This is a genomic window from Pseudomonas sp., from assembly GCF_035512415.1.
GTDB lineage: Bacteria > Pseudomonadota > Gammaproteobacteria > Pseudomonadales > Pseudomonadaceae > Aquipseudomonas.
The window spans coordinates 169,433-226,543 of the sequence record NZ_DATKDZ010000026.1 but is presented as its reverse complement, the minus strand read 5'-3'; the positions used below and the strand labels follow the sequence as shown (position 1 = coordinate 226,543).

Genomic DNA, 57,111 nt, shown 5'->3' with positions numbered 1-57,111 from the left:
CGTAACGACCCTTGTTCAGGCCAAGGACCTGTAGCTCCTGATTGTTCTGCTCGAAGTACAGGCCATCTTTCTGGCTGGCGGCCAACCATTCGGGATAGCGCTGGGCCGCGCCCTGGAAGGCCACGATGCTAAGGCCCTTGATGTCCTCGGGCGTCTGGATGTCGAAGCGGCGGCCTTGCAGGCTGACAAACACGTTGTAGTAGATCACCGCCGGGTTGCCGTAATGGCCACCCACTGCGGCAAGGTCCTGACCCAGGTCGGTCATGGCCGCATCCACTTCACCCTTGCGAAACGCCAAGGGCACGCGGGCCAGGGGGAAATAGCGCGGTTCAAGGCTATGGCCGCGAAAGGCCAGGGCTTCACCAATCACTTCCAGCTCGATACCGCTGTCGCTTTCCGGAAAGCAGAAGGGCGGAATCTTTTCACCGAAGGCCATGACCACAGTGTCCGCCAGGCTATTTGTACTGCAGACGAACAGCAGTGGCAGGGTGAGGGTGCGCATCCAGTGTGTCAGTGAACGCATGGTCAGGTGCTTCTGCGATCTATTGATTGCAGTGTAGTTGTCACCGTGCGGTCGCGGTACGCTTGGTCCGGTAGCGGGGTGATTGAGCGCGTGGTCAAGGCTGCTTGTTCGGCGGCGCTGGCCTCCAGGCGCAGCTTTTCGCTGCGCAGAAAATCGCGCATTTGCTGCAGGTCGGCAAGTTTTTGCTCCACCTCAACCAGCTTGCGGCTGACCAGTGCCGCGCCCTGGGCGCAGTCCAGCTGTTGTTCACGTCTGGCCTTGAGGATTTCGCCGATCTCGCAGAGGGAAAAGCCCATGCCCTGCGCCTGCTGGATAAACCCCAGGTCGCTGAGCGTTTGCGGGCTGTATTCGCGGTAATTGTTGTCGCGCCGCAGGGCGCTGATCAGCCCCAGGCTTTCGTAATAACGCAGGGTGTGGCGGCTGGCACCGCTGCGTTGTTCCAGTTCGCCTATGCGCATGAAAATCTCGCTTGACTGTAGAGTGTGCTCGACAGTTTAGCCTGCTCGGGTCACTAACGACTCGGGTGGATTGGTCATGAGTAAACACTGTTTGGTAACCGGCGGCAGCGGTTTTATCGGTCAGCATCTGCTGGCGCTGCTGACTCGTCAGGGTCACTCGGCGACGCTGCTGATGCGTCAGCCGCAAACCTTGCCGGCCTTGCGTGGGCAGATTGAGCAATTGGGTGGCCGCGGCGAGCTGCTGACGGCGGTGGCTGGTGACCTGGGGCGCGCTGACCTGGGTCTGGATGGCGCTGCACGTGAGCAGGTGCGTCAGGCTGCCGTGGTGTTCCATCTGGGCGCGCAGTTCGCCTGGGGGCTGGCTGCCGAGCAGGCGCGCCAGGTCAATGTCGAGGGCGCGTTGGCGGTGGCTGAGCTGGCGGCGCAGCAAGGCAGTCGTCTGCTGATGGTGGGCGGCTTTATGTTGGCCAATCATGGGCATCTAAAGCGCATCGGTATTGATCTGCAGCGGCCCGAGCGCACCGACTGGGACAAGGTCTATCAACGTACTGGCGCCTATGAGGGCAGCAAGCTGGAAGCGCATTTCCGCGTGCGCGCGCGTATGGCTGAGCTGCAAGCGCCACTGACGGTGGTGCATCCGGCCACTGTGTGCGGTCATAGCCGCAGCGGGCATATTCTGCCGGCGCAGCCGTTGGCTGGGCTGATCGGCAATCTGGCCGGTGGCCGGCTCGGGGCGATCCCGGGTTCGACAGCGCATTGGCTGCCGCTGGTCAGTGTGGATTTTCTCGCCGAGCTGATCGTGGCCGCGGCCTTTGATGAGCAGCAGGCCGGGCAGGAGATTCTCGCCCTGGATGCCGCGACGCCAAACCTGCAGGGCATGCTGCAGCAGTTGGCCAACACGCTGAATGTGCGAGCGCCGAGTCGGCATATGCCGATTCCTCTGTTGCGGGCGTTGCTGAAGATTCCGGGTGTGCCGCGCTTGCTGCGTACCGATGCCGAGTCGCTGGATTTTATTCAGACCACTCGTTTCAACACCGCCGCAACCCAGGCCCTGGCGCAGCGCCATCAACTGCACTGGCCGGATATCGGCCAGGCCTTGCAGGCGACCGCGCGTTACCTGGCAAGTGAGCCGTCAGCTACCTGACGGCTTACACAGCGATCAGGCCGCTTGTTCGGCTGCCTGGCCAATGGCCCGGTTCAGCGCACTGAACAGTGCGCGGAAGCTCGCGGTAGTCAGGTTTTCATCGATACCGACGCCATGCAGCGCGCGGCCGCCGTTAACCCGCAGTTCGATATAGGCCGCCGCCTTGGCGTTGGTGCCCGCGCCGATGGCGTGTTCGCTGTAGTCCATGATCTCCACGGCCACCGGTAGGCCTGCGACCAGGGCTTCCAGCGGGCCTTTGCCGATACCGCGCCAGTGCTGGCTGTCACCGTCGGTGATGATTTCCACATCAACCGCGCTGGTGCCGTTTTCTTCCTGCAGGCGGTGGCCTTTCAGGGCGTAGGGCGTGGTGGCTTGCAGGTACTCGCGCTCCAGCAGCTGGTAGATCTGCGCGGCGCTCATTTCCAGGCCGAGGCGGTCGGTTTCCTTCTGCACTACTTGGCTGAACTCGATCTGCATGCGCCGCGGCAGGTTGATGCCGTATTCCTGCTCGAGCAGGAAGGTGATGCCGCCCTTGCCGGACTGGCTGTTGACGCGGATTACCGCCTCGTAGTCGCGGCCGATATCGGCCGGATCGATCGGCAGGTAGGGCACTTCCCACACTGCGTCGGCCTGCTGCAGAGCGAAGCCCTTGCGGATCGCATCCTGGTGCGAGCCGGAGAAAGCGGTGTGCACCAGGTCGCCGACATAGGGGTGGCGCGGGTGCACCGGGATCTGGTTGCAGTCCTCGACCACCTTGCGCACGGTGTCGATATCGGAAAAATCCAGCTCCGGGTCGACGCCTTGGGTGTAGAGGTTCAGCGCCAGGGTCACCAGGCAGACGTTGCCGGTGCGCTCTCCATTGCCGAATAGGCAGCCTTCGACGCGATCCGCGCCCGCCATCACCGCCAATTCCGAGGCTGCCACGCCTGTGCCACGGTCGTTGTGGGTGTGCACGCTGAGCAGCACGCTGTCGCGCTTGTCGATATGGCGGCCGAACCACTCGATCTGGTCGGCATAGTTGTTCGGCGTGGCGCACTCGATGGTCGCCGGCAGGTTGAGGATCAGCTTGTTCGCCTGGGTCGGCTGGAACACCTCGATCACGGCGTTGCACACCTCGACGGCGAAGTCGATTTCGGTGGAGCTGAATACTTCCGGCGAATACTCGAAGCCCCAGCGCGTCTCAGGCGCGGCGTCGGCCAGGCGTTTGATGGTCTGGCCGGCGGCCACGGCGATGGCTTTGACGCCGGCTTTGTCCTGGTTGAAGACGATCTTGCGAAAGCTCGGCGCGCAGGCGTTGTAGTAGTGAACGATGGCGCGCTTTGCACCCTTGAGCGACTCGAAGGTGCGCTCGATAAGGTCGTCGCGGGCCTGGGTCAGCACCTGAATGGTCACGTCATCCGGGATATGGCCGCCTTCGATCAGCTCACGGACGAAGTCGAAATCGGTTTGCGAGGCGGACGGGAAGCCCACTTCGATTTCCTTCAGGCCCACGGCCAGCAGGCACTTGAAGAAGCGCATCTTCTTCTCGGCATCCATCGGCTCGATCAGCGACTGGTTGCCATCGCGCAGGTCGGTGGACAGCCAGATAGGTGCCTTGTCGATGATCTTGTCCGGCCAGGTGCGGTCTGCAATGGCAATCTGGGTGAACGGGCGGTATTTGCTGGACGGGTCTTTAAGCATGCTCATGGGGCAATCCTTTTAGCGCGGCGGCAATCGGCGAACCGGGCGGAATTTGAAAAATTAAGGCAGGGCGTGGGCGTAAGAATTAGCCACGCAGTCGCTGGCTGACCAAACAGAGGTTGGCGTGTTGGCGCAGCAGGATAAGAGTGTGATGGGTATTCATGGCGTCAACCCTAACCAGCGAGGGTAAAGCGTGCAAGCATGCTGAGAAAATTGGTGATAAATAGCGCTATGCGTGGGTGGTTGAGATTTTATAGCGCTATGGTGTACGGCTTTGAGCTTTGATTGCGCGGCCTATAGCGCTGCTAGCGGATAAATTCCCGGCTGGTGCTGCGAAACAATTCGCTGCCGGCCTGCTCCAGCCATTCAAAGGCGACCATTTCCCGCGAGACGATCACCGCGCCGGCTTGCTGCATGCGCTGCAGCGCCAGCTGCTTGTCGGCTGGCTTGCGCGAGCCTACGGCCTCGGCCACGACAAATACGGCGCGGCCTTGCTCCAGCAGGTCGAGCACGGTTTGCAGCACGCAGACATGGGCTTCACTGCCGCACACGATGAATTGTTGCCGCTCGCCGCCTGGACGTTGCAGCAGCTCGCCCTCGCTGACTGCGGAGAAGTGCAGTTTTTCGACAATCGCCTCGGGCGCATGCCCGGCGCGCAGCGAGGCAATAGTCTGCCCCAGGCCCTTGCTGTATTGCTCGGTGAGCAGCACGGGTACGCCGATACGTTGCGCCACCTGCTGCAACCACAGGGTATTGGCGGCCAGCTCGGCATGCTCGGTGATGGCGGGGAACAAGCGCTCCTGAATATCGATAATCAGCAGGCAGGATTCTTGAGCGCGGATACGCATGGCGGTACTCCTGTTCAGGGCTTGAAGGCACCGATAAAGATCGCCGGATCAACCCGTGCGTCGTTCAGGCTGACGTTCCAGTGCAGGTGCGGCCCGGTGGCGCGGCCGGTGGCACCGACTTTGCCGAGTACACCGCCACGGGGAATTTCATCACCGACTTTTACCCCGATGGCCGAGAGGTGGCAGAACATGCTGATCAGCCCCTGGCCGTGGTCGACAAACACCGTTTTGCCGTTAAAGAAGTAGTCGCCAATCAGGATCACCTTGCCAGTGGCCGGAGCCTTGATCGGCGTGCCGCTATTGGCGGCGAAGTCCAGCCCGGAGTGCGGGTTGCGTTCTTCGCCGTTGAAGAAACGGCGTAGGCCGAAAGGGCTGGATAGCGGGCCGTTGACCGGCCTGTCGAACAGCAGATTGCTCGGTTGGCGCGCGCTGAACTGCTGGTAGGCGCGAGTCTGCTCGGCCAGTTCGCGTTCGATGCGGGCAAGGTTCTTGGCGTTTGGGTTGACCTGCTGCTGGTTCTGAATGGTGATGCGCTGTTCGACGTAATGCTTGCTGCCCACCTGAAAGCTCAGTGTCTGGCTGCCGTTGACGCTGATCTGTTGGCTGCCCGGCTTGATGCTTAGCGGGATGCCAACGATGGCGATCCAGCGCTGCTGATCTTCATTAATTACCAGCACCGGTTTGTTTTGATAGCGCACGCTGGGCGCGCTGGTGGCCGGCCCCAAGTCCACCACGGCTACGCCGCCGGGTACTGGTTTATTTAGCAGTCGGCTGATAAAGCCTTCGGCGTGGACGGGCAGGGCGAGGCAGAACAGGGTAATAAGCGTGAACAGGCGCATTGAATATCCGTAGGGTGGATAACGCGAAGCTTATCCACCGCTTTAAAAGGTAAATCGAAAAGGTCAGTCGAGCAGCGAGAGGGTAACCGGCTGCACATGGTTGTCTTCGACCCGCACATCCAGCTCGCCGTTGCCCAGGCGCGCCTTCAGGCGCTGGCCAGGGCGAGTGTCGGCGGCGTTGCGGATGGCGCGGCCGCGGTCATCCAGCAGGATGCTGTAGCCACGGCCGAGGGTCGCCAGCGGGCTGACCGCGTGCAGCGTCTGCACCTGGCTATGCAGGTGCAGATGGCGCGCCTTGAGGCCCTCGCGCATGCTGCGTTGCAGGCGCTCGGCCAGGGCCTGCAGGCGCTGATCGAGTAGCTTGAGGTTGCGCTCCGGGTGCAGGCTTAGCAGGCGGGTCTGCAGATGGTTCAGGCGTTCGCGGCGATTATTCAGTTGCCGTGCGAAAGCGCGGGTCAGGCGCATATCCAGATCATCCACGCGCTGGGCGTGCTGGCGCAGGCGCTCGCCAGGGTGACGCAAGCGCCGGTGCAAACCGTCCAGGCGCATACGTTCGCGCTCCAGGCGGTGCTGCATACGCAGGTTTAGACGGCGCTTGAGGTTGTGCAGGCGCTGCACCAGTTCGCTGCTGTCGGGGGCCAGCAGTTCGGCGGCGGCCGAGGGTGTCGGCGCGCGGATATCGGCGACAAAATCGGCGATGGACACATCGGTTTCATGGCCCACGGCGCTGACGATGGGCGTGACGCAGGCGGCAATCGCGCGGGCCACCGGCTCTTCGTTAAAGCACCAGAGGTCTTCCAGCGAACCGCCGCCACGGGCCAGGATTAGCGCATCGAAGCCCTTGCGGTCTGCCACGCCAAGGGCGCGGACGATCTGTGCAGTGGCTTCACGGCCTTGCACAGCGGTGGGGATCAGGGTCAGTTCGACCTGCGGCGCGCGGCGGCGGAATACGCTGATGATGTCGCGGATCACCGCGCCGGTCGGCGAGCTGATAATGCCGATGCGTTTCGGGTGGGCCGGCAAGGCGACTTTCGCCTCGGCCGCGAACAGCCCTTCGGCGCTGAGTTTTTCCTTCAAGGCTTCAAAGGCCAGGCGCAGCGCGCCATCGCCGGCGGGTTCCACGGCATCGAGAATCAGTTGGTAGTCGCCGCGCCCTTCAAACAGCGAGACCTTGCCGCGCACCTTGACCGCCAGCCCATCACGCAGCGCCTGACGCACCTTGGCGGCGTTCTGCCGGAACAACGCGCAGCGCACCTGGGCCTGACTATCTTTAAGGGTGAAGTAGATATGCCCGGACGCCGGCTTGGCCAGGTTGGAGATTTCCCCCTCGACCCAGATGCCGCCGAATACATCTTCCAGCAGCAGGCGTGCGCGGTTGTTCAGTTGGCTGACGCTGAGCACCTCGCGGTCGAGGTTCAGTCGTTGGAAGGGATCTTTGATCATGCTCGGCATAGTAAAGGCTTTGCCTCTGCAACTATAGAGCCTTGACCAGCGTCGCCAGCCCATTAAGCTGCGCGCCTTTAACAGGCCTTTGAAAATGTAGGCGAGGCCGCCGAGACAAGGCAAAAACAGGCGAGGAAGCGGAGTTTACGAGCTGTAAATGAGCATTCCGAGCCTGTTTTTAACGCCGTATCGGCAACGCAGGTAGTTTTCAACGGCGCTGTTAGCGCAAACCGAGTCCCGTTATGAGTGAACAGCAAGCCATCATCGTGCCGCAGATTTCCAGCTTTCCCGGCCATGAGGCGCGGGCGCGGTTGATCGTGCGCTGGCTGGTCAAGCAGAACATCATCGAAGAACAGCTGACCACCTGTGGGCGTACCTTCAAGCATATGGGCTACGGCATTGCCGAGGGCGCGCGGCGGGTGGTCGAGCGGCCCGAGTTGTTGCCGTTCGGGCAGGCAGTGCATGGCCTGGAAATTATCTACAAGCGCTGCATCTATACCCCGACGGCGGGCTTTCTCGAAGAGGCCGGCTGCCCTGAGTGCAGGCGGGAAGTAGGGGGAAGGTTGTTCGATAGCCTGGAGGAGTGGATGCCGGGGCATACCGATAACTTCAGGTGCCCGCTGTGCGGCCATGAAGACGATATCAACGGCTTTCTGTTTCTGCAGCCCTGCGGGTTTTCCAACCTGGGGTTTATCTTCAATAACTGGGCGGATGCCGGCTTCAAGCAGAGCTTTGTCGACGAGTTTGCTGCGCGCTTGGGTTATCCGGTTTCTCTGGTGCGGGTTGATCTTGCCTGAGTTGGTTCATCCTTGAACCGAGCTGAATAGTTAAAAATCGACGCTGGCCGATAGGCGCAGCTCACGCGGTTCACCGACCGCGACGCGCAGGTTGCCGCCGCTGGAGGGGTAGTACTCCTGGTTGAACAGATTGCGCGCGTTCAGCTGGAGGCGGGTCTTGTCGCCCAGTAGCTGGCTTTCCCAGCTGATAAACGCATCGGCCACGGTGTAGCTGTCCAGCCAGAAGCTGTTGGCGTTATCGCCTGCGCGTTCACCGACATAGCGCGCGCCGCCGCCTACTCGCCATTGTCCAGCGTCGCTGGGCAGCTCCAGGTGGTGGGTCAGGTACAGGCTGGCGATATTCTGCGCGGCATTGACCAGTTCGTTGCCCTGGTTATCCGGGTCATCGAGGATTTCCGTATCGGTGTAGGCGTAGGTGCCGAGCAGCTCCCAGCGTTCGGCGATGCGCCCGCTGATATCGATTTCCACACCCTGCGAGCCCACCTTGCCGGCGGCTTGCGAGGTGCCATTGTTGCTGACCACGACGTTCTCTTTTTCGATATCGAACACTGCGGCGCTGGCCGTGAGGGCGTTGCCCAGGTCGAGCTTGATGCCCAGCTCATAGCTGCGGCCCTGTTCCGGGTCGAACGCCTGGCCGGTGTCGGCATCAGAGGCGTTGGGCACAAACGAGCGGCTGTAGTTGCCGTACAGCGAGACCTGCTGATTGAGCTGGTAGACCAGGCCGGCAAACGGCAGAAAGCTGTTGTCCTGGCGGTCGGTGGTTTTCTCGTAAGCGCTGCCACGGCCCTGTTCGACCAGTTGCTCGAAGTGCTGGTAACGGCCGCCGGCCACCAGTATCCATTGGTCATTAAGGTGCCAGTTGTCCTTTATATAGAGCGAGCGTGAGTGCAGTTCATCGCTTCTGTCGCTCTGCACGGTGCTGATCAGCGAGGGTTCGGCGAGGTTGCCATAGACCGGGCGGTAGATATTGAAGCCGCCGACGGCCGGGCCGCGGTAGGTATCACCGCGGAAGTTGTCGACGCGCTCGGTATCCATGCCCAGCAGCAGGTCATGCTGCTGGCCGAACACGCTGGCGTTGCCGATCCAGTCCCATGCCAGGTACTGGGTCTGGTTGTCGTGTTCACTGCCGTCGGCGCGGCGGCTGAGTGCACCGGTGGTGGCGTTAAGCGCGTTGGGCCGCGCTTCGGCATAGTCGTAGCGCTCGTTGTTCCAGCCGTAGGTCAGGCGGCTCAGCCAGTTCGGGTTGAGTTGGTACTCGGCCTTGGCGGTAAACAGCTCATCGGTGCCTTCGGCTTTTGCCCAGCTTTCGTTGAAGCGTGCGTTGTATTGAGTGTTCGCCGGTTTGCCATTGATGATTACCGTGCCGCGATCTACCGGGGTCGAGTATTCCTTGTGCTCGTAAGCCAGGGTGATGCGCAGGTCATCGCCGCTCCAGCTCAGGGACGGGGCCACCAGGGTGTGGCTGTCCGCGCCGAAATTGCGCCAATAGTCCTCGTGCTGCCGCTCTGCGATCAGGCGATAGGCGAAGCCGCTGTCGCCCAGCGGGCCGGTGGTGTCGAGCATGACGTTGCCGCCGCCCTCGCTGCTGGTTTCACCGCTGATCTGCGAGCGCCGCTGGTATTCGGGTTGCTTGCTGATCACGTTGATCAGCCCGCCGGGCTCCAGTGCGCCATAGAGCAGAGAGGCCGGGCCCTTGAGCACTTCCACCCGCTCGGTGGTGGCGCTGAAGTTGCGCGACAGGCTGGAGCGGATGCCGTCACGCAGGATCGAGCCGTCGGCGTTGCTGCCGAAACCACGCTTGACGAAGCCGTCCTGAGTGCCCGCCAGGGTATTGCTCTGACTTATGCCGCTGACGAACTTCATCGCATCGTCCAGCGACTGCACCTGATAGTCCTCGATCACCTGTTTAGTGACCACTTGCACCGCCTGGGCCTCCTGCATGATCGGCACCGCGCTTTTGCTCGCGGTGCTGGCTGTACTGGCGCTGTAGCCGGTTTCGTCTTCACGGGGCGCGGTGACGGCCTGGCTGGGCAGCTCAAGCGCTGTGGTGGTTTCGGCCGCCAGGCTGTTGGCAGCGGGCATCAAGGCCAGGGCGAGCAGCGTGAGACGCCAGGCGGGCTGGGCGGGGGAGAGGCAGGTGGAGGGCATATGCTACTCGGTCGCGGATGTTTTTGAGAATCATTATTGTATTTGTCTCGTTCGCATCTGAATAGCGCCGCATGCCAATGTCATTGTTTGCGTTGAGTGCAGGGGGGCGTCTGAGTATAATGGCGCGCTTCCAATTTCCCGCCCGGGAGCCCCCGCCATGCTGCGTATCAGTCAAGAAGCTCTTACCTTCGACGACGTTCTACTTATCCCTGGTTATTCCGAAGTTCTGCCGAAGGATGTCAGCCTCAAAACGCGCCTGACCCGTGGCATCGAACTGAATATTCCGTTGCTCTCTGCTGCCATGGACACCGTGACCGAAGCCCGTCTGGCCATCGCCATGGCTCAGGAAGGCGGCATTGGCATCATCCACAAGAACATGACCCCCGAGCAGCAGGCTGCCGAGGTGCGCAAGGTCAAGCGCTACGAATCCGGTGTCGTCAAAGACCCGATCACCATCGAGGCCGATGCCTCCGTGGGGGATCTATTCGACCTGACCCGACAGAACAACATCTCCGGCGTACCGGTGCTGCACCACGGTGACCTGGTCGGCATCGTCACCAGCCGTGACGTGCGTTTCGAGACCAACATGAGCGCCAAGGTGCGCGACGTGATGACGCCCAAAGAGCGCCTGGTCACGGTCAAGGAAGGCGAAGACACTCAGGTGGTGCGCAAGCTGCTGCACAAGCATCGTATCGAGCGCGTGCTGATCGTCGACGATCAGTTCCGCCTCAAGGGCATGATGACCGTCAACGATATCGAAAAAGCCAAGGCCTACCCGCTGGCCAGCAAGGACGACCAGGGTCGTCTGCGCGTTGGTGCGGCTGTCGGCACCGGTGCCGATACCGAAGATCGCGTGGCTGCCCTGGTGCATGCCGGCGTTGATGTGATCATCGTCGACACCGCCCACGGTCACTCCAAAGGCGTGATCGACCGCGTGCGTTGGGTCAAGCAGACCTTCCCGGAAGTCCAGGTGATCGGCGGCAACATCGCCACCGGCGCTGCCGCCAAGGCTTTGGCTGAAGCCGGTGCCGATGCAGTCAAGGTCGGTATCGGCCCAGGCTCGATCTGCACCACCCGTATTGTTGCCGGCGTCGGTGTACCGCAAATTTCCGCCGTGGCCAACGTCGCTGCCGCACTGGAAGGCACTGGCATTCCGCTGATCGCCGATGGCGGCATCCGCTTCTCCGGTGACCTATCCAAGGCCATCGTTGCTGGTGCGTCCTGCGTGATGATCGGCTCGATGCTCGCCGGTACTGAAGAAGCGCCAGGCGAAGTCGAGCTGTTCCAGGGCCGCTCCTACAAGGCCTACCGCGGCATGGGCTCGCTGGGCGCGATGGCCCAGGCTCAGGGCTCTTCGGATCGTTACTTCCAGGACTCCTCCGCGGGTGCCGAGAAGCTGGTGCCGGAAGGTATCGAAGGCCGGGTGCCGTACAAAGGCGCGATGGGTGCCATCGTGCACCAGATGATGGGCGGCCTGCGTGCCTCCATGGGCTACACCGGTTGCGCGACCATCGAAGAGATGCGCAGTAAGCCTGAGTTTGTACGCATCACCGGTGCTGGCATGGCCGAGTCCCATGTACATGACGTACAGATCACTAAAGAGGCACCGAACTACCGCGTTGGTTAAAAAATCGATTTGACGCTGCTGCGCTTGGCCATGCTGCGTTGGAAAGAAGTTCGAAATGCTCATTTGCTCCAGCAAACTCCGCTTTCTCGCTTCTTTCCGCCTTGCCTGACCTGCGCTCGCGACGCGGCAAATCGATTTTTGAAGAGATAGGAACGCACGGGGCTGTTGCTGTTGAGTACGACGGGGCAGCCCCGAGTCATTTGTGAATTCCGCTACGAGAGACGGCCATGGCTCATCAAGACATCCACGCTCACCGCATCCTGATTCTGGATTTCGGCTCCCAGTACACCCAGCTGATCGCCCGCCGCGTGCGCGAGATCGGCGTGTATTGCGAGCTGCACCCGTTCGACATGAGCGACGATGACATCCGTGCCTTCGCCCCGCGCGGCATCATCCTCGCCGGTGGCCCGGAGTCGGTACACGAAGCCGGCAGCCCGCGCGCGCCGAAAGCCGTGTTCGACCTCGGCGTACCGGTTTTCGGCATCTGCTACGGCATGCAGACCATGGCCGAGCAGCTGGGCGGCAAGGTTGAAGGCTCCGAATTGCGTGAGTTTGGTTATGCCCGCGTTGATGTGGTCGGCAAGGCCCGTCTGCTCAACGGTATTGAAGACCACATCGACGACGACGGCGTGTTCGGCCTCGACGTGTGGATGAGCCACGGCGACAAGGTCACCAACCTGCCGGAAGGCTTCCATATTCTCGCCAGCACCCCGAGCTGCCCGATTGCCGCCATGGCCGATGACCGCCGCGGCTACTACGGCGTGCAGTTCCACCCGGAAGTGACCCACACCAAGCAGGGCGGTCGCATCCTCTCGCGCTTTATCCTGGAAATCTGCGGCTGTGAAGCGCTGTGGACCGCCTCCAACATCGTTGAAGACGCCATCGCCAATGTGCGCGCCCAGGTTGGCAGCGCCAACGTGCTGCTCGGCCTGTCCGGTGGTGTGGATTCCTCGGTAGTCGCGGCGCTGCTGCACAAGGCCATCGGCGATCAGCTGACCTGTGTATTCGTCGACAACGGCCTGCTGCGCCTGCACGAAGGCGAGCAAGTGATGGCCATGTTCGCCGAGAACATGGGCGTCAAAGTGATCCGCGCCAACGCCGAAGAGCAGTTCCTCGGCAACCTGGCCGGCGAAGCGGACCCGGAGAAGAAGCGCAAGATCATCGGTCGCACCTTTATCGACGTGTTCGATGCCGAATCCTGCAAGCTGGACAACATCAAGTTCCTCGCCCAGGGCACCATCTACCCGGACGTGATCGAGTCGGCTGGCGCGAAAAGCGGCAAGGCCCACGTGATCAAGTCGCACCACAACGTCGGCGGCCTGCCGGAAGAAATGAACCTGAAACTGGTCGAGCCACTGCGCGAACTGTTCAAGGACGAAGTGCGTCGCCTGGGTCTTGAACTCGGTCTGCCGTACGACATGGTCTACCGTCACCCATTCCCGGGCCCAGGCCTGGGCGTGCGCATCCTCGGTGAAGTGAAGAAGGAATACGCCGACCTGCTGCGCCGCGCCGACCACATCTTTATCGAAGAACTGCGCAAGGCCGACTGGTACCACAAGGTCAGCCAGGCCTTCGTGGTGTTCCAGCCAGTGAAGTCCGTGGGCGTGGTCGGTGACGGCCGTCGTTACGCCTGGGTCGTTGCCCTGCGCGCCGTGGAAACCATCGACTTTATGACCGCACGTTGGGCGCACCTGCCCTACGAACTGCTGGAAACCGTCAGCGGCCGCATCATTAATGAGATCGAAGGTATCTCCCGCGTCACCTACGACGTGTCGAGCAAGCCGCCAGCGACTATTGAGTGGGAATGATCTTGCGCCTGGAAGGCCTTGCTACCTGACAGCCAGAGTCGACAAAAAGCCAGCGTAAATGCTGGCTTTTTGTTGTTTGGTGTATTGGTTTCTAGCAATGCTTGGAGCGCTCGGGCAATAAGCTTTCAGGGGCTGCTGAGTGGGATTATTTGCCTTGATGCCGTGATGGCGTCTCAATACCATGAAGGCCTAACCTTGCCCCAACTGGTATCGAAATATGGCAATCCCTTCCAGGCAAATACTCTCACTGATCGGGATGCTGCTCGATGCGAATGAAGAGAGTGAGCGGCGCTAATGGCTTACTCGCCCGTCCCGCTTATTAGGCACTTTTCTCTGGTTCCTAGAACCGACGCTGATTCAGATGAGCGAGAGGTACTCTCAATCTGGAGTGGCCAGAAGCGCACTGGTTGGCCGGAGCTTGAGCAAGAGTTTCGCTGCGTCATTCTTGCTGAAGCAGGTGCCGGCAAAAGCTTTGAGATGGAAGCCCGTGCAAAACACTCTGAGGAACAAGGGCGAGCAGCATTCTTCATACGGATAGAAGATATCGAAGATGATTTCGACGAAGCGTTTGAAATCGGTAGTGCAGAATCATTTCAAAAGTGGCTGAGTTCGGAAGAGGATGCTTGGTTTTTCCTCGATTCAGTTGATGAAGCTCGCCTTATCAGCGCGCGGACCTTCGAAAAAGCGATCAAGCGTTTCGCGTCACGGATCAAGTCAGCGCAACAACGAGCCCACATTTATATCTCTAGCCGCCCTTATGCATGGCGTGCGCGCACAGATCGAAATCTTCTGGAGCAGTGTTTACCGTTCAAAAAAACACTATCAGAAGAAGCTGGAGGCGATAAGGGTGAATTTGACGGGGATGCTGCTAGCGAGCCTGTAGAGCAGGAAAACGCTCTGAATGTCTATTTGCTTGAGCCTTTAGATGAGGCGGGTATTCGTGTTTTTGCCGGCCATCGCAATACGCCAAAAATCGACAAACTGATCACCGAACTGCAGCGTGCAAACTTAATGTCCCTGGCAGCACGGCCGTTTGACCTCGAAGGTATTCTGTCGAAGTGGGAGGCGGATCAGGTCCTCGGCGGACGTTTGGATCTGCTGCGGCACAGCATTGATCTACGTCTGAACGAGATTGACGCAGATCGAGCACAGCGTCAGCCCATTAATCGTGAGAAAGCAAAATGTGGCGCGCGCGTGCTCGCCGCCGCAGTCATCCTCACGGGGGAGCCGGGCATTCGTATTCCTGACTCTACTCATCCCGAAAGCGGTATCGACGCTGAAGCTGTTCTAGGCGATTGGCAGCCGACAGAAGTGCGGGCGCTTTTGGAGCGCGGACTATTCAATGATGCGCTCTACGGTATCGTACGTTTTCGCCATCGAGAGGTGCGAGAGCTGCTCGCAGCCGAATGGTTTCTTCATCAGCTGAGGGATGGCTGCTCTCGTCACGCAATCGAGTCTTTGTTCTTTCGTGAACAGTATGGGCATTTGGTCATCAGGCCTCGTCTGCGCCCTGTATTGCCTTGGTTGATCCTTTTTGACGACGAGATTCGGCGAAAAGCGCTAGAAATTGCCCCGGAAATCGCAGTTGAAGGTGGCGATGTAGCATATTTGCCGCTCTCTGAAAGGCAGATGCTTCTCCACACTATCGTCACGCGTATTGCTAAAGACGAAGGCGGTCGCTCGGCTCGCGACAACAGTGCAATCGCTCGAATTGCTCAAGCGGATCTGACAGGCGATACGTTACGCCTCATCACTGACCATCGAGAGAATGACGATGCGATCTTCTTTCTGGGCAGGCTTGTTTGGCAAGGCGAGATGGCCGGGTGTCTGCCTGTCCTGTCCGAGATCGCATGTAATTCAGATCGCGGCATCTATGCTCGTATCGCTGCTACGCGCGCCGTAATGACGTGCGGGGACCGATATCAAAAAGACCAATTGTGGAAGCAACTGACGACATCTTCGGAGTCAATGCCGCGCACACTGCTTGCCGAAGTTATAGGGGACGCTGACCCTGACATGATCTCGGTCGACTTTCTACTTGCCTCAATCGACAAATTGGAAGTGTATGAGCGCTATGAAGCGACTGGGTTGAGGCAGGCCTTACACGATTTTTTAGAGCGTTTGCCGATCTATGGCGTCAAAGATGTGTTGGAGCCACTGGCGGTAATCGTTAGTGGCGTGAACGAATACCTCAACCGAGAACCTTATATTGAGCGGCGGGAATGTCATGTCTCTGAACCGTTCGCATGGCTTCTTGGTCCTGCGACCCATGCCGTCGAGCGCTTGGTGTCCGCCCGATCTTTGGCTGCTCTTTCGCCGGATGCACTTGCGATCATGCTTAAGGTGCCGGTCGCTCAGTTATGGCATGGGGAGGATTTCGACGAATACAAAAGCAGGCTCCGTGAACTCGTACCCGCGTGGCATGAGCTGAACGATGCACTGTTCTGGCGAAGCGTTGAAGACGCGCGTGAAAGGCTTGATGCAAAGAAATCCGTACGTTTGATTGATGACTGGTCTGTGCAATGGATTGGGCACTACTGGAGCTTTGGGATTGATCGGTTTGACGATGTTTTAGACTTCGTTGCCAGTCGTCACTTCCTGGATGACAAGTTGGTTGCGCTGTCACTAGGTCTCCGACTCTTCCAGCATGCTGACAAGCCTGATGACTGGTTGAGTGGGCTTACTCGGATAGTTGACGGTAATTTAGAACTGAAGGAACGCCTCGACACTTTCTTGAACCCTGTGCCGTCTCAAAGTGCTGCGGAGTGGGAAGAAAATGAGGCGCGCCGCAAAGACAAACGCAAGAAGAAGCAGGAAGAACTCGACCGGAATCGAGCTAAGTGGGTCGAGCACTTGAAGGCTGCGCCGTATGTCGTTTGTTATCCTCAGGGACTTAAACCGGGAGAGCTCAGCAGCGACCAGTATTGGTTGCTAAATGAGATTGAGGGCGGTGGCCTTCGCACAAGTCGTGGCGATGGCGCCAATTGGGAGTCGTTGATTCCCGAGTTTGGAGAGGATGTCGCGAGAGCCTATCGGGATGCAGCCATTGCACATTGGCGAACCTTCACGCCAGGTATTCGTTCGGAGGGGCATGACACCAAGTCGATACCCTACTCGCTGATTTTTGCGATGGTTGGTCTCGAAATTGAGGCGAGTGAGGTTGCCAGCTTCCCCTCAAGTCTGACGGAAGTAGAAGTTCGTCATGCGCTTAGATACTTCGTTTGGGATATCAACGGTTTTCCGCGCTGGCTTGAGCAATTGCAGCGGGCTTACCCAGGTCTGGTTCTGGAGGCAGTCCTCACTGAGTTGCAGTGGGAGTTGGTGCATACGCAGCCTGATCAGCAGATGCATTACATTCTGCATGACTTGGTCTATCACGCTTCCTGGATGCACCCGTTCTTGGTTCCAGCAATGGTTACTTGGTTGGAACAGAACGAAATTCCGAACCGTGACGCGCTGCGTTACTGCATCCGTATCTTAATAAGCGGAGACACGCCCAGAGAAACTCTGTTGAAATTGGCTAAGTCAAAAATTTTAAGCCATGTGGCGCGGGAGGATCTGGCTGCGTGGTATGCGCTTTGGATTGATCTCGACGCAGAGCAGGGAATTTCGGCTGTTGAGGTGTGGTTGTCCAGTTTGCCAACAGAGAAAGCCTCGCAGGAGGCGCAGCTATTAGTTACCGGGCTGATGGGGACTCGGCGATCCCGTGACACTGGTCTTAGTTGTGGTGACTTTTGTAGCGTGAAAAATCTCAAAGCCCTTTATGTTCTCATGCACCGGCATATCCGAGCGCAGGATGATATCGAGCGAGCGGGCAAAGGAGTGTACTCGCCAGGGCTGCGCGATGACGCGCAGGATGGTCGGAACGCACTTTTCAGCCAGCTATCTGAAATTCCAGGGAAGCAAACCTATGTCGCCCTTGCCGAGCTTGCGAGGGATCATCCGAGCGAAAAATATCGGCCGTGGATGAGAGAACTCGCTTACAAGCGAGCTGAGCAAGATGCGGACTTGGAACCGTGGTCGGCGCAGCAAGTACGCGAATATGACCAGGGCCGGGTGAGTACGCCAACGACGCATCGGCAGCTTTTCGATCTTACTGTTAATCGTCTGCTTGATCTGAAGGCTTGGGTCGAGTGCGGCAATGACAGCCCCTACAAGACCTGGCAGCGAGCTGACGGCGAAACCGAGATGCGTAATCTCATTGCTGGTTGGCTGAATGGCCAGTCTTCAGGTCGCTACAGTTGTGCTCAAGAAAATGAGCTTGCGAACAGGCAAAGACCAGACATTTGGATGCAGCATCTCCGGGTTGGTTCGCCGGTGCCAATTGAGTTAAAGGTGCTTGATAAAGGATGGTCAGGTCCTGAGTTGTGCGAGCGACTGCGCAATCAGCTCGCAGGTGACTATCTCAGAGAAGAAGCGTCTGGCAGCGGCGTTTTTCTTTTGGTTTGGCAGGGGCAGTCCGCTAAGCGCAGTTGGAACATCGATGGCCGGCGAGTCGCACTTTCGAATTTGTGCAAGGCTCTTGGTGAATATTGGGAAACGATCTCCGAGAGCTTTCCTGGCGTTGAAGCGATTGAGGTCATTTTGATTGATCTAACTGTCAGGGATAAAAAGTCAGCAGTGTGATGGGCAAAACGTAAAAGCTGACTTTCTGGCAGTGCACTGCACAGCTCCGGCTGCGGCAATACGTCCCGACATACGCCTCGTCTTGTTCTCCGTGAAAATGAGAAGATATTGCAATTGGTAGTCCGGGTTAACTCCGGATTGATATCTTCCCGGATTGCATCCGGGCTACGGGAATCCCTATGTCCTTTACCCGCAGACAAATGCTGGTCGGCCTGGCTGGCCTTGGCGTTGTCGGTCTTGGTGCTGGCGGCGTGCGCTACTGGCTGGGTCGTCCGGAAAATGTGGCGACTCACGACTATGAACTGATCGCCGCGCCGCTGGATATCGAGCTGGTGCCGGGGCATACCACGCCGGCCTGGGCTTACGGTGGGCAGGCACCTGGTGTGGAGTTGCGCTGCCGTCAGGGTGAGCGCTTGCGGGTGCGCTTTATCAATAAGCTGGAGGTGCCGACCACCATCCACTGGCATGGCATCCGCCTGCCGCTGGCGATGGACGGCGTGCCCTATGTTTCGCAGCTGCCGGTGCTGCCGGGTGAATACTTCGACTACAACTTCATCACCCCCGATGCCGGCAGCTTCTGGTATCACCCGCACACTGCCAGCAGCGAACAGCTGGGCCGCGGCCTGGTCGGTGCGTTGATAGTCGAGGAGCGTGAACCGACGGGTTTCAAGCACGACCACACGCTCAACCTGAAAAGCTGGCATGTCGACGAGCAGGGCGCATTTACTGCATTCAGCGTACCGCGCGAGGCAGCGCGCGGCGGTACGCCGGGGCGCTTGAGTACGGTCAATGGCAAGCATGCGCCAACCCTGGATTTACCCGCTGGGCAGGTGGCGCGCCTGCGTCTGATCAATCTGGATAACACCCTGACCTATCGCCTCAATCTGCCTGGCGCGGGTGCGCGGATTTATGCGCTGGACGGCAACCCGGTCGAGCCGCGGCCGCTGGGTAAGGAATACTGGCTAGGGCCGGGTATGCGCATCGAACTGGGGTTGAAGGTGCCAGCGGTGGGTACAGAGTTGTCGCTGCGTAACGGGCCATTGCGCCTGGCGACCCTGCGCGCGCAGCCCAGTGCCGAGGGGGAGGGTGATTGGCCGCCGGCGCTGCCGGCCAACCCGATTGCCGAGCCGGATTTGGCCAATGCGCAAACCGTCAAATTCAACTTCGAGTGGGCCGGTGCAGTGTCGGTCGGTCTGGCTCAGGGCGCGGGGCACAGCTTCTGGCAGATCAATGGCCAGGCCTGGGATATCAATGACAAGACCTGCGCCGACCGGCCGATTGCCCGCCTGCAGCTGGGCAAGAGCTATATCTTCGAGCTGCGTAACCTTAGCCAGTATCAGCACCCGATCCACCTGCACGGCATGACCTTCAAGGTGCTGGCGTCCAATCGCAAGGCGATTATTCCGTATTTCACCGATACCTATCTGCTGGGCAAGAACGAAAGTGCGCGGGTGGCGCTGGTCGCGGATAATCCCGGGGTATGGATGTTCCACTGCCATGTGATCGACCATATGGAAACCGGCCTGATGGCCTCCATCGAGGTGGCATAAACATTCCCCTGGGGTGCGCTGTACGCACCAGTGCAAGGGTTGGCCTGGCGAGACTATGAGAAAAGTACAAATCATCGATCGCAGTCGCGATTCATTTTTTATGCGCGAGGCTCTGGCCCTGGCCGCCGAAGGCGCGGTCCTGGGTGAGGTGCCGGTGGGTGCGGTGCTGGTGCAGGAGGGCGAGATTGTCGGGCGCGGCTTCAATTGCCCGATCTCCAGTCACGATCCCAGCGCCCATGCCGAGATGGTGGCGATCCGCGCCGCCGCCCAGGCCGTGACTAACTACCGCCTGCCGGGCAGCACCCTGTATGTGACCCTGGAGCCGTGCAGCATGTGCGCCGGTCTGATCGTGCATGCGCGGGTGCAGCGCGTGGTGTACGGCGCAACCGAGCCCAAGGCCGGTGTGGCCGTGAGTCGTGGTGAGTTCTTTACTCAGGCCTTTCTCAATCATCGGGTGCTGATCGAGGGTGGGGTGCTGGCCGAGGAGTGCGGTGCGGTGCTTAGCGAGTTTTTCAAGATGCGCCGCGCAACGCGCTAGAGGCTCTCAGCGCTTCAGCCCGTCGGCGTGTAGCCTGAATAAGTCTGGGCGCAATCCGGGGTGGGCAGGTGCAGGCGTTCCCGGATTCCATCCGGGCTACACGCTTCTAGCGCCCTAAAGGTGAGTCGCGGCTAAAGCCCCTCCCATGGAGAGCGGCAGGCGAACAGGGGGCTGGGCAGGTGCCGGGCTACAGCGGCGACAGTTCTTCCGGCGGCGGCGTCTTGTTTACCCCGGGTACATGCAGGTTGCTTTCGGCCAGCTGGGTGCCTTCCAGCTGCGGCTGGGTGACCCAGGTGAGGATGTCGTAATAGCGACGGATGTTGCGCACAAAATGCACCGGCTCGCCGCCGCGGGCATAGCCGTAGCGGGTTTTGCTGTACCACTGCTTCTGTGACAGGCGCGGCAGGATTTTCTGCACATCCAGCCATTTATTCGGGTCCAGGCCTTCGGCTTCGGTGAGCTTGCGCGCATCTTCCAGATGGCCGCCGCCGACGTTGTAGGCGGCCAGGGCGAACCAGGTGCGGTCCGGTTCCTGAATGCTGGCGGGCAGCTGGTTTTTCACATGGACGATGTACTTGGCCCCGCCGTCGATGCTCTGCTTGGGGTTGAGGCGGTCGGACACGCCCATGGCCTGGGCCGTGCGCAGGGTCAGCATCATCAGGCCGCGCACGCCGGTTTTCGAGGTGGCGGTCGGTTGCCAGAGCGATTCCTGATAGCCCATGGCGGCCAGCAGGCGCCAGTCGACCTGGTTGTTCTGCGCTGCCTGGCGGAAGAACTGTTCGTAGCGCGGCAGGCGCTGCTGCAGGTGTTTGGCAAAGGTGTAGGCACCGACATAGCCGAGTACGTCGACGTGGCCGTAATAGCGATCCTTCAGGCGTTGCAGGCTACCATTCTTGTGCGCGCGCTGGATAAAGGCGTTGATCTCGTCGAGCAGGCTAGTGTCTTCCCCGGGAGCCACCGCCCAGGCCAGGTTCTGCGCGTCACCCAGGTCGAAGGCTACGCGCACGTTGGAGAAGTACACCTGATTCATCGCCAGTTCGTTGGAGTCGACCAGGGTCAGGTCGATCTGCCCTTCGTCGACCATGCGCAGCAGGTCGACCACTTCCACCGCGGCGGATTCGTCATACGTCAGCTCAGGTAGTTGCAGCTTCAGTTCGGCCAGTTGTTCCGCATGGCTGCTACCTTTAAGCACCAGGATGCGTTTGCCGATCAGGTCTGCGGGGCGGGTGGGGCGTTGCTGGCCGTTGCGGTAGATCACCTGGGGGGTGACTTCCAGATAGGGCAGGGAGAAGCGTGCGCTCTGTTGCCGGCTGGCGCTTTGCACCAGGCCGGCGGCGGCCAGCACGGGGCCCTCGGGCTTGCTCAGGCTGGTAAACAGCTCGTCGAGGTGGTCGGCGGTTTCGATTTTCAGCTGGACGCCCAGGTCGTCGGCAAAGCGTTTGACCAGCTCGTACTCGAAGCCGGTTTCGCCGTTACGGTCCTGGAAATAGGTGGCCGGGCTGTTACGGGTGATCACCCGCAGTACACCCTCCGCCTGAACGCGCTCGAGTGTGCTGGGTTCTTCAGCACAGCCGCCGAGCAGCAGGAGGATTCCGATCACCGACAGCCAGTAGGCGCAGCGCACACGGAACGCAGATTGGGCAAACATTTGCGCAGTATACGCAAAGCATGGGGCGCGCCATATCTCGACAGCGGGTGGCTTCTCTGCTAGCGCGGCCGCTGTGTTCGGGTTGACTGTACGGGTGTCGTCGGCAGCGCTTTAGGCTAGAATGCACGGCCTCAAAGTACACCCCTTCCCAGAGGCTGTCCCCGATGTTGATCCTGCGCGGCGCTCCCGCCCTTTCTGCTTTCCGCCACGGTAAATTGCTCGAGCAACTGACCGGCAAGGTACCCGCTGTCACTGGGCTGTATGCCGAGTTCGCGCATTTTGCCGAAGTTGCCGGCGTGCTCAGCGCCGACGAACAGCAGGTTCTGGCCCGTTTGCTCAAGTACGGCCCGAGTGTGCCGGTGCAGGAGCCCAGCGGCCGCCTGTTTCTGACCATTCCGCGTTTCGGCACCATCTCGCCCTGGTCGAGCAAGGCCAGCGATATCGCGCGCAACTGCGGCCTGGCGAAGATCCAGCGCATCGAGCGCGGTCTGGCCTATTACGTGACCGGCGAGCTGAGCGCCAGTGAGGCGCAGCAGGTCGCCGAGCTGCTGCACGATCGCATGACCCAGCTGGTGCTGGATAACCTGGAAGGGGCCAGCGCGTTGTTCAGTCACGCTCAGCCCAAGCCGCTGACCGCGGTGGATGTACTGAGTGGCGGTCGCGCCGCCCTGGAGCAGGCCAACGTCGAACTGGGCCTGGCCCTGGCCGAGGACGAAATCGACTACCTGGTGAGCAGCTTCAATGACCTGGGGCGCAACCCCCACGACATCGAACTGATGATGTTCGCCCAGGCCAACTCCGAGCATTGCCGCCACAAGATCTTCAATGCCAGCTGGGATATCGACGGCCAGAGCCAGGAAAAATCCCTGTTTGGCATGATCAAAAACACCTATCAGATGCACAACGAAGGCGTGTTGTCCGCTTATAAGGACAACGCTTCGGTGATCGTCGGCAACGTTGCCGGCCGGTTCTTCCCGGACCCTGAAACCCGCCAGTACGGCGCGACCCAGGAGCCCGTGCATATCCTGATGAAGGTGGAAACCCACAACCACCCGACGGCCATCTCGCCGTTCTCCGGTGCGTCCACAGGTTCCGGCGGCGAGATCCGCGACGAAGGTGCCACCGGCCGTGGTGCCAAGCCGAAGGCGGGCCTGACCGGTTTCACCGTATCCAACCTGAACATCCCCGGTTTCGAGCAGCCTTGGGAAGTGCCGTACGGCAAACCTGAGCGCATCGTTACTGCGCTGGACATCATGATTGAAGGCCCGCTGGGCGGCGCTGCGTTCAACAACGAATTCGGTCGTCCGGCCCTGACTGGCTACTTCCGCACCTTCGAGCAGGCGATCCAGACCCCGCGCGGCGAAGAAGTGCGCGGTTACCACAAGCCGATCATGCTCGCCGGCGGTATGGGTAACATCCGTGCCGATCACGTGCAGAAGGGCGAGATCACTGTGGGTGCCAAGCTGATCGTGCTCGGCGGCCCGGCCATGCTGATCGGTTTGGGCGGCGGCGCCGCTTCGTCGGTCGCCACCGGTGCCAGCTCGGCTGACCTGGATTTCGCCTCGGTACAGCGCGAGAACCCGGAAATGGAGCGCCGCTGCCAGGAGGTTATCGACCGTTGCTGGCAGCTGGGCGAGCACAACCCCATCGCCTTTATCCACGACGTCGGTGCCGGCGGTTTGTCCAACGCCTTCCCCGAGCTGGTCAACGATGGCGGCCGTGGCGGTCGTTTCGAGCTGCGCAACGTGCCCAATGACGAGCCGGGCATGGCCCCGCACGAAATCTGGAGCAACGAATCCCAGGAGCGTTACGTGCTGGCGGTGGATGCCGCTGACTTCGAGCGTTTCAAGGCCATCTGCGAGCGCGAGCGTTGCCCGTTTGCCGTAGTCGGTGAGGCCACCGAAGAAGCCCACCTGACCGTGACCGACAGCCACTTCGGCAACAATGCCGTGGACATGCCGCTCAACGTGCTGCTGGGTAAAGCCCCGCGCATGCACCGCTCGGCCACTCGTGAAAACGAGCTGGGCGACGATTTCGACGCCAGCACCCTGGCCATCGACGAAGCCGTGACCCGCGTGCTGCATCACCCGGCCGTGGCCAGCAAGAGCTTCCTGATCACCATCGGCGACCGCACCATTACCGGTCTAGTTGCCCGCGACCAGATGGTTGGTCCGTGGCAGGTGCCGGTGGCCGATTGCGCGGTCACCGCCACCAGCTTCGACGTCTACACCGGCGAAGCCATGGCCATGGGCGAGCGCACACCGCTGGCGCTGCTGGATGCCGCGGCATCCGGGCGCATGTCGATTGGCGAAACCCTGACCAACCTGGCCGCTTCGCGCATCGAGAAGATTTCCGATATCAAACTGTCCGCCAACTGGATGGCCGCTGCCGGCCACCCGGGCGAAGACGCGCGTCTGTATGACACAGTTCAAGCAGTCGGTATGCAGCTGTGCCCCGAGCTCGGCATCACCATCCCGGTGGGCAAGGACTCGATGTCGATGAAAACCCAGTGGACGGACGCGGGCACGGACAAGAGCGTGACCTCGCCGCTGTCGTTGGTGGTGACCGGCTTTGCTCCGGTCAGCGATATTCGCAAGACCCTGACCCCGCAACTGCGCATGGACAAGGGCGAAACCGATCTGATCCTGATCGACCTGGGCCGTGGGCAGAACCGTCTGGGTGCGTCGATCCTCACCCAGGTTTACGGCAAGCTCGGCAGTCAGGCACCGGATGTGGATGACGCCGAAGACCTCAAGGCCTTCTTCGCGGTGATCCAGGGCCTTAACGCCGATGGTCATATCCTCGCCTATCACGACCGCTCCGACGGTGGCCTGTTGGTTACCGCTCTGGAAATGGCTTTTGCCGGCCACTGCGGTCTGAATCTGTTCCTCGATGCCCTGGCCGACGACAGCACTGAGCTGGCCGCCGTGCTGTTCAACGAAGAGCTGGGTGCGGTGATCCAGGTGCATCAGGATGCTACCCCGGAAGTACTGGCGCAGTTCAGTGCCGCGGGTCTGGGCGACTGCGTGGCGGTGATCGGTCAGCCGGTCAACAGTGATGCCGTGGCGATCGGCTTCAATGGTCAGCCGGTATTTGCCGGTCAGCGTCGCCTGCTGCAGCGCCAGTGGAGCGAAACCAGCTACCGCATCCAGCGCCTGCGCGACAACGTGCAGTGCGCCGAGCAGGAGTTCGACGCGCTGCTGGAAGAAGACAATCCGGGCCTGTCGGTGAAACTTGGCTTCGACGTCAACGAAAACATCAGTGCACCTTATATCCGCAAGGGTGTGCGTCCGCAGATCGCCGTGCTGCGCGAGCAGGGCGTCAACGGCCAGGTGGAAATGGCTGCGGCCTTCGACCGCGCCGGTTTCAACGCGATCGACGTGCATATGAGCGATATCCTCAGCGGCCGCGTCAGCCTGGACGAGTTCAAGGGCCTGGTCGCCTGCGGCGGCTTCTCCTACGGCGACGTGCTGGGTGCTGGCGAAGGCTGGGCCAAGTCGGTGCTGTTCAACGCCCGTGCCCGTGATGGCTTCCAGGCCTTCTTCGAACGCAAGGACAGCTTCGCCCTCGGCGTGTGCAACGGCTGCCAGATGATGAGCAACCTGCACGAGCTGATCCCGGGCACCGAGTTCTGGCCGCATTTTGTGCGCAACCGTTCCGAGCAGTTCGAGGCGCGGGTGGCCATGGTTCAGGTGCAGGAGTCGGCGTCGATCTTCCTGCGCGGCATGGCCGGCTCGCGCATGCCAATCGCCATCGCTCACGGTGAAGGTCATGCCGAGTTCGAGAACGAGGAAGCGCTGCTCGAAGCCGATCTGTCCGGCTGTGTGGCCATGCGCTTTATCGACAACCACGGCAAAGTCACCGAAACCTACCCGGCCAACCCCAACGGTTCGCCGCGCGGGATCACCGGCCTGACCAGCCGCGACGGCCGCGTGACCATCATGATGCCGCACCCGGAGCGGGTATTCCGCGCCGTGCAGAACTCCTGGAAGCCGGATGACTGGCAGGAAGATGCCGGCTGGCTGCGCATGTTCCGCAACGCCCGGGTCTGGGTGGATTGATCAGGGTGGCGCAGGCTTATGTCGAGCAAGCCTGCGCCTATCCTGCCTGAGGTGCGCCAGGTCAAACCTGGCGATACCTTGCTGCTGTGCCGCTGCGGGCGTTCGCCCCAGCTTCCCGATTGCAGCTCAGGCTGCAGCCATGGGCTCCGCCTTGAGCCCGTTCAACAACAACTTCTGCTGCTGTGCCGTTGCGCCCGTTCGCGGCACCTGCCCTATTGCGATGGCAGCCATAACCCGCCCGTACAGGGCTTTCGCGAGCGCTGGCGACGCTTCTGGTGGGGTCTTTAGCTGCCGCGAGGTGACAAGTGGCGCGAGGTGGGCGCAGGGGCGAGCTACGCTCAAGGTGCATACAGGCACTGAACACTGGTGCAATTGACCGGTTATAGCTGGCAACTGTGATAAGCACCACGAACCGTTTATAAGGCAAAGTGCCATTATTGTGTGGCATTATTCGCACGTTTTTTTATCGGTCGTGCCCTTGGAGACCTTGATGTACAAGCTTTGCTTTTACGTGCCGGAAACTCACCTGGATGAAGTGAAAAAAGCCGTTTTTACAGCCGGTGGCGGCCGTATTGGGGCTTATGACAGTTGTTGCTGGCAGACCCTGGGTCAAGGTCAGTTCCGGCCGCTGGAAGGCAGCCAGCCGTTTATCGGGCAGGTCGGGGCGGTCAAGCAGATGGCCGAGTGGAAGGTCGAACTGGTGGTGGCCGACGAGCTGATCCACGATGCAGTCAAGGCGCTGAAGCACAGCCATCCCTATGAGACACCGGCTTTTGAGGTGTGGCGGCTTTCGGATATCCAGTTCTAAGGTTTCAGCAGGCCAAAGGCACCGCAACGGTGCTTTTTTCTGAGCGTGTCGCCCTTATCTGTCGGGCTGGTACTGCGCTGAATGCGAGCTGGCTTTATACCGTAGGGTGCGCCGTGCGCACCGAAACGCACGCGCACCCCATCATTCAGATGTAGATGGGCTGGCCGCGCAGGTGCTTTTTATATCTGTCAGGGCCTGATTTCGATCAGCGTGCCGTCTTTGACCAGGCCCCAGACCTCGCGCATGTCGGTGTTCTTCATGGCGATGCAGCCTTCGGTCCAGTCCAGGGTGTGGAAGAACCATTCGGGGTATTCCTCGTCCAGCGGCGTACCGTGGATCATGATCATGCCGCCGGCCGAGACGCCTTTCTCCCGCGCCAGGGCCTGATCCCGGGCGTTGGGGTAGGAGATATGCATGGACAGGTTGTACTTGTCGCTGGTCTTGCGCCAGTCGATCCAGTAGAAGCCTTCCGGGGTGCGCAGGTCGCCTTCGCGTTGCTTGGCTCCCTCGGGCTGCTTGCCCAGGGATACTCGGTAGGACTTGAGGGTTTCGCCGCGGCTCTGCAGGTGCAGCTTGCGCTCGGATTTGAGCACCAGCACCTTGTCGATGGTCTTGCCGGCGAACGTAACGGTGGTCGTGGCCTGAGAGGTCAGGGTAAAGGTCAGGCAGAGTAGGGCTAGCAACCAGCGCATCATCGTTTCCGTCAATCAAAAAGCTTTCTTGTAATGCGCGCGCAAGGCTTCGAGCGGCTCGTTGCGGACCGGGAAGTGTTGCTCGCGGCGGTCAGCGAAGTAGCATTCTAGGGTACGGCCGATGGTCGGGAAAGCCAGCTCTGACCAGGGGATGTCCTGTTCGTGGAACAGCTGCACCTCGAGGCTTTCCTCGCCGGCGGCAAAGTCGAGGTCGATCAGCTCGGCGCGGAACAGCATATACACCTGGTTGATATGCGGCAGATCGAACAGGGTATAGAGGCTCAGGTCGCGCACCCGGGCACAGGCTTCTTCGTGGGTTTCGCGGGCGGCGGCCTGTTCCAGGGTTTCTCCGTTCTCCATAAAGCCGGCGGGCAGGGTCCAGTAGCCGCGCCGCGGCTCGATGGCGCGGCGGCACAGCAGCACCTGGTCGCGCCATACCGGCAGGCAGCCGGCGATGATGCGCGGGTTCTGGTAGTGAATGGCCTGGCAATGCCCGCAGACATGCCGCAGGCGGTTATCGCCCGCGGGGACGAGCAGGGTGACGGGGCTGCCGCAGTTGCTACAGAACTTCATGCCGGCTACTCGGGGGTGATTAAGCTATCTTGGCGCGCCGGCGCTATGCTCGGCAAGCGCCGCGGGCACGGGGCCTGTTCTGGGGGCATGGCGCTGTCGGTGCGGGGGCTTGGGCCGCGCGCTGCTTTCGTGCCATTATCGGGGCAGAACAAAGATCGAGAATGCCCATGCTGGACGAGCTGCTCCATCGCATGCGTGGCTATAGCCCGCACCTGCTGCAGACCACCAACGACTATCCGCAGGCGGCGGTGCTGGTACCTATTACCCGCAGCGACGAGCCTGAAGTGGTGTTGACCTTGCGCGCCAGCGGGCTGTCCACCCATGGCGGCGAGGTGGCCTTTCCCGGTGGTCGGCGCGACCCTGAAGATGTCGATCTGATCCACACTGCCCTGCGCGAGGCGCAGGAGGAAATCGGCTTGCCGCCAGGTCTGGTCGAGGTCATCGGGCCGCTCAGCACCCTGGTTTCGCGCCACGGTATTCAGGTCACGCCCTATGTCGGGTTGGTGCCGGACTTTGTCGACTATCAGGCCAACGACGATGAAATTGCCGCGGTGTTTAATGTGCCGCTGGAGTTTTTTCGCGACGATCCGCGTGAGACCACCCACCGTATCGATTACCTCGGGCGCAGCTGGTATGTGCCCAGTTACCGTTATGGCGAATACAAGATCTGGGGCCTGACTGCGATCATGCTGGTTGAGCTGGTCAACCTGGTTTACGACGATGCCGCGATCGACATGCATCGTCCCCCTGAGCACTTTATCAAGCTCACCTGAGGGTGGGCCGAGGACTATCTGGATGAAATATCGCCTGGGTCAATCCCATGTCGAGGCCCATGCCGAAAGCTGGGTCGCGCCCAATGCCACTCTGGTGGGCAAGGTCAAGCTGGAACCTGGCGCGAGCGTCTGGTTCAACGCCGTGCTGCGTGGCGACAACGAGCTGATTCATATCGGCGAGAACAGCAATGTGCAGGACGGTACTGTGATGCACACCGATATGGGCTTCCCGCTGAATATCGGCAAGGGTGTGACCATCGGCCATAACGCCATGTTGCATGGTTGCTCGGTGGGCGATTACAGCCTGATCGGCATCAATACGGTAGTGCTCAACGGCGCGAAAATCGGCAAGTACTGCATCATCGGGGCCAATAGCCTGATTGGTGAGGGCAAGGAAATCCCCGACGGCTCCCTGGTCATGGGTTCGCCCGGCAAGGTGGTGCGCGAGTTGACCGAGCCGCAGAAGAAGATGCTTGAAGCCAGCGCCGCGCACTATGTGCACAACGCCCAGCGCTATGCCCGCGAGCTGGCGGAGCAGGACGAGTGAGCGAGCAGGAGCGCCCGGTTGCTTCGCCCTGTGTGCACGTTTGCGCCCTCGACGACGAGGATATCTGCATCGGCTGTCAGCGTAATGTCGCCGAAATAACCCGCTGGAGCCTGATGGACAACGCCGAGCGCCGCCAGGTGCTGGGTTTGTGTCACGCGCGCGCCAAAGCCAAGGGTGTGCTGCTGTAGTACGCCCTTCTTAATTATTTGCTTCGAGGAATCCCCATGCCCCGTATCGGAACCCCTTTGTCGCCGAGCGCGACCCGTGTGCTGCTGTGCGGCGCAGGTGAGCTGGGCAAGGAGGTGGTGATTGAACTGCAACGCCTGGGCGTTGAGGTGATCGCCGTGGATCGCTATGCCAATGCGCCGGCCATGCAGGTGGCGCATCGCAGCCATGTGATCAATATGCTCGATGGTGCGGCGTTACGGTCGGTGATCGAACTGGAAAAGCCCCACTACATAGTCCCGGAAATCGAGGCCATTGCCACCGCGACCCTGGTCGAGCTGGAGAATGAAGGCTATACCGTGATCCCCAGCGCCCGCGCCGCGCAGCTGACCATGAACCGGGAAGGCATCCGCCGTCTGGCCGCTGAAGAGCTGGGCCTGCCGACTTCGCCTTATCAGTTTGCCGACTCCTTCGAGCAGTGCCGCTCAGCAGTCGAGAGCATTGGTTTTCCCTGCCTGATCAAGCCGATCATGAGCTCTTCGGGCAAGGGCCAGTCGGTGCTGAAGAGCCTGGATGATCTACAGGCCGCCTGGGATTACGCCCAGGCGGGCGGCCGCGCTGGCAAGGGCCGAGTGATAGTCGAAGGCTTTATCGACTTCGATTATGAGATTGCCCTGCTCACCGTGCGCCATGTCGACGGCACCACCTTCTGTGCGCCGGTCGGTCATCGTCAGGTCAAGGGTGATTACCAGGAGTCCTGGCAGCCCCAGCCAATGAGCGCCAAGGCCCGGGCCGAAGCCGAGCGTATTGCTTTGGCAGTTACCGATTCCCTGGGCGGTCGCGGGTTGTTCGGCGTCGAGCTGTTCGTCAAAGGTGATCAGGTGTGGTTCTGCGAAATCTCGCCACGGCCCCACGACACCGGCTTGGTTACCCTGATTTCCCAGGACCTGTCGGAATTTGCCCTGCATGCCCGGGCTATTCTTGGCCTGCCGATTCCGGCGATTCGCCAGTTGGGCCCCTCTGCCTCGGCGGTGATCCTGGTTGAGGGCGAGTCGCGCCAGGTCAGCTTCGCCAATCTTGGGGTGGCACTGGCCGAGCCCGACACCGCCCTGCGTCTATTCGGCAAGCCGGAAGTCAGCGGCCAGCGCCGTATGGGCGTGGCCCTGGCGCGGGATGAATCATTGCAAGCGGCGCGGGCCAAGGCGAGCCGGGCGGCGCAGGCGGTCAACGTCGAGCTGTGAGCCGTTTGCGCGTCGGTCTCTGGTGGTTGGGGCTGGCGCTGCTGTCGCCCCTGGTGGTGCCGCAGGCGCTCTATACCCGTCGCCGGGCGCTCAGGTTGCCGCCAGCCGAGGGGCCGCGGCAGGGCCTGGCTGCGGCCGAGCAAGCGGGGGTGCCGCTGCGCTTGCTGGTGCTGGGCGAATCCACCGTGGTGGGTGTCGGGGTCAATAGCCTGCAGATGGCTCTGGTCGGGCAGTTGGCCGCGGCCCTGGCGCAGCGCTGCGGGCGGCCCGTGACCTGGCGCGCGTGCGGCGAAAATGGCATCACTGCCGAACAGGCCTGCGTGCGTCTGTTGCCGCAGGTGCTGGATCAGCCCTTCGATCTGGCGTTGCTGGTATTCGGCGTCAACGACACCACCCATCTGACCCCATTACCGCGTTGGGAAGCTGCGCTCGGCAATATGGCCGCAGCGCTGCAGGGGCAGGGTGCGCAGGTGGCTTTTAGCGGGGTACCGCCGCTGCAGCATTTCACCGCCTTGCCCTGGCTGTTGCGGCGGCTGCTCGGCATGCGCGGGGCAATGCTGGATCAGCGTCTGCGTCGGCTGGCGAGTCGCCTGGGGGCGGGGCACCATGGGGTCGAACTGGAGTTTTCTGGTGACTACCTGGCGCTCGACGGTTATCACCCCTCGGCCTTGGGCTATCGGCTGTGGGCCGAGGCGTTGGCCGCTAGTCTTGCGTCTGCTCGACTGTGACCTTGGTGCTGCTGGCTTTCCAGGCGCGCACGGTTTTCACCCGGTTTTCCGAAGATTGCAGGATTTCCAGGCGGTAAGGCCCGATTTTCAGGCAGACCGCGCTTTCCGGGATACTTTCCAGGGCTTCGGTGATCAGGCCGTTGAGGGTCTTGGGGCCGTCGCAGGGCAGGTGCCAGTCGAGGGCCTTGTTCACTTCGCGGATATAGGCCGCGCCGTCGATCACCTGGGTGCCGTCTTCCTGGGGGTGGATATCCGGGCTGCGCAGGCTGTCCTTCTTGCTGAAGTCGCCGACGATTTCTTCGAGGATGTCTTCCAGGGTGACGATGCCGATCACGTCGCCATATTCGTCGACCACGATGCCGATCCGGCGTTTCTGCTTCTGGAAGTTGATCAGCTGGGTCGACAGCGGGGTGCCTTCAGGCACGAAGTACGGCTCGTTGCAGGCCGCCAGTAGTGCCTCTTTGCTCAGCTCGTTGTGCGTCAGCAGTCGGGCAATCTGGCGCATATGCACGATGCCTTCGACCTGATTGATGTCGGTACGAAATACCGGCAGGCGCGTATGGGTGGTGTTGGTCAGCAGGTTGATGATGCTTTCGAGGTCGTCGTCCAGATTGATGCCGGTCACTTCGTTGCGCGGGATCATGATGTCATCCACCGTGACCCGCTCCAGATCAAGGATGCCGAGCAGCATGTTCTGGCGGTTTTTTGGCATGCCGGCACCGGACTCGCGTACCACGCTGCGCAGTTCCTCGGTGGACAGGCTGTCATTGGCCCGTTGCGACGGGTCTATGCCAAGCAGGCGCAGCAACACGTTGCTGATGGTGCTCGTGGTCCAAACCACCGGGTAGAGCAGGCGTTGCAGCAGCAGCAACACGCGGCTGGCGGGGAAGGCCACCAGCTCAGGGCGTAGGGCGGCCAGGGTCTTGGGAGTGATTTCGCCGAAAATCAGCACCGCGATGGTCAGGCCAGCGGTGGCGATGGCAATCCCGGCTTCACCCCAGATATCCACGGCCAGTACGGTGGCGATGGAGGCGGCGAGAATATTCACCACATTGTTGCCGACCAGAATGGTGCCCAGCAGGCGGTCCGGGCGGCTCAGCAGGCGGGTCACGCGGAGCGCGCCCTTGTGCCCTTCCTTGGCCATGTGCTTGAGGCGATAGCGGTTGAGGCTGAGCATGCCGGTCTCCGAACTGGAGAAGAATGCCGAGCAGAGAATCAGGAATATCAATAGTCCAAGCAGATAGCTTGAGTGCAGGTCGTCCACGGAAGGGGTCTCAGATATGCAGGATAAATTCGCGGACCAGCTTGCTGCCGAAATAGGCCAGCATCAGCAGGCAGAAGCCGGCCAGGGTCCAGCGAATCGCTTTGTGGCCGCGCCAGCCGAGTTGGTGGCGACCCCATAGCAGAACGGCAAATACCACCCAGGCGAAGCCCGAGAGGATGGTCTTGTGCGCCAGGTGCTGGGCCAGCAGGTCGTTGATAAACAGCGCGCCGGAGAGCAGCGACAGCGACAGCAGCAGCCAGCCGGCCCAGAGGAAACCGAACAGCAGGCTTTCCATGGTCTGCAGGGGCGGGAAGTTTTTGATCAGGCTCATGGGGTGCTTGTGCTTGAGCTGATGGTCCTGCAGCAGGACCAGCAGCGATTGCAGCACCGCGATGGTGAGCATGCCGTAGGCGGTGATCGACAGCAGGATATGCGCCAGTATGCCCGGTGCTTCATCAATCGCCTGCGTCGTGCCGCTGGGCATAAATTGGGCGAACAGCACGGTCAGGAAGCCCAGGGGGAACAGCAGCAGCAGCAGGTTTTCCACCGGGATACGCGAGCAGGCCAGCAGGGTCAGCAGGATTACGGCAGCGGCAATTAGGCTGGCGGCCTTGAAGAAGTCGAGAAACAGCCCGCTGCTGTCGAACATCTGTATAAACAGGCTGCCGCCATGGAACAGCAGGGCGAGTACGCCGAGCAGCACCAGCAGGCGTTTATCGGAGGTGCTGCGCTGTTGCAGGCGCAGGCCCTGGTAGAAGGCGGCAGCCGCATAGAGGCCGGCGGCGGCGAGGCTGGGTAGCAGAGGGTGCATAAATCCTTGTCAGGCAAACCCGAAAGGCGGCCAGTGTGGCATATAACCCGTGCGCCACGAAAGCGTCTGGCGGTGTCGGTGCCTCGTAGTCTTCGCTATAATCCGCCACCTGTTGCAAGCCCACCCTCGGTTCGATAGAGCCTGAAAGGAACGCGCATGTTCGAAAATTTGACTGACCGCCTCTCGCAGACCCTGCGAAATGTCACTGGCAAAGCCAAGCTGAGTGAAGACAACATCAAGGACACCCTGCGTGAAGTGCGCATGGCCTTGCTGGAGGCCGACGTTGCCCTGCCGGTGGTCAAGGACTTCGTCAACAAGGTCAAGGATCGCGCGGTCGGCACCGAAGTGTCGAAAAGCCTGACCCCGGGTCAGGCTTTTGTGAAGATTGTCCGCGCCGAGCTCGAAGAGCTGATGGGCGCAGCCAACGAAGACCTGGCGCTGAATGCCGTGCCGCCGGCGGTGATCCTGATGGCCGGCTTGCAGGGCGCGGGCAAGACCACCACCGTCGGCAAGCTGGCGCGCTTCCTTAAAGAGCGCAAGAAGAAGACCGTGATGGTGGTTTCCGCCGACGTTTATCGCCCGGCGGCGATCAAGCAGCTGGAAACCCTGGCCAGCGATATCGGTGTGACCTTCTTCCCCTCCGATCTTAGCCAGAAGCCGGTGGATATCGCCGAGGCGGCGATCAAGGAAGCCAAGCTCAAGTTTATCGATGTGGTGATCGTCGACACCGCCGGTCGCCTGGCCATCGATGCCGAGATGATGGCCGAGATCCAGGCGCTGCACGCGGCGATCAAGCCGGTGGAAACCCTGTTCGTGGTTGACGCCATGACTGGTCAGGACGCCGCCAATACCGCCAAGGCCTTTAATGATGCGCTGCCGCTGACCGGCGTGGTGTTGACCAAGGTCGATGGCGATGCGCGTGGTGGTGCGGCGCTGTCGGTGCGGCATATCACCGGCAAGCCGATCAAGTTTATCGGCATGGGCGAGAAGACCGAGGCGCTCGAGCCCTTCCATCCGGATCGGATTGCTTCGCGCATCCTCGGCATGGGCGACGTGCTCAGCCTGATCGAGCAGGCCGAGCAGACCCTGGACAAGGAAAAGGCCGAGAAACTCACCAAGAAGCTGAAGAAGGGCAAGGGCTTCGACCTCGAAGACTTCCGCGATCAGCTGCAACAAATGAAGAATATGGGCGGTCTCGGCGGCCTGATGGACAAGCTGCCGCAGATGGGCGGGGTCAATCTGGCGCAGATGGGCAACGCTCAGGGCGCGGCCGAGAAGCAGTTCAAGCAGATGGAGGCGATTATCAACTCGATGACGCCTCAAGAACGCCGCGATCCTGACGTGATCAGTGGCTCGCGCAAGCGCCGTATCGCCATGGGTTCCGGCACTCAAGTGCAGGACATTGGTCGCTTGATCAAGCAGCACAAACAAATGCAGAAGATGATGAAGAAATTCACTGCCAAAGGCGGTATGGCCAAGATGATGCGCGGCATGGGCGGGATGATGCCGGGCGGCATGCCGAAGATGTAAGGAATCCGCGTCGGCAGCGATGTCGGCGCAGGCCCCGCTGAAGGCGGGGATTTACAGTAAACCCGCCTTTTGCGGGAGCTGATTGGCCGGTTTGGATAGCGGCCTTCTGGCAAATCTTGACCGCACGGCTCCATGCGCCTGAAAAAGCCATTTGCAAAAGTCCGGATATTCCTTAGAATATGCGGCCTTTCGGGCACCCATGCCCGCCGTGCATTTAGATTTGCAGCACCGACTACAGGAACTATGTTCACATGCTAACGATTCGTCTTGCCCTTGGCGGCTCCAAAAAGCGCCCGTTCTACAAAATCAACGTGACCGACAGCCGTAACCCACGCGACGGTTCGCATAAAGAAGAGATCGGTTTCTTCAACCCGGTCGCTCGTGGTCAGGAAGTTCGTCTGTCCGTGAAGCAAGATCGCCTGGCCCATTGGCTGAGCGTTGGTGCACAACCTTCTGATCGTGTTGCTCAGTTGTTGAAGGACGCTGCTAAGGCTGTGGCCTGAGCAATATGAGCGCGACGCCTGCTTCTACCGATGATTTGATCGTTATCGGCAAGATCTACTCTGTACATGGCGTTCGCGGTGAAGTGAAGGTGTATTCCTTTACTGATCCTGTTGCAAACCTGTTGGAGTACAAGTCCTGGACGCTTAGGCGCGAAGGCAGTGTCAAACAGGTAGAGCTGGTCAGTGGACGCGGGAATGATAAGTTCCTGGTCGCGAAGCTCAAGGGTCTTGATGATCGTGAAGAAGCGCGTCTTCTCGCGGGTTATGAGATCTGTGTGCCGCGCAACCTGTTCCCTGAATTAACAGACGGCGAGTACTACTGGTACCAGTTGGAAGGTCTCAAGGTTATCGACCAGGCAGGGCAATTGCTCGGCAAGATTGATCACTTGTTAGAAACCGGTGCCAACGATGTGATGGTGGTCAAACCCTGCACCGGCAGCCTGGATGGTCGTGAGCGCCTGTTGCCCTATACCGAGCAATGCGTGTTGTCGATTGATCTGGCCGCTGGCGAAATGCGGGTCGACTGGGATGCGGACTTCTAAGCCTGATGCCAAATCTGCGCGTTGAAGTCATTACGCTGTTCCCGGAAATGTTTACCGCTATCAGCGATTACGGCATTACCAGCCGCGCGGTGAAACAGGGGTTGTTGCAACTGACCTGTTGGAATCCGCGAAGCTACACCACTGACCGTCACCACACCGTGGATGATCGGCCTTTTGGCGGTGGCCCAGGCATGGTGATGAAGATCAAGCCGCTTGAAGATGCTTTGCTTGATGCCAAGCAAGCTGCAGGTGGTGCGGCAAAGGTGATTTACCTGTCGCCGCAAGGTCGCCAGCTGACGCAGTCAGCAGTACGCGAACTGGCCAATGAGGATGCATTGATCCTGATTGCCGGCCGCTACGAAGGCATCGACGAGCGCTTTATTGAGGCGCATGTCGATGAAGAATGGTCGATTGGGGACTACGTCCTGTCCGGCGGTGAGCTGCCGGCCATGGTGCTGATCGATGCGGTAACGCGCCTTTTGCCTGGTGCATTGGGTCATGCAAACTCGGCCGAAGAGGACTCCTTTACGGATGGCCTACTCGACTGCCCGCACTACACCCGCCCGGAGGTGTATGCGGATAAACGTGTTCCCGAAGTGTTGCTTAGCGGCAACCACGAACACATCCGGCGCTGGCGTTTGCAGCAGTCCCTTGGGCGGACCTGCGAACGACGTGCCGATCTTCTGGAAAGCCGCTCGCTTTCTGGAGAAGAGAAGAAGCTGCTGGAGGAATACATCCGCCAGCGGGACGATAGTTAACGTATCGATGGCAGGCCCGACGCCTGTCTTAGGAGCGCAGCATGACCAACAAGATTATTCAGCAGATCGAAGCTGAGCAGATGGGCAAAGAGATCCCGACCTTTGCACCGGGTGACACTGTTGTTGTCCAGGTTAAAGTGAAGGAAGGCGACCGTCAGCGTCTGCAGGCTTTCGAAGGCGTAGTTATCGCCAAGCGTAACCGCGGCCTGAACAGCGCTTTCACTGTGCGTAAAATCTCCAACGGTGTTGGCGTAGAGCGTACTTTCCAGACCTACAGCCCGCTGGTTGACAGCCTGGCCGTTAAGCGTCGCGGTGACGTACGTAAAGCCAAGCTGTACTACCTGCGTGACCTGTCCGGTAAGGCAGCACGTATCAAGGAAAAACTGGGCTAAGTCTCAGCTTCCTTACAAAAAGCAGCCTTCGGGCTGCTTTTTGCGTTTCTGCGGTAGAGGATTGCCTGAGCGTCTCGGCGTCGCTACTTGTGCAGGCTGATCTTTAGCGAGGCCTGGGACAGGTCGATATCGTTCAGGCTGAGGCTGCCGAAGCTCTGCCCCTGGGGCGCACCGGCGACGCGGATATTGTCGAAGCGCAGTTCGCCGATGCTGCTGGGCAGGCGTACGTTGACCGAGCCGTCGGCATTGATCACCGAGCGTGCGTGGCCGGTGTCGTACTGCACGTCGGTCATTGAGGTTTCCGCCTCCAAGCTGCTGAGTATTGGCATTACCAGTTTGCTCAATTGGCCGACGGTGCCCAGGCCGTCGTCGCTGCCGGCCTGCAGAAACAAGCCTTGCAGTACATCTTCCAGGCCTTGTGCGCTGACCGTGCTCATTTCCGTGTCGCTCAGTGGGTGCAGGCCTTTGGGGCGCTCCAGTTGGCCGATGGCGCTGGGCTGGTTGCGCAGGGTGTCGGCACTGGCGATCTGGAATGGGCTGAGCAGGGCGGCTACCAGGGTGGCGGCTACGCGCAGGTTGCTTTGCTTGGTCAGGGCTTTTTTCAGCTGGCGTTCGCTGAGCAGGCCGCGCTCGATCAGGATCTCGCCCAGGCGTTTCTGGCTGGTGAGCTGTGCCTGGATGGCGGCATCCAGCTGGCTGCGGTCGATCAGCCCCTTGTTGATCAGGATTTGACCAAGGCGCGAGTGTTGTTGGCTAGACATGGCGATCCCTGCAGTAGTGTGATGGCGTTATGCAATCATGGCCGGCAATCCCGCTGCTGTCACCAATCGAAAGGTAGGTGACGAGGTGCTTTTCGCCGATTTTTACGCCGTTGGTCGGGCGGTGCCGGATGGTATTAACCCTGGCTCGCTGCATCCGGGCATGGAAAACTAGCGTAGTTCATCTTCCCCAGGTTTTCTTGATGCCCGCCGTCGACCACCCACTGATTGATCGCTTTCTCGAAAGCCTATGGCTGGAGAAGGGCTTGTCTGTGCATACCCGCGCGGCCTATCGCAGTGATCTGGCGCTATTCAACGGCTGGCTGCAGGCGCGGGATCTGGAGTTGGCCAGCGCCGGCCGTGGGCTGATTCTCGATCATCTGGCCTGGCGCATGAATGAAGGCTACAAGGCGCGTTCGACGGCGCGCTTGCTCTCCGGCTTGCGCGGGTTCTACCGCTTTCTGCTGCGTGAGGGGCTGATTGCCGGCGACCCGACTCTGCAGGTGGACTTGCCGCAACTCGGTCGGCCGCTGCCCAAATCCCTGTCCGAGGCGGATGTCGAAGCGCTGCTGGCGGCCCCCGAACTGGATGACCCCATCGGCTTGCGCGACCGCGCCATGCTGGAAGTGCTGTATGCCTGTGGCCTGCGGGTGACCGAGTTGATCAGCCTGACCCTGGAACAGGTCAACCTGCGTCAGGGTGTGCTGCGGGTGTTCGGCAAGGGCAGCAAGGAGCGCCTGGTGCCACTGGGCGAGGAGGCCATCGCCTGGATCGAGCGCTACAGCAAGGAGGCGCGGCCCTTTCTGCTGGATGGCAAACCCAGCGATGTGCTGTTTCCCAGCCTGCGCGGCGAGCAGATGACCCGGCAGACCTTCTGGTACCGCATCAAGCATCAGGCGCGGGTGGCGGGGATTGCCAAGAGCCTGTCGCCGCATACCCTGCGCCATGCCTTCGCTACCCATCTGCTCAATCACGGGGCCGATTTGCGGGTGGTGCAGATGCTGCTGGGGCATAGCGATCTGTCGACCACGCAAATCTATACCCATATCGCCCGCGCGCGTTTGCAGGAGCTGCATGCCGAGCACCATCCGCGAGGCTGAGAGCGCCGCCCAGCCTGCCATAGTCGGTCTCTGCAGGCTTCTATGGTAGGCTGTGCCGATCACCGCTTAGCATGTCGTATGACAGGAGAATTCATGCGTTTTACTCGCACTTTCGCGGCTCTGACTCTTGGTCTGGCCAGCAGCGTGGCCATGGCCGCCGATGCCGATCAGGCCATCCGCAAGACCTTGCAGGCCATTCAGCCGGATCTTCCGGTCGAGGCCATTGCCGAAAGCCCCATGGCCGGGGTTTATCAGGTGCAGTTGCAGGGCGGGCGTCAGCTGTATGCCAGCGAGGACGGTCAGTTTCTTCTGCAGGGCTACCTGTTTCAGGTCAAGGACGGCAAGGCCGTCAACCTGACCGAGGAGGCGGAAAGCCTTGGCGTGGCCAAAACCATCGCCGCGATCCCTGCCTCCGAGATGGTGATTTTTGCCGGTAAAGAATCCAAGACCCATATCTCCGTCTTTACCGATACCGATTGCGGCTATTGTCAGAAGCTGCACAGCGAAGTGCCAGAGCTCAATCGTCTAGGTGTTGAAGTGCGCTATCTGGCTTTCCCGCGCCAGGGCCTGGGCAGCGCCGCGGCCAAGGAACTGGCCAATGTCTGGTGTGCCAAGGACAAGCAGAAGGCCATGGATCTGGCGAAAACCCGTCAGCCGGTAGCTGACGCCCAGTGCGACAGTCCGGTTGCCAAGCAGTATGCCCTGGGCCAGATGATTGGCGTCACGGGCACGCCAGCCATCGTCCTGGCCAACGGCAAGATCATTCCGGGCTACCAGCCGGCTGCGCAACTGGCGAAGATCGCCCTGGAATCCAAATAGTCTGAGCCTTGCGGCGGATTGACTAATAAACAGCCGCTTCGTATGGTGCGGCTCTTTTTCTACGGCCGGGGCTTGCTCCGGCCGTTTTACGCAGTGCAGATGGGGAGTTCAGTGTGAAACCGGTCAAAGTAGGCATCTGTGGGCTGGGTACCGTCGGTGGCGGTACTTTGAATGTACTCAAGCGTAACGCCGAGGAAATTACCCGGCGCGCCGGCCGCGGTATTGAAATCGCCCAGATCGCCATTCGCTCGCCCAAGCCGCAGTACGACACGACCGGCATCAGCCTGACCCAGGATGCCTTCGAACTGGTCAATAACCCCGAGATCGATATCGTTATCGAGTTGATCGGCGGTTACACCCTGGCCAAGGAACTGGTGCTCAAGGCCATCGACAATGGCAAGCACGTGGTCACCGCGAACAAGGCGCTGATCGCCGTGCACGGCAACGAGATCTTCGCCAAGGCCCGCGAGAAGGGCGTGATCGTAGCTTTTGAAGCGGCGGTGGCCGGCGGTATCCCGGTGATCAAGGCGATTCGCGAAGGCCTCGCCGCCAACCGCATCAATTGGCTGGCGGGCATCATCAACGGCACGGGCAACTTTATTCTCAGCGAAATGCGCGAGAAGGGCCGGGCCTTTGACGACGTGCTGAAAGAGGCGCAGGCCCTGGGTTATGCCGAAGCCGATCCGACCTTTGACGTCGAAGGCATCGATGCCGCGCACAAGCTGACCATCCTGGCGTCGATTGCCTTTGGTATCCCCCTGCAATTCGACAAGGCCTACACCGAAGGCATCACCAAGCTGACCACGGCCGATGTGAACTACGCCGAAGCCCTGGGTTATCGCATCAAGCATCTGGGTGTGGCCCGTCGTACTGACGCAGGTATCGAACTGCGCGTGCATCCGACGCTGATCCCGGCCGATCGTCTGATTGCCAACGTCAACGGCGTGATGAACGCGGTAATGGTCAATGGCGACGCCGCCGGCAGCACCCTGTACTACGGTGCTGGTGCCGGTATGGAGCCAACCGCCTCTTCCGTGGTGGCCGACCTGGTGGATGTGGTACGTGCGCTGACCACCGACCCGACCAACCGTGTGCCGCACCTGGCCTTCCAGCCGGATTCGCTGTCCGATCACCCGATCCTGCCGATTGCTGCGTGCGAGAGCGCCTATTACCTGCGCATTCAGGCCAAGGATCATCCGGGTGTGCTGGCCCAGGTGGCGAGCATTCTGTCGGCGCGCGGGATCAATATCGAGTCGATCATGCAGAAAGAAGCCGAGGAGCATGACGGCCTGGTGCCGATGATCCTGGTGACCCATCGCGTGGTCGAGGCGCGTATCGACGAGGCGCTGGCCGCTCTGGAAGCGCTGGATGATGTCGTTGGCAAAGTCATGCGCATCCGCGTCGAACAGTTGAACTAACCAGCAGCAGGCCGCCCGCGCAACCGGCGCGTGCGGCTTGCCGCTTGAAGCTTGCAGCTCAAACCGAAGGTTTGCCCCTATGCGCTATATCAGTACCCGCGGCCAGGCACCGGCCCTGAATTTCGAAGACGTGCTGCTGGCTGGCCTGGCCAGCGACGGCGGTCTCTATGTGCCGGAAAACCTGCCACGCTTTACCCAGGAAGAAATCGCCTCCTGGGCCGGCTTGCCGTACCACGAGCTGGCGTTCCGGGTGATGCGCCCGTTTGTCACCGGCAGCATCCCGGATGCCGATTTCAAGAAGATTCTTGAGGAAACCTACGCGGCCGGCTCAGGTGGTGTGTTTGCTCACAATGCCGTCGCACCGTTGCGTCAGCTGAACGGCAATGAGTGGGTGCTGGAACTGTTCCACGGCCCGACCCTGGCCTTCAAGGACTTCGCCCTGCAACTGCTCGGCCGTCTGCTCGATTACGTGCTGGCCAAGCGCAGCGAGCGCGTGGTGATCATGGGTGCCACTTCGGGTGACACCGGCTCGGCCGCGATCGAGGGCTGCAAGGCCTGCGATAACGTCGACATCTTTATCATGCACCCGCACAACCGGGTGTCTGAGGTGCAGCGTCGGCAGATGACCACCATCTTCGGCGACAACATCCATAACATCGCCATCGAGGGCAACTTCGATGACTGCCAGGAAATGGTCAAGGACAGCTTCGCCGATCAGGGCTTCCTCAAGGGCACGCGTCTAGTTGCGGTGAACTCGATCAACTGGGCGCGGATCATGGCCCAGATCGTCTACTACTTCCACGCGGCCCTGCAGCTTGGCGGTCCGGCGCGCTCCATCGCATTCTCGGTGCCAACCGGCAATTTCGGCGACATCTTCGCCGGTTACCTGGCGCGCAACATGGGCCTGCCGATCAGCCAGCTGATCGTCGCGACCAACCGCAACGACATCCTGCATCGCTTTATGAGCGGCAACCAGTATGTGAAGGACACCTTGCACCCGACGCTGTCGCCGTCCATGGACATCATGGTCTCGTCGAACTTCGAGCGCCTGCTGTTCGACCTGCACGGTCGCAATGGTGCGGCGATTGCCGAGCTGATGAGCAACTTCAAGCAGGGCGGCGGCTTTAGCGTCGAGGAAGATCGCTGGATCGAGGCGCGCAAGCTGTTCGACTCCCTGGCGGTGGACGATGCGCAGACCTGCGAGACCATTGCTCAGGTGTATGCCGAGTGCGGTGAGTTGCTCGATCCGCACACCGCCATTGGCGTGCATGCCGCCCGCGAGTGCCGTCGCAGCCTGGCCACCCCTATGGTGATCCTGGGTACCGCGCACCCGGTCAAGTTCCCCGAAGCGGTGGAACAGGCCGGCGTCGGTCAGGCCCCGGCATTGCCGGCGCATCTGGCCGATCTGTTCGAGCGTGAGGAGCGTTGCACGGTATTGGCCAACGATCTGAAAACCGTACAGCAGTTCGTGGCTCAGCACGGCAATCGCGGTAAGCCGCTGTAAGCCTGACGCTGGTCGATAAAGCCGGTACCCGCAAGGGGCCGGCTTTTTTTGCGGCTATGCTCTGGGTGGTTTGCTGGAGTGGAGCGTGCGATGAGCGAGTTTGATCAGGATTTGCCACCGCAGGTGGTGGCGGCCCTTGAGCGCGGGCAGAAGATCGAGGCGATCAAACTGCTGCGCGAGCTCAAGGGCATCGGCTTGAAAGAGGCCAAGGAGGCGGTGGACGACTACATGCCTGGGCGACAGCCGGGTGACGTATCGGTGGTGCAGCCTGGCGGGCATGGGGGTATCTTCTGGTTGTTGGGTTTACTGGTGTTGGGCGCTGTAGTCGCCTGGTTGTTTGGCGCGTTCTAGGAGCCTGTCGGCACCTTGTAGTGCGCAGGGGTAGTAGGGTGATGCTATGAAGTGGTTGATCAAGGCGATTTTTCTGCTGTGTGGTGCCTATCCCGCGGCGGGCAGCTACGCCGCTACCTTTGAAGTTGGCTTTTATAACTACCCGCCGATGATGATCGAGCAGGGACGGTCGGGTATTTATCAGGACATCTTCGATGAGCTGGGCAAGCTGACGGGCGACACCTTCAATGTGGAGTACTACCCCTATCCGCGCATTGGCTTGCTATTTAACGGCGGCCAGCTCGATATCGAACCAGGCGTGTATCCGGGCTGGGTGCACCATCAGCCGACCCCAGGGATGTTCTCGATACCCTTTGGCAAGGTGGTCGATGTCATGATGTTTGCGCCGGGTAAGGCTTTCCCGGTGGCACGGCCTGAGGATTTGCGCGGCAAATCAGTGGGGCTGGTGCGCGGCTATTCCTACCCTGACTTGCGAACGCTGATTGAGGCGGGGCAGCTCGATAGGCGCAACGCGTTGAACGAAGCGCAGCTGCTGGAAATGCTGGCGAAGTCGCGCTTCGATCAAATTGTGGTCAATAAGGCAATTGCGCAATACAGCCTGGCCAAGATCCCGGAGTACCACCACCTCGAGATCGGCGATGTAATGAGCTCTTTCGATGTCAGCATGCGCGTTCATCCGCGGCACAAGGCCTGGCTGGATGAGTTGGATGCGGCAATTCTGACGCTCAAGCGCCGAGGCGTTATTGGGCGGATTTACGCCAAATACGGTGTACGCCTCTAGCTATCGCATGCTTGCTGGCATGGCTGATTAGATGGCACCGTCGCTACGCAGCTTGGCGATCTGTTCAGGGTTATAACCCAGCGCGCCAAGTACCTGCTCATTGTGCTCGCCCAGTTCCGGGCCGACCCAGTTCACTTCGCCCGGTGTGTCGCTCAGTTTGGGCACGATGCCGGGCATCTTGAAGGCTTTGCCATCTGGCAGCTTGGCCGACAGGAGCATCTCGCGGGCAAGAAATTGCGGGTCGTGGAACATGTCCTCGGCGCTGAAGATACGGCTGGCGGGCACTTCGGCCTGGTTCAGGGCGTCGAGCACCTGCTCCAGCGGCAGCGAGCCGACCCAGCGGTCGATCACGCCATAAATTTCATCGCGTCGTGCGTCGCGGCCATCATTGCTGGACAGTGTGACGTCATCGGCCAGGTCCAGGCGGCCGATGGCCTGCATAAAACGCTTGAAGATCGCATCGCCGTTGGCACCGATCTGGATGTGTTTGCCATCGCTGCTGGTGTGAATCGAGGAGGGCGTGATGCCAGGCATGATATTGCCGGTGCGCTCGCGGATAAAACCGAACACATCGAACTCCGGCACCATGGACTCCATCATGGCGAAGATCGCCTCATACAGCGCCACGTCCACCACCTGGCCGCTACCGCCGTTCACTTCGCGGTGACGCAACGCCATCAGTGCGCCGATCACGCCCCACAGTGCGGCAATCGAATCGCCAATCGAGATGCCGGTGCGCACCGGCGGGCGGTCCTCGAAGCCGGTGATATAACGCAGTCCGCCCATGGATTCGCCCACGGCACCGAAGCCCGGTTGATCTTTCATCGGCCCGCTCTGACCGAAGCCGGACAGGCGCACCATCACCAGCTTGGGGTTCAGTGCATGCAGCACGTCCCAGCCCAGGCCGAGTTTCTCCAACACGCCGGGGCGGAAGTTCTCGATCAGGATATCCGCCTCGCTGAGCAGTTTCTTCAGCACCTCCAGCCCCTGCGGGTGCTTGAGGTTAAGTGTGATCGACTGCTTGTTGCGCGCCTGCACAAACCACCACAGCGAAGTGCCCTCATACAGCTTGCGCCACTTGCGCAGCGGGTCGCCGCCATCCGGTGACTCGACCTTGATCACCTCGGCCCCGAACTCGGCGCAGATGCGCGAAGCAAACGGGCCGGCAATCAGGGTGCCGAGCTCGATCACTTTCAGGCCGGCGAGGGGTTTGCTGGGCAAGGACATGCTGTCTCCTGGATTGGGTTGCGCGGTTAAGCCAGCAGTTGAAAAACTACCTGCGTTGTCGACACTGCGTTAAAAACGGCCGGCTAAGCCTATTGCATTGCGCGCAGTTGGGCTATTGCTCCAGGCGGTTGCTGTAAGGTGCTGATCGCTGTGGTCAACCCGCTGCAATCTGCCCTCTGGAAAGCCCGGTCGATATCCGGCATAACGCTTCACCGCCCTGATGAATGCGATAAACACGATGATGACCCTCGAACCCAGCTTGCATAAGTACCTATCGAACCAGTCATGGCTGAGTTGCATCGACGGTGAACGGCCATGAAAACCTGGTGGCTGGTGCGTCTGCAGTTACTGTTGGGCATCGCCGTGCTGATGCTGCTGGTGCAGGCGGGTAACAGCCTGAGCGGCTACAGCCTGAATATCTGGGGAGTAATACCGCGGCGGGTCGAATCCTTGCCGGGTATTATCTTCGCGCCCTGGCTGCATGGTAGCTGGGCGCATCTGCTGAGCAATCTCAGCGGGCTGCTGGTATTGGGGCTGCTGGCGCTGCTCGAGTCGCGGCGCGACTTTATCAAGGCCAGTGTGGTGATACTGCTCGGCAGTGGCTTGCTGGTCTGGGTGTTTGGCCGCGAGGGTATTCATGTCGGTGCCAGCGGCTGGTTGTTCGGGCTCTGGTCGTTGCTGCTGGCGCGGGCCTGGTTTCGCCGCAGTTGGCTGGATCTGCTGTTAGCGGTCCTGCTGTTGCTGCTGCATGGCGGCTGGGTGTTCGGTCTGTTGCCGCAGCAGGGCATTTCCTTCGAATACCATCTGGCCGGTGCGTTGTGCGGCGGGCTCTACGCGGCCTGGCGCTATACGCCGCGGCAGCGGCAACAGCAGGGTGGTTGATCGGGGCTTGGGCTTTGCCCCGTCGAGCGCTCGGGTTCGTGGCGGGGCAGCCTTTGCGGTAGACTTGCCGGCTTATTCGATCAGCCAAGAAGCCCCACCATGGCCCTGCCTTCCACGACCTATAAAATCGAGCTGAACCTCACCGACATGGACCGCAGCGTCTATGAAAACCTGCGTTTCACCGTGGCCAAACACCCCTCGGAAACCGAAGAGCGCCTGGCCGCGCGGCTGGTTGGCTATGCGCTGTTCTACCACGAGCATCTGGCCTTCGGCCGTGGCCTGTCGGATGTGGATGAGCCGGCGCTGTGGGAAAAGAGCCTGGACGGTCGCGTGCTGCACTGGATCGAAGTCGGCCAGCCGGACAGCGAGCGCATGACCTGGTGCTCGCGGCGTACCGAGAAGTTCAGCCTGGTGGCCTACGGCAACCTGCGCGTATGGCAAACCAAGGAGCTGGACCCGGTGCGCAGCCTGAAAAATATCAACGTCGTCGCCCTGGACCAGGAGGCCCTGGCCAAGCTGGCGCTGGATATGCCGCGCTCGCTGAACTGGAGCGTGATGATCAGCGACGGCGAACTGTTCGTCACCGACGAGCGTGGCCAGCATGAGTTGCCGATTGAGTGGTTAATTGGCGAGCGCTAAATAGCTGCTTTATGCGGGACGGCTCCCGTAGCCCGGATGAAATCCGGGGGCTGTTGAGGCTGATCACCCCCGGATTGCATCCGGGCTACGTGTTTGAATGACCGCTACATTTTGATTCCGGCGGGTTGCATCCGCCCTATATGACAAAGAATAAACATGCGTATCGAGTCCCGCCCGCTTCCTGAAATCCTGCCTGATCTGGGCGCTTTGCCGCCGTTGTTGACCCGTCTATATGCCGCCCGCGGCGTGCAGTCGGCGGCCGAGTTGGACAAGGGCCTGGCGCGGCTGATCCCGTACCAGCAGCTGAAGGGCATGGACACCGCGGTCGAGCTACTGGTGCAGGGCCTGAAGCAGGGGCAGCGCATGCTGATCGTCGGCGATTTCGATGCCGACGGGGCCACCGCCAGCACGGTCGGTGTGCTGGGTTTGCGCATGCTTGGCGCGGCCCATGTCGATTATCTGGTGCCCAATCGTTTCGAATACGGCTATGGCCTGACCCCGGAAATCGTTGCGGTGGCGCTGGAGCGCGAGCCGCAATTGCTGATTACCGTGGACAACGGCATCTCCAGCGTCGAGGGCGTGGCTGCGGCCAAGGCTGCCGGTTTGACCGTGCTGGTCACCGATCACCATTTACCCGGTGCCGAGCTGCCGGCGGCGGATGCCATCGTCAACCCCAACCAGCCGGGTTGCGACTTTCCCAGCAAGGCGCTGGCGGGGGTTGGGGTGATGTTCTATGTGCTGCTGGCCCTGCGTGCGCGATTGCGCGAGATGGGCTGGTTTACTGCGCAGCGCCCGGAGCCGAATCTGGCCGAGCTGCTCGATCTGGTGGCCCTGGGTAGCGTTGCCGACGTGGTGCCTCTGGATGCCAATAACCGCATCCTGGTCCATCAGGGTCTGGCGCGGATTCGCGCCGGCCGGGCGCGGGCGGGGCTGCGGGCGATTCTCGAAGTGGCCGGGCGTGATCATCGGCGCATCACCTCTACTGACCTGGGTTTTATCCTCGGCCCACGGCTGAATGCGGCAGGGCGGCTGGATGATATGGCGCTGGGCATCGAGTGCCTGCTCTGTGAAGACGAAGCCCTGGCCCGCGATATGGCCGTGCAGCTGGATCAGCTCAATCAGGACCGCAAGGCCATCGAGCAGGGCATGCAGCGCGAGGCCCTGGCCCAGCTCAAGGACCTACCCCTGGAGGACATGCCCTTTGGTCTGTGCCTGTTCGAGGCGGACTGGCACCAGGGGGTGATCGGCATCCTCGCCTCGCGAATGAAAGAGCGTTATCACCGCCCGACCATCGCCTTTGCCGATGCCGGCGATGGCGTGCTGAAAGGCTCGGCGCGTTCGGTGCCGGGTTTTCATATCCGCGATGCCCTGGACGCGGTGGCCGCCAAGCATCCGCAGCTGATCAGCAAGTTCGGCGGCCATGCCATGGCGGCGGGTTTGTCGCTGCCTGAAGCGAATTTCGCCGCCTTTGCCGCCGCATTCGATGCCGAAGTGCGTCGCCAGCTGTGTGCGGACGACCTGACCGGGCGATTGCTCTCGGACGGTAGCCTGGCCGTGGAGGAGTTCCATCTGCCGCTGGCCAAGGAGCTGCGCAATGCCGGGCCCTGGGGCCAGCACTTTCCCGAACCGCTGTTTCATGGGGTGTTTCAGCTGGTGCAGCAGCGCATCGTCGGCGAGCGCCATCTCAAGGTGGTGCTCAAGAGCGAATGCGGCAGCGTGCAGCTCGATGGCATCGCTTTTGGCGTGGATCGCGAAATGTGGCCGAACCCGACCGTGCGCTGGGTCGATCTGGCCTACAAACTCGACGTCAATGAATACCGCGGCCAGGAGACGGTGCAGCTGCTGATCGCGCATATTCAGCCGCGTTAGAGTCCGTTGGTGTTTTTTGTAGCCCGGATGCGATCCGGGGAGTGGAGTCAGCCACACAATATTCCCGGATTTCATCCGGGCTACGTTCTGCTTTAGGACGGATTTAGCCGCGTGGTGCGGGGGCGGCTGAGCCATCGGCCACGGCGCGCTCGGTCAGCTCGTTCCAGCGCGAGAGAAACTGCGGCGGCTGGCTGACGCGCTGCGGTGCTTTGGCCAGAAATACCCCCAGATCATTGAAGGAATACACCGGCAGCAGGTCGCTGCGCTCGCTGGCGGGACGGATGGCGGGGTCGAGGTTGTCGAGAATCAGCGGCTGAGCATTGGGGTTGGCATAGTAGGTCAGCACCATATGTGCCTGGTTTTGCTTGAGCGCTTTGACGAAGGTCAGGCGCAGCTTCTCGCTCGGCACACCCATGCGCACCAGGCTGAAGTATTTGGCGATGGCGAAGTCTTCGCAGTCGCCCACGCCCCGGCCGAGCGTCTGTGCCGGGGTTGCCCAGTAGTCCTGCTGGCCCCAGGCTTGCTGGTCGCTGACAAAACTCACCGAGCGATTGACGAAGCGGTTGACCCGCTCCAGCAGGGCGCGATCATCCTCGCCCTCGGCGCTTTCCAGCAACAGATGCCAGCTGGCCAGGCGCGCCGCGCTGTGGGCATCGGCCATTGCGCCGCCCTGGGGCGTGGCCTGCGCCGCGCTCAGCGGGCCGAGCAGCCAGACAGCCAGCGTCAGACTGGCAAGGGGCTTTAAGTGCAGGCGCAGGGTCGATAGGGACATGGGTGACGGGTTCCCGGCTCAGGCGCTTGATAGCCTTTGGCCATAGATTTGTTCTGTGTCGTCATCCTACCGGCGTCAAATAGTGAACGGCTACCGGCACTATGTGACGGCGTCCACTATTTGACATGTTTTGCGACGGTTAACCGACGAACAGCCACTGGCGCAGCAATATCGTGCAGCACTCGATTTGCTGAATCCCGAAACCCTTGGTTGTAAAGTCGGTCTGTTGAGGTGCCTACCTATCTGGAGAACGCTGCATGAATACCCGTGGATTGCTCGATCAGTTACTTAAATCCGGTCAGGACATGCTGCAAAAGCAGGGTGGTCAGTCCTCGGCCCGGGGCTCGGCACCGGCTGGTCTGGGTGGGCTGCTGGGTGGTGGCGGGCTGGGCAACCTGCTTTCCGGTGCGGGTGGCGGCGTTTTGGCTGGCGGGGCCATGGGCCTGCTGCTAGGCAACAAGAGCGTGCGCAAGCTGGGCGGCAAGGCGCTGACCTATGGCGGTCTGGCCGCGCTAGGCGTGATCGCCTACAAGGCCTATGGCAATTGGCAGGCGCAGCAGGCCTCGGCCCCGCAAGGCGAGCCGCAGACCCTGGATCGCCTGCCGGCGGCTCAGGTCGAGCAGCATAGCCAGGCGATTCTCAAGGCCCTGGTGGCGGCAGCCAAGGCCGATGGCCATGTCGATGCGCGCGAGCGGCAGTTGATCGAAGGCGAATTCGTCAAGTTGACTCAGGATGTCGAGTTGCAGCACTGGCTGGATGCCGAACTGAACAAGCCGCTCGATCCGGCGGAAGTGGCGCGTGCGGCCACTACCCCGGAGATGGCCGCCGAGATGTATATCGCCAGCGTACTGATGGTCGACGAGGAGCACTTTATGGAACGTGCTTACCTCGAGGAACTGGCCCGTCAGCTCAAGCTCGACCCGGCCTTGAAGGGTGAACTGGAGGCCCAGGTACGGGTGGAGCTAAGCGCTGGCTGATGCTATTCGGTAGCCCGGATGCAAGTCGGGTTTGGTTTTGGCTCTTTCTGAGTTAGCTGTTGTCGGCACGCTCAGCCCTTGTAGGAGCGGGGGGCACCTAGTCCTTGCCCGCGAATCGTGGCTCAATAGAAAAACATCGCGGGCATGGCCCGCTCCTACAGGGTTCGCAGCACCCGCAAGCACTGCTGGCAACACTTAATTGGTACATAGCCTTGGTTTACGGGTGTTTTGTCAGCGGCCCATGGCCGCTGCAGGGCTTGCGCCCAAACAAACGCAGGGCCTACTGCTATTCACCGCGTTTATCCCAGAGCAAAAGTTCGTGCCGCTCGGCTTGCCGAGCGGCTAGGCTGTTGTCCATTCGAACAGCAATGGCCACAGCGAGGTTGCCGATGCAGGATCCCCTGGACAGCTACGACTACCTGATCGTGGGGGCCGGTCCGGCCGGTTGTCTGTTGGCCAATCGGCTGTCGGCGGACCCTGCGGTGCGGGTGTTGCTGCTGGAGGCTGGCGGGCGCGACAACTACCCCTGGATTCATATCCCGGTCGGCTACCTCTATTGCATCGGCAACCCACGCACCGACTGGTGCTATGACACTGTGGCCGAACCCGGCCTGAACGGGCGGGCGCTGAAGTACCCGCGGGGGCGGGTGCTGGGCGGCTGCTCTTCGATCAACGGCATGATCTATATGCGTGGCCAGGCCCGCGACTACGATGGCTGGGCTGCTGCGGGCAATCCCGGCTGGGCCTGGGCGGATGTCTTGCCGCTGTTCAAACGCACGGAAAATCACCATGGCGGCGACAGTGAGTTGCACGGCGCGGCGGGGGAGTGGCGGGTCGAGCGCCAGCGCCTGTCCTGGCAGGTGCTGGAGGCGTTCCGCCAGGCGGCCGAGCAGAGCGGCATCGCCAGCATCGAGGATTTCAACGGCGGCGATAACGAGGGCTGCAGCTACTTTCAGGTCAATCAGCGCCGCGGCGTGCGCTGGAATGCCTCCAAGGCCTTTCTCCGCGATATCCGCCAGCGTCCCAACCTGCGCGTGCTGACTGACGCCGAGGTGCAGCGGGTGGTGCTGGCCGATGGTCGCGCCAGTGCCCTCCGGCTGCAGTGGCAGGGGCGTGAGCTGCAGATCGCGGCGCGCCGGGAAATCATTCTCTGCGCTGGTGCCATCGGTACGCCGACACTGCTGCAACGTTCCGGGATCGGGTCGCGGCCCTTGCTGCAACGCCTGGGTATCGGCGTGCAGCATGAGCTGGCCGGGGTTGGCGCGAATCTGCAGGACCATCTGCAATTGCGCCTGATCTACAAGGTCAGTGGCGTGCCTACCCTCAATCAGCTGGTTGCCAACCCCTGGGGCAAGCTGGGCATGGGCCTGGAGTACCTGTTCAAACGCAGTGGGCCGCTGGCCATGGCCCCCAGCCAGTTGGGCGCGTTTGCCCGCTCCAGCGCGGCGCAGCCGTCGGCCAACCTGCAATACCATGTGCAGCCGCTGTCGCTGGAGCGTTTCGGCGAGCCGCTGCATGGCTTCCCGGCCTTTACCGCCTCGGTGTGCAACCTGCGGCCCTACAGCCGCGGCAAGGTCGAGATCCGCTCGCTGGATGCCGCCGCCGCGCCGCTGATCCAGCCCAATTACCTGAGTGATCCTCGCGACCTGCAGGTGGCCGCCGATGCCATTCGCCTGACCCGCCGCATCGTCGCCGCGCCGGCCCTGGCGGCCTTCAAGCCGGAGGAGTACAAGCCCGGGCCGAGTTACCAGAGCGAAGAGGATCTGCAGCGGGCGGCGGGGGAGATCGGCACGACGATTTTCCATCCGGTGGGCACCTGCCGCATGGGGCAGGGCCGCGATGCCGTGGTCGATGCGCAGCTGCGAGTGCATGGCGTACCGGGGCTGCGGATTGCCGACGCCTCGATCATGCCGAACATCGTTTCGGGCAATACCTGCTCGCCCGTGCTGATGATTGCCGAGAAGGCCGCCGAATTGATCCTTGCGCCGCCCGCTCGCCCTGCAGCTGTTTCTGCGGGCGTGGGGTGTCAGGCGCTGGTCGAGTAGGCGGCTAGTCGCTCTGGGCTTCGCTCGGGTTCGGCCCGATCTCGTTGTGGAAGGCCGCGCAGTTCTTGCCAGCATGCTTGGCGCGGTACAGCGCCTGGTCGGCCAGCTCCAGGGTGGTTTCGATCTGTTCGCTGTCCAGTGGCCAGAGTGCGCCGCCAATGCTGCAGCCAATCTGCATCAGCTGGCCGTTAAGGGTGACCGGTGCCTGCAGGGCCGCCAGGGTGCGCTGGGCAATCAGCCGGGCCTGGTCCTGGGCATCGCTCTCGGGCACCTGCAGAAGCATAAGGAATTCGTCGCCGCCCAGGCGCGCCACCAGATCACCCTCGCGCAGGCAGCCGCGCAAACGGATGGCGACCTCGCGCAGCAGTTGATCGCCGGCCGCATGGCCAAACTGGTCGTTGACCGGCTTGAAGCCATCCAGGTCCAGATAGAACAGCGCCAGGCAGCTATGGTTGGCCCGGCAGCGTTGCTGGGCGCGGGGCAGGTAGTGCTCCAGGGCGACCCGGTTCGGCAGGCCGGTCAGCAGGTCATGGTGGGCCAGGATTTCCATGGCTCCCAGGGCGTTCTGCTGGTGGGTCAGGCTTTCCACCAGATGGCGAATCGAGTGGCTGAGGATGGCGATTTCACGGGTGCCTTGCAGGTCAGGAATCGCGCTAATTTCGCCGGCGCTGAGGCGGTCTGCCGCTTGCGCGATCTGTCGCAGCGGGCGGGTGAAGTAGCCGGCGAGCAACCAGCCGAGGAATGCAAACAGCAGGGCCAGGCCGCTGCCCCAGAGCATGATGCGGTAGGTCAGCACGCGGGCAGGGGCATAGGCTTCATCCAGGGACTGGCGGGCAATCACCGTCCAGCCCAGGCCGGCATAGTCCTTGTAGCCTTGGCTGGTAGCCAGGCCGGTGAGGTAGTGCTTGCCGTCCGGCCACTCCTGTACGGCCCAGTCGCCTTGGTCGTTGCGCGGCGCATTGAGGGCAGGCAGATGCAGGCGCTGGCCGATCATTTCCTTGGGGGCCAGGAGCACCGTGCGGTCTGCGCCTATGACGAAGAATTCGACATTGCGCCGCTGCTGAATCGGTTCGAGGATCGACAAACGCACCTCGTCGGCCCAGCCCCAGGACAGGTGTGAAGCCAGCACGCCGACCAACTCGCCCGCCTGGTTATGCACCGGCAGGCTGATATCGACGAACTTCATCGCCTCGCCCGTCGGGTTGGGCAGCAGCTTGGCCAGCAGCACGGCCTCGTGCACATCGCCGATAAACAGACCCTGCTTACCCTCCAGATAGACCGGGCGCTGGGCAATGCTGACGCCTTCGAGAATGCCATTGCTGGATGCTTGCACCTTGCCCGCGGCGTCGGTGAAGCCAATCCAGGCAATGCTGGGGAATTCCACCTGCAGACGGTCGAGCAGGCGACGCACCTCGCCGAGGTCGTTGGGCGCGCTGAGGGCGCGCAGCTGACCAAGTACCTGGAGCATGCCGGCGCGGCTTTGCATGTCGCGGTCCAGGCGGTCGACCATCATAAAGGACACTTCGGCCAGGTCGCGGCCGACTTCTTCGCGGATGCGCTGGCTGGAGTCCTGGCCGATCAGGGTGCCGAGCAGCCAGCTCAGGAGCGAAACCAGCAGGGCGATCAGGATGGCGAAACGGCTGCGCAGGCTGTGCGATGAACGCATGGGCACCAGGCTCCTTTGAATGGGCGGGCATTGTAGCGAAACGCCCGATTATAGTGTGCCGCCGCTCCCGGGCCGTGTGACATGCAGCCGATTACGGGCTGCCAGGGGCGACTGGGTTGAGGTATACTCGCCGGCTTTTCCGAAAGTTTGACCTGCGAGTGCCGCCAGCCATGGAAATCAACCCGATCCTGAACAGCATCAAGGACCTGTCCGAGCGCACCCTGACTATTCGGGGGTATCTTTGACTACGATCACAAACATGATCGGCTGGTCGAAGTAAACCGCGAGCTCGAAGACCCGAACGTCTGGAACAACCCCGAATACGCCCAGAATCTGGGGCGCGAGCGTGCCTCCCTGGCATTGATCGTCGACACCCTCGACGACCTCAATAGCAGCCTGGCCGACTCCCGCGACCTGCTGCAGATGGCCGCCGAAGAAGAAGACCAGGCCGCCGTCGACGACGTCGCCACCGAGGTCGAGCGTCTGCGCGATATCCTCGAGAAGATGGAGTTCCGCCGCATGTTCAGCGGCGAAATGGACGCCAACAACGCCTACCTCGATATCCAGGCCGGCTCCGGCGGTACCGAAGCCCAGGACTGGGCCAACATGCTGCTGCGCATGTACCTGCGCTGGGCCGACAAGCGCGGTTTTGACGCCACCATCATGGAGCTCTCCGCTGGCGAAGTCGCCGGGATCAAGGGCGCGACCCTGCATATCAAGGGCGAATACGCCTTTGGCTGGTTGCGCACCGAGATCGGCGTGCACCGCCTGGTGCGCAAGAGCCCGTTTGACTCCGGTAACCGTCGCCATACCTCGTTTACCGCGGTGTTCGTCTCGCCGGAAATCGACGACAACATCGAGATCGAGATTAACCCCGCCGATCTGCGCATCGACACCTATCGTTCATCCGGTGCCGGTGGTCAGCACGTAAACACCACCGACTCGGCGGTGCGTATCACCCACGTGCCGACCAATACCGTGGTCAGTTGCCAGAACGAGCGCTCCCAGCACGCCAACAAGGACACCGCCATGAAAATGCTGCGGGCCAGGTTGTACGAGCAGGAAGTGCAGAAGCGCAACGCCGCCTCGCAAGCCCTGGAAGACACCAAGTCGGATATCGGCTGGGGGCACCAGATCCGCTCCTATGTGCTCGACCAGTCGCGGATCAAGGATCTGCGTACCAGCGTCGAACGTAGCGACTGCGTCAACGTGCTCGACGGCGATATCGACGAGTACCTGGTGGCCAGCCTGAAGCAGGGGCTGTAAGACTTTTGACTCCCTCTCCCCGCCGGGCAGAGGGAACGAATCAGTGACGGAACTTGATGACCATGAGCGACCAACAACTCGACCACCACGAACTGCTGCAGGAAGAAAACAAGCTGATTGCCCTGCGCAAGGAAAAGCTTGCCGCCGCGCGTGAGCAGGGCAACGCCTTCCCCAACGATTTCCGTCGCGACAGCTACTGCGCGGATTTGCAGAAACAGTACGCCGACAAGACCAAGGAAGAGCTGGCCGAAGCCGCCATCCCGGTCAAGGTCGCCGGTCGCATCATGCTCAACCGCGGCTCCTTTATGGTCATCCAGGACATGAGCGGGCGCATCCAGGTCTACGTCAACCGCAAGACTCTGTCTGAAGAGAAGCTGGCCGAGGTCAAGCACTGGGACCTGGGCGATATCATCTCCGCCGTCGGCACCCTGGCCCGTTCTGGTAAGGGCGACCTCTATGTGGAAATGACCGAGGTGCGTCTGCTGACCAAGGCCCTGCGCCCGCTGCCGGACAAGCACCACGGCCTGAGCGATACCGAGCAGCGTTATCGCCAGCGCTACGTCGACCTGATCGTCAACGAAGACGTGCGCCAGACCTTCCGCGTGCGTTCGCAGGTCATCGCGCATATCCGCAGCTTTCTGATGAAGCGCGATTTCCTCGAAGTGGAAACGCCGATGCTACAGACCATCCCCGGCGGCGCGGCGGCCAAGCCGTTCGAGACGCACCACAACGCCCTGGATATGCAGATGTTCCTGCGTATCGCCCCGGAGCTGTACCTCAAGCGCCTGGTGGTTGGCGGTTTTGAAAAAGTCTTCGAGATCAACCGCAACTTCCGTAACGAAGGCGTCTCGACCCGGCACAACCCCGAGTTCACCATGCTCGAGTTCTACCAGGCCTACGCCGACTACGAAGACAACATGGACCTGACCGAGGAGCTGTTCCGCGAGCTGGCCCAGCTGGTGCTCGGCACCACCGACGTGCCCTACGGCGACAAGGTGTTCCACTTCGGCGAGCCTTTCGTGCGCCTGTCGGTGTTCGACTCGATCCTCAAGTACAACCCTGAGCTGACCGCAGCCGACCTGACCGACATCGACAAGGCCCGCGCCATCGCCAAAAAGGCCGGGGCCAAGGTGCTCGGCTTCGAAGGTCTGGGCAAGCTGCAGGTGATGATTTTCGAAGAGCTGGTCGAGCACAAGCTGGAGCAGCCGCACTTCATTACTCGCTACCCCTTCGAAGTCTCGCCGCTGGCCCGTCGCAGCGACGACGATCAAAGCGTCACCGACCGCTTCGAGCTGTTTATCGGTGGCCGTGAAATCGCCAACGCCTATTCCGAGTTGAACGACGCGGAAGACCAGGCCGAGCGCTTTATGGCTCAGGTGGCCGACAAGGACGCCGGCGACGACGAGGCCATGCACTATGACGCCGACTTCGTTCGCGCCCTGGAATATGGCATGCCGCCGACCGCCGGTGAAGGCATCGGCATCGACCGCCTGGTGATGCTGCTGACCAATGCGCCGTCGATCCGCGACGTGATCCTCTTTCCGCATATGCGCCCGCAGGCCTGATCGCCTTGAAGCCGCCTACGGGCGGCTTTTTATTGCCCGGATAGGATTGTTTTTGGCGGTTAACGGACTAAATAGTGAAGAGCCCCTTCACGTGCCAGAGAGGAATGCCCTGTCGTGATGCCCAAGACAGCCCAGGAAAGCGCCACCCGTGTGGCCAACGCCGTTGCCGAGAGTGTTCAGTACCAGGGGCGCAAGGCCAGTCGCCAGGGTAGCGAGCAGCGACGCCAGGCGATTCTCGATGCGGCCATGCGCATTATCGTGCGCGAGGGTGTGCGCGCCGTGCGTCATCGGGCGGTGGCCGCCGAGGCCGAGGTGCCGCTGTCGGCCACCACCTATTACTTCAAGGATATCGATGATCTGATCACCGATACCTTCGCCCAGTTCGTCGAGCGCAGCGCCGCCCATAT

The 57,111-nt window shown here is 61.2% G+C and carries 51 protein-coding genes (2 of these 51 only partly in view); 35 read left to right on the top strand and 16 right to left on the bottom strand.

What is annotated here, in order from left to right; translation table 11 throughout:
• Both VMP31_RS13620 and VMP31_RS13615 read right to left on the bottom strand, forming a co-directional pair.
• Positions 1-523 carry the 5' portion of an ABC transporter substrate-binding protein gene (locus tag VMP31_RS13620; RefSeq protein ID WP_325507982.1) on the bottom strand. It extends 233 nt beyond the left edge of the window, so the window shows 523 of its 756 coding nt (coding positions 1-523); the start codon lies at positions 521-523; its stop codon lies off the left edge, out of view.
• Between the two features lie 2 nt (positions 524-525).
• On the bottom strand, positions 526-981 hold the full coding sequence (locus VMP31_RS13615) for a MerR family transcriptional regulator (RefSeq protein ID WP_325507980.1): 456 nt from the start codon (positions 979-981) through the stop codon (positions 526-528).
• Between the two features lie 76 nt (positions 982-1,057).
• Between VMP31_RS13615 and VMP31_RS13610 the strand changes: the two genes are divergently transcribed.
• A complete protein-coding gene (locus VMP31_RS13610; protein WP_325507978.1) occupies positions 1,058-2,125 on the top strand; it encodes an SDR family oxidoreductase in 1,068 nt (355 codons plus the stop codon).
• A 15-nt stretch (positions 2,126-2,140) separates the two neighbouring features.
• Here the strand turns inward: VMP31_RS13610 and leuA are convergent, their stop codons facing one another.
• From leuA to xseA, 4 genes are all read right to left on the bottom strand, one after another.
• Positions 2,141-3,811 carry a 2-isopropylmalate synthase gene (gene leuA, locus VMP31_RS13605; RefSeq protein WP_325507976.1) on the bottom strand — a complete coding sequence of 557 codons (1,671 nt, stop codon included), beginning with the start codon at positions 3,809-3,811 and terminating at the stop codon, positions 2,141-2,143.
• A 299-nt stretch (positions 3,812-4,110) separates the two neighbouring features.
• Positions 4,111-4,653, bottom strand: coding sequence for a hydrolase (locus tag VMP31_RS13600; RefSeq protein WP_325507974.1), 543 nt, complete (start codon positions 4,651-4,653; stop codon positions 4,111-4,113).
• 14 nt (positions 4,654-4,667) lie between these two features.
• The gene (locus VMP31_RS13595; RefSeq protein WP_325507972.1) at positions 4,668-5,492 is read right to left on the bottom strand and encodes a peptidoglycan DD-metalloendopeptidase family protein; all 825 of its coding nucleotides are present in this window, start codon (positions 5,490-5,492) and stop codon (positions 4,668-4,670) included.
• A 63-nt stretch (positions 5,493-5,555) separates the two neighbouring features.
• A complete protein-coding gene (gene xseA / locus VMP31_RS13590; RefSeq protein ID WP_325507970.1) occupies positions 5,556-6,935 on the bottom strand; it encodes an exodeoxyribonuclease VII large subunit in 1,380 nt (459 codons plus the stop codon).
• A 242-nt stretch (positions 6,936-7,177) separates the two neighbouring features.
• On the opposite strand from xseA, the gene VMP31_RS13585 reads away from it, so the two are divergent.
• Positions 7,178-7,732: a sugar ABC transporter ATPase gene (locus VMP31_RS13585; RefSeq protein ID WP_325507968.1), complete on the top strand. Its 555-nt coding sequence runs from the start codon at positions 7,178-7,180 to the stop codon at positions 7,730-7,732.
• 30 nt (positions 7,733-7,762) lie between these two features.
• On the opposite strand, the gene VMP31_RS13580 is transcribed toward VMP31_RS13585, so the two are convergent.
• Positions 7,763-9,880, bottom strand: a complete 2,118-nt coding sequence (locus VMP31_RS13580) for a TonB-dependent siderophore receptor (RefSeq protein ID WP_325507966.1) — start codon at positions 9,878-9,880, stop codon at positions 7,763-7,765.
• A gap of 157 nt (positions 9,881-10,037) precedes the next feature.
• On the opposite strand from VMP31_RS13580, the gene guaB reads away from it, so the two are divergent.
• The 5 genes from guaB to tadA all read left to right on the top strand — a co-directional run bounded on the left by guaB (position 10,038) and on the right by tadA (position 20,029).
• Entirely contained in the window at positions 10,038-11,507 is a 1,470-nt protein-coding gene (gene guaB / locus VMP31_RS13575) for an IMP dehydrogenase (RefSeq protein ID WP_325507964.1), read from the top strand.
• Positions 11,508-11,734: 227 nt separating this feature from the next.
• Positions 11,735-13,315: a glutamine-hydrolyzing GMP synthase gene (gene guaA, locus VMP31_RS13570; RefSeq protein ID WP_325507962.1), complete on the top strand. Its 1,581-nt coding sequence runs from the start codon at positions 11,735-11,737 to the stop codon at positions 13,313-13,315.
• Positions 13,316-13,609: 294 nt separating this feature from the next.
• Entirely contained in the window at positions 13,610-17,941 is a 4,332-nt protein-coding gene (locus tag VMP31_RS13565) for a hypothetical protein (RefSeq protein ID WP_325507960.1), read from the top strand.
• Positions 17,942-18,120: 179 nt separating this feature from the next.
• The gene (locus VMP31_RS13560) at positions 18,121-19,491 is read left to right on the top strand and encodes a multicopper oxidase family protein (protein ID WP_325507958.1); all 1,371 of its coding nucleotides are present in this window, start codon (positions 18,121-18,123) and stop codon (positions 19,489-19,491) included.
• Positions 19,492-19,546: 55 nt separating this feature from the next.
• On the top strand, positions 19,547-20,029 hold the full coding sequence (gene tadA / locus VMP31_RS13555; RefSeq protein ID WP_325507956.1) for a tRNA adenosine(34) deaminase TadA: 483 nt from the start codon (positions 19,547-19,549) through the stop codon (positions 20,027-20,029).
• 187 nt (positions 20,030-20,216) lie between these two features.
• On the opposite strand, the gene mltF is transcribed toward tadA, so the two are convergent.
• The gene (mltF, locus tag VMP31_RS13550) at positions 20,217-21,677 is read right to left on the bottom strand and encodes a membrane-bound lytic murein transglycosylase MltF (RefSeq protein WP_325507954.1); all 1,461 of its coding nucleotides are present in this window, start codon (positions 21,675-21,677) and stop codon (positions 20,217-20,219) included.
• 164 nt (positions 21,678-21,841) lie between these two features.
• Between mltF and purL the strand changes: the two genes are divergently transcribed.
• The 3 genes from purL (at position 21,842) to VMP31_RS13540 (ending at position 26,546) form a co-directional block, all read left to right on the top strand.
• Positions 21,842-25,738 (top strand): phosphoribosylformylglycinamidine synthase, encoded by a 3,897-nt coding sequence (gene purL / locus VMP31_RS13545; RefSeq protein ID WP_325507952.1) that lies wholly within the window; start codon positions 21,842-21,844, stop codon positions 25,736-25,738.
• Between the two features lie 18 nt (positions 25,739-25,756).
• A complete protein-coding gene (locus VMP31_RS23285) occupies positions 25,757-26,026 on the top strand; it encodes a CDGSH iron-sulfur domain-containing protein (RefSeq protein ID WP_349255722.1) in 270 nt (89 codons plus the stop codon).
• Positions 26,027-26,228: 202 nt separating this feature from the next.
• Positions 26,229-26,546: a YqfO family protein gene (locus tag VMP31_RS13540; RefSeq protein ID WP_325507950.1), complete on the top strand. Its 318-nt coding sequence runs from the start codon at positions 26,229-26,231 to the stop codon at positions 26,544-26,546.
• Between the two features lie 188 nt (positions 26,547-26,734).
• On the opposite strand, the gene VMP31_RS13535 is transcribed toward VMP31_RS13540, so the two are convergent.
• Together VMP31_RS13535 and VMP31_RS13530 are read right to left on the bottom strand one after the other, a co-directional pair.
• Positions 26,735-27,238, bottom strand: a complete 504-nt coding sequence (locus VMP31_RS13535) for a L,D-transpeptidase family protein (RefSeq protein WP_325507948.1) — start codon at positions 27,236-27,238, stop codon at positions 26,735-26,737.
• A gap of 15 nt (positions 27,239-27,253) precedes the next feature.
• Positions 27,254-27,811, bottom strand: coding sequence for an NUDIX hydrolase (locus VMP31_RS13530; RefSeq protein WP_325507946.1), 558 nt, complete (start codon positions 27,809-27,811; stop codon positions 27,254-27,256).
• A 167-nt stretch (positions 27,812-27,978) separates the two neighbouring features.
• Here VMP31_RS13530 and VMP31_RS13525 point away from each other — a divergent pair, with 167 nt between their 5' ends.
• From VMP31_RS13525 to VMP31_RS13505, 5 genes are read left to right on the top strand one after another with little or no spacing between them, the layout of a single operon-like run.
• A complete protein-coding gene (locus VMP31_RS13525; RefSeq protein ID WP_325508048.1) occupies positions 27,979-28,584 on the top strand; it encodes a CoA pyrophosphatase in 606 nt (201 codons plus the stop codon).
• 22 nt (positions 28,585-28,606) lie between these two features.
• On the top strand, positions 28,607-29,131 hold the full coding sequence (locus VMP31_RS13520; RefSeq protein WP_325507944.1) for a gamma carbonic anhydrase family protein: 525 nt from the start codon (positions 28,607-28,609) through the stop codon (positions 29,129-29,131).
• Positions 29,128-29,319, top strand: coding sequence for a DUF1289 domain-containing protein (locus VMP31_RS13515; RefSeq protein WP_325507942.1), 192 nt, complete (start codon positions 29,128-29,130; stop codon positions 29,317-29,319). The genes VMP31_RS13520 and VMP31_RS13515 overlap by 4 nt, the downstream gene beginning before the upstream one ends.
• 36 nt (positions 29,320-29,355) lie before the next feature.
• The gene (purT, locus tag VMP31_RS13510; protein WP_325507940.1) at positions 29,356-30,537 is read left to right on the top strand and encodes a formate-dependent phosphoribosylglycinamide formyltransferase; all 1,182 of its coding nucleotides are present in this window, start codon (positions 29,356-29,358) and stop codon (positions 30,535-30,537) included.
• Positions 30,534-31,265, top strand: coding sequence for an SGNH/GDSL hydrolase family protein (locus VMP31_RS13505; RefSeq protein ID WP_325507938.1), 732 nt, complete (start codon positions 30,534-30,536; stop codon positions 31,263-31,265). Before purT ends, VMP31_RS13505 begins: the two co-directional genes overlap by 4 nt.
• Here the strand turns inward: VMP31_RS13505 and VMP31_RS13500 are convergent.
• Together VMP31_RS13500 and VMP31_RS13495 are read right to left on the bottom strand one after the other, a co-directional pair.
• Positions 31,240-32,529: an HlyC/CorC family transporter gene (locus tag VMP31_RS13500; protein WP_325507937.1), complete on the bottom strand. Its 1,290-nt coding sequence runs from the start codon at positions 32,527-32,529 to the stop codon at positions 31,240-31,242. The two genes, VMP31_RS13505 and VMP31_RS13500, sit on opposite strands and share 26 nt — an antisense overlap.
• A gap of 10 nt (positions 32,530-32,539) precedes the next feature.
• Complete coding sequence (locus VMP31_RS13495; RefSeq protein WP_325507935.1) at positions 32,540-33,340, bottom strand: cytochrome C assembly family protein; 801 nt, start codon at positions 33,338-33,340, stop codon at positions 32,540-32,542.
• A 156-nt stretch (positions 33,341-33,496) separates the two neighbouring features.
• On the opposite strand from VMP31_RS13495, the gene ffh reads away from it, so the two are divergent.
• From ffh to rplS, 5 genes are all read left to right on the top strand, one after another.
• The gene (gene ffh, locus VMP31_RS13490; RefSeq protein ID WP_325507933.1) at positions 33,497-34,870 is read left to right on the top strand and encodes a signal recognition particle protein; all 1,374 of its coding nucleotides are present in this window, start codon (positions 33,497-33,499) and stop codon (positions 34,868-34,870) included.
• A gap of 251 nt (positions 34,871-35,121) precedes the next feature.
• Positions 35,122-35,373 (top strand): 30S ribosomal protein S16, encoded by a 252-nt coding sequence (gene rpsP / locus VMP31_RS13485; RefSeq protein WP_325507931.1) that lies wholly within the window; start codon positions 35,122-35,124, stop codon positions 35,371-35,373.
• Between the two features lie 5 nt (positions 35,374-35,378).
• Positions 35,379-35,915 (top strand): ribosome maturation factor RimM, encoded by a 537-nt coding sequence (gene rimM / locus VMP31_RS13480; RefSeq protein ID WP_325507929.1) that lies wholly within the window; start codon positions 35,379-35,381, stop codon positions 35,913-35,915.
• Between the two features lie 5 nt (positions 35,916-35,920).
• Complete coding sequence (trmD, locus tag VMP31_RS13475; protein WP_325507927.1) at positions 35,921-36,673, top strand: tRNA (guanosine(37)-N1)-methyltransferase TrmD; 753 nt, start codon at positions 35,921-35,923, stop codon at positions 36,671-36,673.
• Positions 36,674-36,714: 41 nt separating this feature from the next.
• Entirely contained in the window at positions 36,715-37,065 is a 351-nt protein-coding gene (rplS, locus tag VMP31_RS13470; protein ID WP_325507925.1) for a 50S ribosomal protein L19, read from the top strand.
• A gap of 83 nt (positions 37,066-37,148) precedes the next feature.
• On the opposite strand, the gene VMP31_RS13465 is transcribed toward rplS, so the two are convergent.
• Positions 37,149-37,826 carry a hypothetical protein gene (locus tag VMP31_RS13465; protein WP_325507923.1) on the bottom strand — a complete coding sequence of 226 codons (678 nt, stop codon included), beginning with the start codon at positions 37,824-37,826 and terminating at the stop codon, positions 37,149-37,151.
• Between the two features lie 37 nt (positions 37,827-37,863).
• Here VMP31_RS13465 and VMP31_RS13460 point away from each other — a divergent pair, with 37 nt between their 5' ends.
• From VMP31_RS13460 to VMP31_RS13430, 7 genes are all read left to right on the top strand, one after another.
• Entirely contained in the window at positions 37,864-37,998 is a 135-nt protein-coding gene (locus VMP31_RS13460) for a hypothetical protein (RefSeq protein ID WP_325507921.1), read from the top strand.
• 28 nt (positions 37,999-38,026) lie between these two features.
• Positions 38,027-38,923: a site-specific tyrosine recombinase XerD gene (gene xerD / locus VMP31_RS13455; RefSeq protein WP_325507919.1), complete on the top strand. Its 897-nt coding sequence runs from the start codon at positions 38,027-38,029 to the stop codon at positions 38,921-38,923.
• A gap of 93 nt (positions 38,924-39,016) precedes the next feature.
• Entirely contained in the window at positions 39,017-39,742 is a 726-nt protein-coding gene (locus VMP31_RS13450; RefSeq protein ID WP_325507917.1) for a thioredoxin fold domain-containing protein, read from the top strand.
• A gap of 113 nt (positions 39,743-39,855) precedes the next feature.
• On the top strand, positions 39,856-41,160 hold the full coding sequence (locus VMP31_RS13445; protein WP_325507915.1) for a homoserine dehydrogenase: 1,305 nt from the start codon (positions 39,856-39,858) through the stop codon (positions 41,158-41,160).
• Between the two features lie 79 nt (positions 41,161-41,239).
• Positions 41,240-42,664, top strand: coding sequence for a threonine synthase (gene thrC, locus VMP31_RS13440; RefSeq protein ID WP_325507913.1), 1,425 nt, complete (start codon positions 41,240-41,242; stop codon positions 42,662-42,664).
• Positions 42,665-42,754: 90 nt separating this feature from the next.
• Entirely contained in the window at positions 42,755-43,015 is a 261-nt protein-coding gene (locus VMP31_RS13435) for a ribosomal protein L7/L12 (protein WP_325507911.1), read from the top strand.
• Positions 43,016-43,061: 46 nt separating this feature from the next.
• Positions 43,062-43,796, top strand: coding sequence for a transporter substrate-binding domain-containing protein (locus VMP31_RS13430; RefSeq protein WP_325507909.1), 735 nt, complete (start codon positions 43,062-43,064; stop codon positions 43,794-43,796).
• A gap of 27 nt (positions 43,797-43,823) precedes the next feature.
• Here the strand turns inward: VMP31_RS13430 and VMP31_RS13425 are convergent, their stop codons facing one another.
• Entirely contained in the window at positions 43,824-45,023 is a 1,200-nt protein-coding gene (locus VMP31_RS13425; RefSeq protein WP_325507907.1) for a CaiB/BaiF CoA-transferase family protein, read from the bottom strand.
• A 315-nt stretch (positions 45,024-45,338) separates the two neighbouring features.
• Between VMP31_RS13425 and VMP31_RS13420 the strand changes: the two genes are divergently transcribed.
• The 3 genes from VMP31_RS13420 to recJ all read left to right on the top strand — a co-directional run bounded on the left by VMP31_RS13420 (position 45,339) and on the right by recJ (position 48,413).
• Entirely contained in the window at positions 45,339-45,905 is a 567-nt protein-coding gene (locus tag VMP31_RS13420; RefSeq protein WP_325507905.1) for a rhomboid family intramembrane serine protease, read from the top strand.
• A 99-nt stretch (positions 45,906-46,004) separates the two neighbouring features.
• A complete protein-coding gene (locus VMP31_RS13415; protein WP_325507903.1) occupies positions 46,005-46,544 on the top strand; it encodes a YaeQ family protein in 540 nt (179 codons plus the stop codon).
• 156 nt (positions 46,545-46,700) lie between these two features.
• Positions 46,701-48,413, top strand: coding sequence for a single-stranded-DNA-specific exonuclease RecJ (gene recJ / locus VMP31_RS13410; protein WP_325507901.1), 1,713 nt, complete (start codon positions 46,701-46,703; stop codon positions 48,411-48,413).
• Positions 48,414-48,516: 103 nt separating this feature from the next.
• Here the strand turns inward: recJ and VMP31_RS13405 are convergent, their stop codons facing one another.
• Positions 48,517-49,185, bottom strand: coding sequence for a transglutaminase-like cysteine peptidase (locus tag VMP31_RS13405; protein WP_325507899.1), 669 nt, complete (start codon positions 49,183-49,185; stop codon positions 48,517-48,519).
• A 257-nt stretch (positions 49,186-49,442) separates the two neighbouring features.
• Between VMP31_RS13405 and VMP31_RS13400 the strand changes: the two genes are divergently transcribed.
• Positions 49,443-50,162 carry a tellurite resistance TerB family protein gene (locus VMP31_RS13400; protein ID WP_325507897.1) on the top strand — a complete coding sequence of 240 codons (720 nt, stop codon included), beginning with the start codon at positions 49,443-49,445 and terminating at the stop codon, positions 50,160-50,162.
• A 389-nt stretch (positions 50,163-50,551) separates the two neighbouring features.
• Complete coding sequence (locus tag VMP31_RS13395) at positions 50,552-52,207, top strand: GMC family oxidoreductase (protein ID WP_325507895.1); 1,656 nt, start codon at positions 50,552-50,554, stop codon at positions 52,205-52,207.
• A 4-nt stretch (positions 52,208-52,211) separates the two neighbouring features.
• On the opposite strand, the gene VMP31_RS13390 is transcribed toward VMP31_RS13395, so the two are convergent.
• A complete protein-coding gene (locus tag VMP31_RS13390) occupies positions 52,212-53,873 on the bottom strand; it encodes a GGDEF domain-containing protein (protein ID WP_325507893.1) in 1,662 nt (553 codons plus the stop codon).
• Positions 53,874-54,043: 170 nt separating this feature from the next.
• On the opposite strand from VMP31_RS13390, the gene prfB reads away from it, so the two are divergent.
• The 3 genes from prfB to VMP31_RS13375 form a co-directional block, all read left to right on the top strand.
• Positions 54,044-55,139 (top strand): peptide chain release factor 2 gene (gene prfB, locus VMP31_RS13385; RefSeq protein ID WP_325507891.1). Its coding sequence is split into 2 segments (ribosomal slippage): positions 54,044-54,115 and positions 54,117-55,139, totalling 1,095 coding nucleotides; the frame shifts between segments, so codons are not numbered across the junction.
• Positions 55,140-55,201: 62 nt separating this feature from the next.
• Positions 55,202-56,704 carry a lysine--tRNA ligase gene (gene lysS, locus VMP31_RS13380; protein WP_325507889.1) on the top strand — a complete coding sequence of 501 codons (1,503 nt, stop codon included), beginning with the start codon at positions 55,202-55,204 and terminating at the stop codon, positions 56,702-56,704.
• A 117-nt stretch (positions 56,705-56,821) separates the two neighbouring features.
• Positions 56,822-57,111, top strand: partial view of a TetR/AcrR family transcriptional regulator gene (locus tag VMP31_RS13375; RefSeq protein ID WP_325507887.1) — the start only. It continues 421 nt past the right edge of the window; 290 of the gene's 711 nt are visible here — the first part of the coding sequence; the start codon lies at positions 56,822-56,824; the stop codon falls past the right edge of the window.

Bases quoted from the DNA above. Each gene is read 5' to 3' on its own strand.
- VMP31_RS13615 (WP_325507980.1), bottom strand. From the start codon at position 981: ATGCGCATAGGCGAACTGGAACAACGCAGCGGTGCCAGCCGCCACACC.
- VMP31_RS13610 (WP_325507978.1), top strand. From the start codon at position 1,058: ATGAGTAAACACTGTTTGGTAACCGGCGGCAGCGGTTTTATCGGTCAG.
- leuA (WP_325507976.1), bottom strand. From the start codon at position 3,811: ATGAGCATGCTTAAAGACCCGTCCAGCAAATACCGCCCGTTCACCCAG.
- VMP31_RS13600 (WP_325507974.1), bottom strand. From the start codon at position 4,653: ATGCGTATCCGCGCTCAAGAATCCTGCCTGCTGATTATCGATATTCAG.
- VMP31_RS13595 (WP_325507972.1), bottom strand. From the start codon at position 5,492: ATGCGCCTGTTCACGCTTATTACCCTGTTCTGCCTCGCCCTGCCCGTC.
- xseA (WP_325507970.1), bottom strand. From the start codon at position 6,935: ATGATCAAAGATCCCTTCCAACGACTGAACCTCGACCGCGAGGTGCTC.
- VMP31_RS13585 (WP_325507968.1), top strand. From the start codon at position 7,178: ATGAGTGAACAGCAAGCCATCATCGTGCCGCAGATTTCCAGCTTTCCC.
- VMP31_RS13580 (WP_325507966.1), bottom strand. From the start codon at position 9,880: ATGCCCTCCACCTGCCTCTCCCCCGCCCAGCCCGCCTGGCGTCTCACG.
- guaB (WP_325507964.1), top strand. From the start codon at position 10,038: ATGCTGCGTATCAGTCAAGAAGCTCTTACCTTCGACGACGTTCTACTT.
- guaA (WP_325507962.1), top strand. From the start codon at position 11,735: ATGGCTCATCAAGACATCCACGCTCACCGCATCCTGATTCTGGATTTC.
- VMP31_RS13565 (WP_325507960.1), top strand. From the start codon at position 13,610: ATGGCTTACTCGCCCGTCCCGCTTATTAGGCACTTTTCTCTGGTTCCT.
- VMP31_RS13560 (WP_325507958.1), top strand. From the start codon at position 18,121: ATGTCCTTTACCCGCAGACAAATGCTGGTCGGCCTGGCTGGCCTTGGC.
- tadA (WP_325507956.1), top strand. From the start codon at position 19,547: ATGAGAAAAGTACAAATCATCGATCGCAGTCGCGATTCATTTTTTATG.
- mltF (WP_325507954.1), bottom strand. From the start codon at position 21,677: ATGTTTGCCCAATCTGCGTTCCGTGTGCGCTGCGCCTACTGGCTGTCG.
- purL (WP_325507952.1), top strand. From the start codon at position 21,842: ATGTTGATCCTGCGCGGCGCTCCCGCCCTTTCTGCTTTCCGCCACGGT.
- VMP31_RS23285 (WP_349255722.1), top strand. From the start codon at position 25,757: ATGTCGAGCAAGCCTGCGCCTATCCTGCCTGAGGTGCGCCAGGTCAAA.
- VMP31_RS13540 (WP_325507950.1), top strand. From the start codon at position 26,229: ATGTACAAGCTTTGCTTTTACGTGCCGGAAACTCACCTGGATGAAGTG.
- VMP31_RS13535 (WP_325507948.1), bottom strand. From the start codon at position 27,238: ATGCGCTGGTTGCTAGCCCTACTCTGCCTGACCTTTACCCTGACCTCT.
- VMP31_RS13530 (WP_325507946.1), bottom strand. From the start codon at position 27,811: ATGAAGTTCTGTAGCAACTGCGGCAGCCCCGTCACCCTGCTCGTCCCC.
- VMP31_RS13525 (WP_325508048.1), top strand. From the start codon at position 27,979: ATGCTGGACGAGCTGCTCCATCGCATGCGTGGCTATAGCCCGCACCTG.
- VMP31_RS13520 (WP_325507944.1), top strand. From the start codon at position 28,607: ATGAAATATCGCCTGGGTCAATCCCATGTCGAGGCCCATGCCGAAAGC.
- purT (WP_325507940.1), top strand. From the start codon at position 29,356: ATGCCCCGTATCGGAACCCCTTTGTCGCCGAGCGCGACCCGTGTGCTG.
- VMP31_RS13495 (WP_325507935.1), bottom strand. From the start codon at position 33,340: ATGCACCCTCTGCTACCCAGCCTCGCCGCCGCCGGCCTCTATGCGGCT.
- ffh (WP_325507933.1), top strand. From the start codon at position 33,497: ATGTTCGAAAATTTGACTGACCGCCTCTCGCAGACCCTGCGAAATGTC.
- rpsP (WP_325507931.1), top strand. From the start codon at position 35,122: ATGCTAACGATTCGTCTTGCCCTTGGCGGCTCCAAAAAGCGCCCGTTC.
- rimM (WP_325507929.1), top strand. From the start codon at position 35,379: ATGAGCGCGACGCCTGCTTCTACCGATGATTTGATCGTTATCGGCAAG.
- trmD (WP_325507927.1), top strand. From the start codon at position 35,921: ATGCCAAATCTGCGCGTTGAAGTCATTACGCTGTTCCCGGAAATGTTT.
- rplS (WP_325507925.1), top strand. From the start codon at position 36,715: ATGACCAACAAGATTATTCAGCAGATCGAAGCTGAGCAGATGGGCAAA.
- VMP31_RS13465 (WP_325507923.1), bottom strand. From the start codon at position 37,826: ATGTCTAGCCAACAACACTCGCGCCTTGGTCAAATCCTGATCAACAAG.
- VMP31_RS13460 (WP_325507921.1), top strand. From the start codon at position 37,864: ATGGCCGGCAATCCCGCTGCTGTCACCAATCGAAAGGTAGGTGACGAG.
- xerD (WP_325507919.1), top strand. From the start codon at position 38,027: ATGCCCGCCGTCGACCACCCACTGATTGATCGCTTTCTCGAAAGCCTA.
- VMP31_RS13450 (WP_325507917.1), top strand. From the start codon at position 39,017: ATGCGTTTTACTCGCACTTTCGCGGCTCTGACTCTTGGTCTGGCCAGC.
- thrC (WP_325507913.1), top strand. From the start codon at position 41,240: ATGCGCTATATCAGTACCCGCGGCCAGGCACCGGCCCTGAATTTCGAA.
- VMP31_RS13435 (WP_325507911.1), top strand. From the start codon at position 42,755: ATGAGCGAGTTTGATCAGGATTTGCCACCGCAGGTGGTGGCGGCCCTT.
- VMP31_RS13430 (WP_325507909.1), top strand. From the start codon at position 43,062: ATGAAGTGGTTGATCAAGGCGATTTTTCTGCTGTGTGGTGCCTATCCC.
- VMP31_RS13425 (WP_325507907.1), bottom strand. From the start codon at position 45,023: ATGTCCTTGCCCAGCAAACCCCTCGCCGGCCTGAAAGTGATCGAGCTC.
- VMP31_RS13420 (WP_325507905.1), top strand. From the start codon at position 45,339: ATGAAAACCTGGTGGCTGGTGCGTCTGCAGTTACTGTTGGGCATCGCC.
- VMP31_RS13415 (WP_325507903.1), top strand. From the start codon at position 46,005: ATGGCCCTGCCTTCCACGACCTATAAAATCGAGCTGAACCTCACCGAC.
- recJ (WP_325507901.1), top strand. From the start codon at position 46,701: ATGCGTATCGAGTCCCGCCCGCTTCCTGAAATCCTGCCTGATCTGGGC.
- VMP31_RS13405 (WP_325507899.1), bottom strand. From the start codon at position 49,185: ATGTCCCTATCGACCCTGCGCCTGCACTTAAAGCCCCTTGCCAGTCTG.
- VMP31_RS13400 (WP_325507897.1), top strand. From the start codon at position 49,443: ATGAATACCCGTGGATTGCTCGATCAGTTACTTAAATCCGGTCAGGAC.
- VMP31_RS13395 (WP_325507895.1), top strand. From the start codon at position 50,552: ATGCAGGATCCCCTGGACAGCTACGACTACCTGATCGTGGGGGCCGGT.
- VMP31_RS13390 (WP_325507893.1), bottom strand. From the start codon at position 53,873: ATGCGTTCATCGCACAGCCTGCGCAGCCGTTTCGCCATCCTGATCGCC.
- lysS (WP_325507889.1), top strand. From the start codon at position 55,202: ATGAGCGACCAACAACTCGACCACCACGAACTGCTGCAGGAAGAAAAC.